Here is a 42783-nt window from a genome sequence, read left to right on the forward strand (position 1 = left end):
CGGCTAAATTACCTGTTAGAGCAGAGTGACTTCAGCGCATCTTTAGCGCAAATAAATGACATAATGGCTGGCATCCACAGTGAATTTGAACAAGTTATTGGTTATGAAAGTGAGCCAGTCGATCCTTGCGAAAGTGCTTTTATAAGTGCTTGGGAACACACCGATATTAGTGTTTTAACCGACCCAAATGATGCATGGCAAATACCATTAGAAGATTTTAAAGCCCGCTTAACGAAAACTAAAATTGGTCATCGTGGCCGTGATATTCTCGATAAACTCATGCCATTAATGCTAAAGCAACTATCAGACAGTCAAGCAAGTGGTGACGTATTTAGTATGATCTGCCAAGTATTAAGCAAGGTTATTTCACGAACAGCCTATTTAGAGTTGCTGTTTGAAAACCAAGGCGCGTTAAAACAGCTTGTTTCGTTGTGTTGTCATAGTAAATGGATTGGTGAGCATATTTCGCGTTACCCGATTTTACTTGATGAGCTTATCGATCCTGCGGTGCTGTATAAGCCTACACCACTGACTGCATATAAAGACGAAATACGACAGTATTTTTTACGTATTGATAGCGCAGACTTAGAACAGCAAATGGAAGCACTGCGTCAGTTTAAACAAACCCATCAACTACGTATTGCTGCCGCTGATGCAACCGGTGTGTTAGATGTAATGAAAGTAAGCGATCATTTAACAGCATTAGCCGAAGCGATAGTTGAGCAAGCGGTGAACCTTGCTTGGCAGCAAATGGCGCAGCGTTTTGGTATTCCGCCTAATACTGATGAAGAGCACAAGGGCTTTGCCGTAATAGCTTATGGTAAAACCGGTGGTTTTGAAGTGGGTTATGATTCTGATCTCGATTTAGTCTTTGTACATAATAGTGATGGCTCAGAGCAAACTAATGGCACTAAAGCGATTGATTCACGGCAGTTTTATTTAAAATTAGCACAGCGACTAATGCATTTATTTAATACTCGAACGGCGTCGGGCATTTTATATGAACTAGATACGCGGTTACGCCCAGAAGGTGCCTCAGGGTTAATGGCAATCAATCTTGAGAGCTTTAACCACTATCAGCAAACGCAAGCTTGGACATGGGAACATCAAGCGCTAGTGCGTTCTCGGATGATTTTTGGGCAACCCGAATTACAGCAGCGCTTTGCGCAAATTCGCTTAGGCATTTTGTGCCAGCAGCGCGACCCGCAAAAGCTTAAAGACGATGTGATCACCATGCGTGAAAAAATGCGCACACATTTAGCGAAAGGCAACGATATTGAGTTTGATTTAAAACAAGATACTGGCGGCATTGCTGATATTGAGTTTCTGACTCAATATTTAGTGCTTGATAACGCTTATAGCTTGGAGCAACTAACTACTTACTCAGACAACGTAAGGATTTTAACCGATGCAGCAAGGCTTGGTTGTATTAGTGATGAGATCAAGCAAGGGCTTATTACAGCCTATATTGATTATCGCTCGCGTTATCATGTGTTGAGTCTAGATCAGCAGGGACGTTGTGTAACAAAAGCTGAATTTGCGAAAGACATCGCATTTGTTACACAAGCATGGCAGCAGATATTTGAGTTAAGCGCTTAACTTCTTAGGCGCTTACAGTTTTCGCGCACATATTCAGAGGGCAGCTCGGTGATCACGGCTGCTCGCTGTTTAAAACAAAAGAAGGTATAAACTTCGTTTTCAAAGTCATCATTTATCGCCCGGCCAACTTGATAAAGCGTTGAATTAAAATTGCTATCCACTCGAAAGTGTTCTTTGATCACATAGTCTTTACTTAAATACCAATACAGAACGATATCTTCATCGCGTGCGTAATCAGTTAATACTTTTTTTAAAGTCGAGCCATTTTCAAAGCGTCTCGGCATTAACTCACCAGTCCAATTTGGTGAGGATGGTTCAACAACTTTAGCGCGCTCGGTCAGCGCCGCATCTATATTTATATCCGGATTAGCTAATTTAAGTACGTATTTATCGCGTTCATTGCTTTTATTTACCTGGTTGCGTAACGATGAATAAAAACGTGATAAACCTTGCGCAGCCGCATTTTTAGTATCTTTCATGTCCATGACTGGGCCATGACCTAATAAAAAATAAATCGCTGCGGCAATCAAAATGGCAGCTAGTGATAAATGCTTAACCCAAAACCACATGGCTCATACTCTTGTATTTATATTTACTAATAAAAGCATATTACAGCGGCGTTGTCACTTGTAATAAGAGGGGGCGTTCTCATCCGGCCTGGTTTTAAAGCGTCGATGAACCCACATATATTGTTCTGGTGCGGCATTAATAGCTTCTTCAATGCGTTGATTTACACGAGTCACATCGGCGAGGTTATCGCCAGATGGAAAGTTTTCAAGCATAGGGCGTACTTCTAAATGATATTTTCCCTGTTCGTCACGTCGACTTATAAGACTGACGGTTTCACAGTGCTTACTGGCTGCAAATAGCAAAGTCCCAGTGGTAGTTGCGGTATCTTGAACTGCAAAAAAAGGTGCAAATTCACAGCGTTGGCGGCCATAATCTTGATCGGGTAAGTAATAACATAATTTTTTATTTTTTAAGGCTTTGAGTAGGCCTTTAACATCGCGTTTGCCAACCACAAATTCATTTGAGCGTAAACGACCATTAGTAATAAAATATTCCATTAGCGGATTATTATGGGGGCGGTAAAAACCAATACCTTGATAGTGTAATCCCATGACACGGCTTGCCATTTCAAGATGCAGTATGTGTGGGACTATCATTAGAATCCCTTTACCAGATTGTTGTATTTGCTCAAAGTATTCAAGCCCTTTAACCGAGCCGCAAACTTTTTTTACACGCCAATCAGGCCACCACCATGACATGGCTGTTTCAATCATACCTATACCGGTATTTTCTAAGTTAGAAAGTACTAATGCTTGTTGTTCGGCTGCGGGCATATCTGGAAAGCAGCGTTTAATATTGACTTCAGCAATATGGCGACGACTTTTCATAAAACGATGGACTAAGCGACCTAGCAGTCGGCCCAATGCAAGTTGTAATTTCTGCGGTAGCCAAGAAATTATATACAAAATAAATACGCCAAACCAAGTAAACCAATAACGAGGGCCCAAGAAAGACCATTTAAATGGGGAGTTGTTGACCACAGAAGTATCTCATATGCAAAAGAAGCTAGTTTAACTGGATGAATAAAAAAATACAAAAAAGCCAGCAAGTTGCTGGCTTTTAAATGAGTAATGTTAAGCTTATCTTTATTGGATTTCTTTTAAACCTTGGTTGATGGCTTGTAAATCATTACTTGTTAACGTGCCCGCTGCTTGTTTTAAGCGTAGCGTTGATACAACGTAGCGATAGCGTACATCAGCGAGGTTACGTTTGGCGTTAAATAAGTTTTGTGTACTGACCAGTACGTCAACAATAGTACGAGTACCCACTTCAAAACCAGCTTCAGTGGCTTTTAATGCACTTTCAGCAGAAACTACTGCTTGTTCAAGGGCTTTAAAGGTCGCAATATCTGATACTACTTGATTATAAGAGGTGATCACCGAACGGGTTACGCCACGTAGACTTGCTTCTAAATCTTCACTTGCAGCAACATAAAAAGCACGTGCTTGCTCAGTCGCTGCAGTAGTAGCACCGCCTGAATATATTGGCACACTAAAGTTAATGCCAATATTTGTACTATCACCACGTGGGCGCGCAGTGTTGCTATTGCTATCAGTTAGTGTATCACCGTAGCTGGCATCTAAAGTCAGCTTAGGGTAATGACCCGCTTGTGCTAAATCAATTTGATCTTTAGCGATATCAACCGTTACTTTAGAGACCTGCAGAGTTAAATTATTTTGTTCTGCAAGCTTAATATAATCGGGTGATTTTTTTGCTGGTTGAACGGTAGAGAAAGTCTCAGTGTTTAACATATCCAGCTTAGCGTGATATTTACCGGTGATTTCGCGAAGCTGCTCACGGGCGGTTTCAACGCCGTTTCTGGCAACGATTTCGCGGGCAACCGAGTTATCGAATTGTGCTTGCGCTTCATGCACATCGGTAATTGCCGTTAAGCCTACTGCATAACGCTGTTTGGTTTGCTCAAGTTGACGTTCAATAGCGCGTTTTTCAGATTGTACAAATTCTAAGTTATCAATCGAACTTAATACGTTGAAATAGCCATCAGCAACACGAACAATGAGATCTTGCTTGGCAAAGTCATATTGAGCAGCTGCTTGCAACGCTTGTTTGTCTGCAATACCGAGTGAATTCCATGCACCTAAATCAAACAGTGTCTGGCTTAGTTTAAGACCACGGCTGAATGTATCTGAATCGCTATCGACCTTGGTGTAACCTGCTGCATCAGTACCATTAAATGATGTGCTATCGGTTTTATCATACCCCATAGAAAAACCGATTTGTGGCAATAATGCGCTCATTGCACGGTCACTGTTATAAGCTTGTGCGTTTGCTTGGGCTTTTGCTTTTAAAACAGTAGGATCGTTAGCTGTGGCAATTTCATAAACTTGTAATAAGTCTTCAGCATTTGACGCTGTGGCAGTTAATGCGCAAGATATACCAATCAGCGCAGCAAGAATGTTTTTTTTCATTATTCGTTCAGTCCTTAGACAATTTACGTTCTAAAAGCATGGTAACCTGTTTTACTTAAGAACAAAAAAAAATTTGCGTAAAACAGCGTAAACAAGTGTAACAGAATATATACCCAAACCACCTCAATATGTCAGTTTCAGTTGGAATTAAAAGCGATTTAGGCAAGGCATTGATTGTAAGTTATAGTGGTTCTATTATTAAAATCAATAACGCAGTATAAATCGCTTTTAAACCAACCCCCTGGGCGTTTCACAGGAACTTACTCTCATCGTTGTTACTTCTTAAAAGGGACTGCCATTGTTGCAAAGTAACGCCTTGATATTAAGCCCCTGTGAAACGCTGGATTCTGCATCTTGAGGTGGTTTGGGTATAATCCCCGGACATGATAGTAAGTATCTAGGTTTAAATTCAAGTAATAGCATGTGTAATAGGAAACTTCATGGCTGATGAAAAGCTCACAAAATTTACCAAACAAGACGTTAAAATTGCTCCTATAGAAGTACTTTATAGCGGCTTTTTTAATATTAACTTATATCAGTTTGAACATGCATTATTTGCGGGGGGCAATCAGAGACTATCCGTCGTGAGATACTCGAACGCGGTGACGCGGTTGCAGTTTTACCGTATGATCCCATAGCAGATAGTATTTTATTGATAGAACAAATACGTATTGGCGCGATAAGAACTAAACAGTCACCTTGGTTATTAGAATGTATAGCAGGCATGACCGATGGCAGTACTAATTATGAAGATGTCGCTAGGCGCGAAGCATTTGAAGAAGCGGGCTTAGTACTGAGCGAATTGGAATTTATGCTATCGTACCTGTCAAGCCCAGGAGGGACTACTGAGCGGTTACATCTTTATCTTGCAAAAACTGATTTAAGTCAGCTACAAAGTGACGTGTATGGACTTGCAACTGAAGGTGAAGATATTAAAACGCATATTCTCAGTTTTGATGATGCAATGGCGCGTTTAGCAACCGGTGAGATAGATAATGCTGCCTCGGTAATTTCATTGCAGTGGTTAGCGCTTAATCGCGAACGTATAATTAATCAGCGCAGCTAAAATAGTAATAGACTACCCTTAACCTCTAACTTTATGGCGGTAATGTGACAGCACTTGCAGTGAAACAACGATATATTCAGAGTCTTCCTAAATACTTGACGTTATGTGAGCATAACTACTTACGTGCTTTAAAATTGCTGCCCAATGAGCGCAAAGAAGGCAATACACGTCAAGTACAATTGGGTAATAACCAGTTTGTAATTAAGGTGGATGGCTGTGCTAAATACACGATGGATATTTCAATAACCCAATTAACCGGTATGTTAAAAGGGGTTAATCCGCTGTTTTTAACTGTGCGTTTATATCACGATGCAAAAGTTGCTGAAATAATTCACCATGATTACCATCAAAGGATCAAACCTTCATATGGTTACCCTAATCCGCAAATGCATCAAAAAGATGAAAAATATCAACTTAATGCGTTTTTGTATGATTGGTTAGTGGCGTGTGTTGAAAGTGGTCGAGCGGTACTTAACTGGGATATAAATGATGGCCTGGTTTGATGAGTCGGCGCAGTTCAATAATACTCAGCTGCGCTTAGCGCATATTACCGATTGTCACTTATTTGCAGACCCACAAGGGGAGTATTTTGCGGTCAATACCGCTGAGCACTTTTCTCGCGCGCTTGCTGATATGGCACACCAGTCATTAGACGCTGTGATCTTTGGTGGCGATTTAACCCAAGATCACAGTTTTGCATCATATTTGTTGTTTGCTCAGCTGATTGCCGACTCAGCGCTTACTTGCCCTGTTTTTTGGCTGCCTGGTAATCATGATGATATCAGTGCGATGCAGCGTATTTCTGGTGGTCAAATCAATAGTGCAAAACGGTTAATTGCCGATGGCTTTGAAGTGTTGTTAATTAGCTCTAAAGGGCCAACACCAGCAGGTTGGGTAAGCGAAGCCGATTTAAATGAACTCGCTGATTTATTAGCGACTACACAGTCGCCGAGCGTGGCTTTTTGCCACCATAATCCATTACCTATTAATGGTTACCTAGACAAGCATATGCTCGAAAATGGCCCGCAACTACTTAATGTATTGCATAATAGCGCGCTAGTAAGGCAGTTATTTCATGGTCATGTTCACAATGACTATCAATTTAAATTCAGAAGTATTGAGATTTTTGCCACGCCAGCAAGCTCAGTGCAGTTTACTAAACACACCGATGACTGGCAGCAACACAATGCGGGGCCTGGTTATCGATTGTTGACAATATCAAAGCCAACAAACAGTGCAAAACTATTAATTAACTCGGAACTGATGTGGCCCAACGAGTAATTTATATTCATGGTTTTAATAGCAGTGAACATTCATTTAAAGCTGTCCGCTTTGGTGAGTATATGGCACACTATGACGTTGATTATTGTGTGCCACGGCTAAGCCATGAACCGTTTCATGCGATAATTCAAATTGAACAATTATTAACGCCAAATACTGTATTACTTGGCAGTTCTTTAGGTGGTTTTTACGCCACTTATTTATCGCAAAAATATCAGTTACCAGCAGTGGTTATAAACCCTGCGGTTAAGCCTTATTTATTGTTGAGTTCTTTGTTAGGGCCGAACTATAATCCCTATCAGGATAGCCATTACGAGCTCAACAATAGTCATATTAACGCGTTAAAATCACTGTCGATACCTAGCTTAGAGCGCCCATCATTACTGTACTTATTACAGCAAACGGGTGATGAAGTACTGGATTATCAGCAGGCCGTTAAATATTATTCACAATGCAAGCAACAGATAGAATCTGGTGGTGATCATAGCTTTGTTGGCTTTGATGACTCCATTGCTAGTATTGTAGATTTTCTTAAAATCACGTAAAACTTAGCTAAGCGCATAAAAGATAAAAACTATGAGTCAGCAAAATTATAACGCCGAAGCCATTGAAGTATTAAATGGGTTAGAACCTGTTAAACGCCGCCCTGGTATGTACACCGACACCACCCGTCCTAATCACTTAGGACAAGAGGTTATTGATAACAGTGTCGATGAAGCCATGGCCGGACATGCCACTAGAATTGATGTCATTTTGCATGAAGATAATTCGCTAGAAGTTAGCGATGATGGCCGTGGTATGCCTATCGATATTCACCCAGAAGAAGGTATTCCTGGGGTCGAATTGATTTTTACCAAGCTGCATGCTGGTGGCAAGTTCTCTAATAAAAACTACCAATTTTCAGGTGGTTTGCACGGGGTAGGGATCTCCGTGGTTAATGCATTATCAACGCGCGTTGAAGTGGTTGTGCGCCGCGATGCACAACAATACATGATGGCGTTTGAAAGCGGTGATAAAGTTGAAGATCTTCATGTTATAGGCACCGTAGGTAAACGTAATACAGGTACAACTGTACGTTTTTGGCCTGATGTAAGCTACTTTGATTCAGCTAATTTCTCGTTGACTAAATTACATCATTTATTAAAAGCTAAAGCCGTACTTTGCCCAGGTTTACGTATTAAGTTTGTTAATAAACAAACCAAAGAAACCCAAGAGTGGTATTACGAAACAGGCCTTAAAGACTACTTAAACGAAGCTGTTAAAGGTTACGAAGTACTGCCAAAAGACCCATTTACCGGTGAGTTTTCAAGTTCAACGGAAGGTGCTGATTGGGCGGTTGTTTGGTTACCTGAAGGCGGTGAATCGATAGCTGAAAGTTACGTTAACTTAATACCAACTGCGCAAGGCGGTACTCACGTAAATGGTTTGCGACAAGGTTTACTCGAGGCTATGCGTGAGTTTTGTGAATTTAGAAACTTACTGCCGCGTGGCGTTAAGCTCACCCCCGATGACATTTGGGAACGGTGTAGCTACGTTTTATCAGTGAAAATGCAAGATCCACAATTTGCCGGTCAAACCAAAGAGAAATTATCTTCTCGTTCGTGCTCGGCATTTGTATCTGGGGTGGTAAAAGATGCATTCAGTTTATGGTTAAATGAGCACACCGATACTGCTGAGTTACTGTCAGAGTTATGTATTTCTAATGCACAGAAACGTCTTCGCGCAGCCAAAAAAGTGGTGCGTAAGCGTGTTACCGCAGGTCCCGCATTACCGGGCAAATTAACCGACTGTAGCGCTGCAGATAACGACCGTACCGAGCTATTTTTAGTAGAAGGTGACTCAGCTGGTGGCTCAGCTAAACAAGCACGTGATCGTGAGTTTCAGGCAATAATGCCACTACGTGGTAAAATTTTGAATACGTGGGAAGTTGAATCAGGGCAAATTTTAGCATCACAAGAGGTGCACGATATTTCTGTGGCGCTGGGTATCGACCCTGACTCAACTGATATCTCTTCTTTACGCTATAATAAAATTTGCATCTTAGCGGATGCTGACTCCGATGGACTGCATATTGCGACTTTGTTGTGTGCACTATTTGTTCGTCATTTCCCAACGTTGGTGAAAACGGGTCACGTATATGTAGCTATGCCGCCGTTGTTTAGAATCGACATTGGTAAAGATGTTTATTATGCCCTTGATGAAGATGAAAAATCCGGCATCCTAGCGCGTATTGAAGCAGAGAAAAAACGCGGTAAAGTAAACGTACAGCGTTTCAAAGGCTTGGGTGAAATGAACCCACTGCAACTACGCGAAACGACCATGGATCCTAATACTCGCCGCTTAGTCCAGCTAACCTTAGAAGATGAAGTTGAAACCATGGAAATGATGGATATGTTGCTGGCGAAAAAGCGCTCATCAGATCGTCGTCAATGGTTAGAAGACCACGGTAATCGTGCTCAAGTGTGATTTTTCAAGGGTGTAATGCCATGCAAGTACAGCAAGGGAGTTGTTTTAAACATTTAAACAGTTTAGTTTTATTAACGATTCTTGTTACTTGTTTGTACTTGTACTGCGCACCTTTAAAAGCACAGCAAAAAACCGCTTTTGATGAGCAATGGTTAACAACACAACTGCATACCGCCCACGAAAAAAGCATTCAGGATCCAGGCCAAGCCATTGAGTTTGTAGCGCTATTATTAGTAGAGCATACGAGTCGCTTAACAGTGTTACAACGCACAAGGTTACAACTCAATTTAGCTGAAAATTACTTATTAAATGGTGAAATAACTAAATCCATTGAATTGGAACAGCAAATAGCGAAGCAGCTAAACTCACTAAGTAGTGATGCGCTGATAAGCTACTACTTAGTAAAATCGGATATTTACAATTTTACTGGGCAAACTGAAAAATCATTAGCAGTTTTAATGACAGCTAAAGAGCTAGTTGAACAACTTGATAATGATAAGCTAAAAAGTGATGTATATGGCGCTTTAGCTAATTTTTATGTGTATAACCATGATGATATTCGGGCATTAGATTACTTCTATAAAAGTTATGTAATTATTAAGCGTAGTGGAAGTTTACTTGATTTAGCCTACATAGAATCAACAATGGCAAAATCGTACGAATATTTGTTTGATTACAACAAAGCAATTGAAGTGCAAACTAAGGCATTAGATTATTTTTTAAAACATGACTTAGCGTTTGACAGTTTAGTGTCGTATTTTCATTTAGCTAAAGTTTATTTAAAGATGGGGCGCAGCCAAGAGGCGATTGCAAGTAGTCAGAAATTACTGACGTTGAGCAAAAAGTTAGCCAATGAAAAATTAGTGTACTACGGTTATATTATCTTAGCGGAAGCATATTTATTAGAACAAGATATGGCTCAAGCTAGCCATTATTTGTCATTGAGTAATCAATATTTTGACAGGCTTGAAGATGTAGTTACCATTGCTAACCACTTCTATACTCAAGCAGGTATTGAGTTAGCACTGAATTTGCCTGAGCAAGCCACGATAACCTTAACTAAAGCGCAGCAGTTGTCGAAGCAAATTCCGATAGAAAACAGTATCACATCACTATTGAAGTTAACCCGCTTGCTTACTCAGCTTGCGGTGCAGCAACAAGATTATCAGCAGGCGTACTTACATCAGCAAGATCTTATCGCTTTAAATGCTCAACATTATAATAAAGTGCGCGAGTTATCCCGTTCTCGCTATCAAGTTCAGTTTGATACTAAACAAGTAGAAATTGAACGACAGCTGCTTGAAAAAGATAAAGAACTTAGCGAATTTGCATTACAAGAAATTAAGCAACAGCAAGCATTACAAAAAACCATTATGCTAAGCGTACTATTATTATTTTTATTGCTGTTAATCTTTTCATGGCGACAATATCGTTTAAAGCGCAAATTTAGTGTGCTAGCCAATACGGACGTTTTAACTGGTGTGGCTAATCGACGTAAAATAATAGAGTTTGCTCAGTTACAGTGGCAACAGTTAAAAAAAGATGATCACAATTTTTGTTTGATTGCTTTTGATTTAGACCACTTTAAAAACATTAATGATGATTTTGGCCACCCGGCAGGGGATTTAGTGTTACAAGCGATCACGAATACATCTCTGCGAGCGATCAGAGAGAATGATATTCTAGGGCGCATTGGTGGCGAAGAGTTTTTAGTGGTACTCAACAATACCACTTTAGCTGAAGCCACTGAAATTGCTTATCGAATTAAAACTGAGATTGAAAAAGAACGTATAATCAGTGATGGAAATGAGATCAAAGTCACTGCAAGTTTTGGTGTGGCGCAAAAGCAAGCGCAACTAGGCTCATTTAAAGATTTATTTAAAAAAGCAGACAAAGCGTTATATGCCGCAAAAGATCATGGCCGTAATAGGGTAGAAATCGATGAATAAATTACTAGTTTCTGTATTAACATTAGGCTTGCTAAGTACTCCCTTAGCAGCAAAAGAAATCCTTAAAGAACTCAGTGTTCCTGATGGCTTTACTGTAAACATATTTGCCAGTGATGTGGAAAATGCACGGCAATTAGCAGTATCTAAAAAAGGTATTGTGTATGTTGGCTCGCGAAACGCGGGAAATGTGTATGCACTGATTGATCACAATAGTGATGGGGTTGCTGATAAACAAATTTTGGTGGCCAGTGGTTTAACTATGCCTTCAGGTTTAGCGATCAAAGATGGCGACTTATATGTTGCTGAAGTACAACGTATTATTCGCTTCAAAAATATTGATACACAATTGAAAGCACCTAAATATGAAGTGGTTTACGACGCATTACCGACAGAGCGTCATCACGGTTGGAAGTTTTTACGCTTCTCACCAACCGGCGAGCTGATCATTCCTGTGGGTGTACCTTGTAATATTTGCGCTGAAGATGAGCGCTATGGGCGAATATTTTCATTGGATGTAAACACCAAACAAATGACCACGTTAGCACAAGGTGTGCGTAACTCTGTTGGCTTTGACTTTCATCCTAGCACCCAAGCTATGTGGTTTAGTGATAATGGCAGAGACATGATGGGTGATGATCTTCCACCGGATGAACTAAACCGCTTAACAACCGAAGGTGAACATTTTGGTTTTCCCTATGTGCATGCAGGTGCCATCTTAGATCCTGAATTTGGTAAAGGTAAAAATATTGCCGATTACAGTGCCCCAGCTTTAGCCTTGGGTGCGCATGTAGCCCCATTAGGGATTCATTTTTATCAAGGTAAACAATTTCCTGCTAATTATAAGCAACAATTATTTGTTGCTGAACACGGCTCTTGGAACCGTAGTAAAAAATCTGGATATAAAGTGGCAGTTGCCACTATTGAGCAAGGACGTGTGATAAAATACACGCCGTTTATTACGGGCTTTATGAAAAACGAAGAAACATTGGGTCGTCCGGTTGCTTTTGCAGAACTTGCCGATGGCAGCTTATTGATCTCCGATGATTATGCCAATGTGATCTACCGTGTAAGCTATAAAAAAAATTAGGTAGGCTTTGATGAGTGATACAGATACCTTGCTATTGCAAGGAATTGAGCAACAAACAATGGGGCGTTTTACCGAAGACGCCTATTTGAATTATTCCATGTATGTGATCATGGATAGGGCATTGCCACATATTGGCGATGGTCTAAAACCAGTACAACGTCGTATTATTTACGCCATGAGCGAACTGGGTTTATCGGCAACGGCTAAATATAAAAAGTCAGCCCGTACCGTTGGTGATGTACTCGGTAAGTACCATCCTCATGGTGATAGCGCTTGTTATGAAGCCATGGTGTTAATGGCACAACCGTTTTCTTATCGTTACCCATTAGTTGATGGGCAAGGGAACTGGGGTGCTGCAGATGATCCAAAGTCATTTGCGGCAATGCGTTATACCGAAGCGCGTTTATCTAAGTTCTCAGAAGTACTGTTAAAAGAACTTGGCCAAGGGACTGTTGATTGGACGCCAAACTTTGATGGCACAATGGACGAGCCACAAGTATTACCATCACGCTTACCACATATTTTACTCAATGGTATTACGGGTATTGCAGTGGGTATGGCAACTGACATTCCGCCACATAACGTACGCGAAGTAGCCAGTGCCTGTTGTTTGCTATTGGATAACCCTAAAGCTGAACTAGATCAATTGCTTGAGCATGTACAAGCTCCCGATTACCCAACTGAAGCTGAAATAATTACTTCAAAAGCGGATATTCGTAAAATTTATCAAACCGGCCGTGGTTCGATAAAAATGCGCGCTATTTATACAGAGGAGCACGGCGATATTGTCATTACTGCACTGCCACATCAATGTTCTGGTGGTAAAGTACTTGAGCAAATCGCAGCGCAAATGAATGCCAAAAAGCTGCCTATGGTGGCTGATTTACGTGACGAATCAGATCATGAAAATCCAACCCGGATTGTCATCATTCCGCGTTCTAATCGCATTAAAGTGGAGCCGTTAATGGCTCATTTATTTGCCACTACAGACTTGGAAAAAAATTACCGCGTTAATATCAATATGCTTGGCCTTGATGGCCGTCCGCAGGTAAAAGATTTACGAACCATTTTAACTGAGTGGCTGGTGTTCCGCCGTGAAACAGTGCGCCGTCGCCTGCAATACCGTTTAGATAAAGTATTGGCTCGTTTACATATTTTAGAAGGTTTATTGGCAGCCTTCTTAAATATTGACGAAGTGATCGAAATTATTCGTGCCGAAGACAAGCCAAAGCCGGTATTAATGGAACGCTTTGGTATTACAGACATCCAAGCCGAAGCAATCCTTGAATTAAAACTACGTCATTTAGCGAAACTTGAAGAGTTTAAAATTCGTGGGGAGCAAGATGAGCTTGCCAAAGAGCGCGATAAATTACAGCTGACTTTAGGCTCTGAACGTCGTATGTCGACGTTACTAAAAAAAGAGATTCAAGAAGCAGCAGAGCTGTATGGTGACGATCGCCGTTCACCGATTGTCGAACGTCTTGAAGCGAAAGCATTAAGCGAAAAAGATTTAATCCCATCAGAATCAGTAACCGTTGTGTTGTCTGAAAAAGGTTGGGCGCGTGTTGGTAAAGGCCATGATTTAGATGTTGAAGGGCTCAGTTATCGAGCTGGCGATGCATATAAAGCCTCTGCCCGTGGTAAGAGTAATCAACCTGCGGTGTTCTTAGATTCTGCTGGGCGTGCATTTGCCACTGATGCGCATGGGTTACCGTCGGCACGAAGCCAAGGTGAACCAATGACAGGGCGGTTTAACCTCACTGCAGGTGCTAATTTTGAGCATGTAGTGATGGGCGAAGACAAACAAGTACTGTTAATGGCATCAGATGCAGGTTATGGTTTTATTACTGATTTTGTAGATCTAGTAAGTAAAAACAAAAACGGTAAAGCCTTGGTTAGTGTGCCTAAAGGTGGGCAATTATTAGCGCCAATTAGGGTTAATGATGTTGCTAACGATTACTGTATGGCGATATCGAATGAAGGCCGGATGTTGTTATTCCCATTACGTGATTTACCAAAACTAGGTAAAGGTAAGGGTAACAAGATAATCTCTATCCCAAGTGCCAAAGTACAAGCGCGTGAAGAGTTTGTTAAAGTGCTGGCAGTGGTGCCTGAAGGTACCAGTGTTACCCTGCATGCAGGTAAGCGTAAGCTGACTCTTAAACCCAGTGATTTAGAGCATTATCATGGTGAGCGTGGTCGTCGAGGTAATAAATTACCGCGTGGTTTACAGCGTGTCGATGAAGCGGTTGTAGAGTTGACGGCGATTGATGATGACATTGAGCCGACAGAAACTGAGTAAGTATTTTTTTTATATCTATGAATAAAACGGCCTGCTATTGCAGGTCGTTTGTTTTTAAAGCAGAAAATTATTTTAAGCTTACATGTGTTCGCTAAACACTCGTTTAGCGGTAAAAATAACGCTATAATGCCGACGTTATTATTTTTGGAGCGTTTTCTTTGTTAGCTATTATTCGTATTGTTATTATGGCATTGTTTATTTTATTAAGCTGTGTATTTGGTTTACTCCTTTGTTTAGTAAAACCTTTTCATATAAATAATGTACATATTATTTCAAGTTGGTTTGGTACAGTGGCTAAAATGCTTGGTGTAAACGTGGTTATTACACGCCATCCTGACGCGCAAAGTTGTGGCCCTGCAGTATATGTTGCAAACCATCAAAATAATTACGATATTTTCACTTTACCGGCGGCGGTACCAAAAAACTGTGTCAGTTTAGGTAAAAAAAGTCTTAAGTGGATCCCATTTTTTGGACAGCTATATTGGCTTTCGGGCAATATTCTAATTGATCGGGGTAATCGCTCTAAAGCGGCTGGCACGATCACTAAATCGGCCGATAAAATCAAACAAAAAGGCCTGTCAGTGTGGATTTTCCCAGAGGGAACCCGCAGTTACGGACGTGGCTTATTACCATTTAAAACAGGTGCATTTCACACGGCTTTAAATGCGGATGTACCTGTAGTACCTGTATGTATGAGCACAACATATAAAACCATTAAGCTAAATCGCTGGGACAATGGTATAATCTACATAGACATGTTAGCGCCAGAACCACTTGATAAAACGATTGGAGCACGTGAACACGCAAAGCGTATTCATAGCAAAATGGCTGCTAGAATAACTGAATTAGATGCTCAAGTGAGAGAAAAGTAATGGAAAATTGGCGTGAAATTAGTGAAGACATTGTAACTTCGTTATTAGAAGATGGTTCTGATCCTGAGATCTTATACGAAGTAGAACATCACTTTGTTTGCGAAGACTTTGTCAAGCTTGAGCAAGCTGCACTCGCTGCGTTTAAACTAGGCTATGACGTTGAAGAGCCTGCAGAGCTTGAGCTTGAAGACGGCAGTAAGATTTGGGGCTTTGACATCGTTGTTGAAGCTGAGTTAGATGTTGAGGTAATAATGGAAGATGTTGATAAACTAGCACAACTTGCGATCGACACCGACGTAGAATACGACGGCTGGGGCACTTACTTCCAAGAGTAATGTGTTAGCCACTAGGTCCTAACCACTAGGACCTAGTGTAATCCATAACTATTATTGACTCGCCAACTCGCCAACTCGCCAACTCACCAACTCACCAATTCATCATTTCCTAGTGCTTATTTCGTATTCGTTACTTTTGTTATAGACATTTGTAGTGGATCGTTGATAATCAGTAATTATTATTTTTTGAAATGAATTAATCACTTTATATGCTTATTACCCTTCCAATTTCTGAACTCGTACCAGGAATGTTTGTTGACAGTGTTAGCAAGCAGTTTGAGGGGGTTGATAGTATAAAAATCAAAACTCGCGGCCTAGTTCGCGATAAATCGATCATTAAGCGCTTGGTATCCGAAGGAGTTCAAGAGCTGCTGATAGATTTTACGCAAAGTGATGTGAGTGTTCCTGCCAAATATCAGCTCAAACCTGAAGTCGCTGCTGCAACGGCCAATAACCCTAATAAATTAAAGATAAAAAAGGTTATTTCAGTTGAGCAAGAGTTTGCTAAAGCGAGTGTGAGCTATGAGCAACATAATCGTAATTTACAAAGTTTATATGGCGACGTTACCTCAGGCTTAAAGATGAATATCGCACTGCTTGATGGTATAGCTAAAGATATTGTGGCATCGGTATTTCGTAATCATAATGCAATGACTATTTTAACCCGCATTAAAGATAAGCATATGTACAACTGGCGACATATGACTAACTGCGCCATTTTTGTCACTGTATTTGCCAAGTACTTAGGTTACAAAGAAAGTGTTGTGCAAGAGCTGGCCATGGGTGCCTTGCTGCACGATTTGGGACAAGCTAAATTACCACAAGGGATTTTTTCTAAATCTGAAAAAGTAAATAAACTTGAGATGCAAGCGATTAAAAAGCATGTAGCGCAAAGTTTAGGATTGGTAAAAGGCGAAAAAGGCATTACCCCATTAATGCTTGATATGATAGTTAATCACCATGAGCGCTTAGATGGCAGTGGTTATCCTCGAGGTCTTCTGGGTGAAAAACTTAGTCGACCAGCACGAATTATGGCGATAGTTGATGTGTATGACGCGATGACAGCGGACAGGCCCCATCAATTAGGTGATGAACCGGTCAACGCACTGCGCTATTTACTTGCTAATAAACACATGTTTGATGGCGAGCTAGTACAGCGGTTTATTAAGTGTTTAGGTGTACATCCAGTCGGCACGATTGTTAAATTAACTAATGAACGGTTGGCATTAGTAACCGAAGGTAATCATCAGAACCCCATTCAACCTAAAGTTAAAGTTTTCTATAATGCTAAGCATAGTCATCATATTACGGCAAAAGATGTTGATTTAACTTCACCAGATCATGACTTAAAGATTTTAGCGAGTATCAAACCATTAGATTATCAGCTTAATTTGGCTCGTTTGTTAAAAGAGCATCTGTTGGTTTAAGCGGTTTTTTGGTTATTGCTTTGTCACAGTGTTTTTTAGTTGATTGCTTAGCCGATAATAGCGCACCACTGAAGCAACTCACCATTAATAGTAGCCACAATAAAGTCCCATTTTCTGAATGTAACGCACTACAGCAGCATACTAGTGCGACTAAAGCACAGACAATGGCACCTAACCAATAATGGTTAACAGGGTTATCGCATTCGCCAGCTCTGGTGCAGGCACAAAAATTAGCTTTGCAAAAGCAATATACACTTATCCCACAAAAAGCCAACGCAGCAATAATTAATCCTATTTCCACCGCTTCATCTCCTTTGCTAGTCTTGTTTGGCAGTCTAATAGTGCTTATCAAGCAAGTCAATCTAAATGATAATTAATTGCAAGTGAGTTTTATTGTAACTTATCCGATGAGTTTTAAAAAACTGTTACTTTGCTGTTAAAAAATGGTTTTTATGGGGTTTTTTAACGCTTTGTTACAGTTTTTTATTTAAAAGTAAGGTACTGTGCTAAGGTTTTGAAGTAACTTACTCCTAATAATTAGAGACAACACATGGGAACCCAAGCATTTTGTTTGGTTAAGGAAACACAATGAAATTTACAAAAACTTTAATTGCAGCATCATTTGCTGTTATGTCTGCAGATACGTTTGCAGCGGCTTTCCAGCTTGCAGAGCAAAATGCCTCTGGCTTAGGGCGTGCATATGCTGGTGAAGCAGCCGTGGCTGATGATGCCTCTGTAGTTGCGCGTAACCCAGCTCTTATGTCTGTATTTAAAGAGCAGCAGCTAAGTATTGCAGGTATTGCTGTCATTCCAGATGTCAGCCTTCGTGGCACTGAAGCTAGTAATCAATCAGTTAACCCTGGTCAACTAAACGACAGCAGTATTGCGCCAGCCGCTTTTGTTCCTGCAGGTTATTTTGTAATGCCTATCGATGACAAGTTTGCTGTTGGTTTTGGTGCGTTTTCAAATTTTGGTTTATCAACTGAATTTGAAGCAGATTACCCTGCAGGCCAGCTTGCTGGTGAAACAGAGATTGTTACTGTAAATATGAACGTAAGTGGTTCATACAAAATCAATGAGCAATTTAGTGTTGGCCTTGGCTTAAACTATGTTTATGCAGATGCGAAAATCATTCGTAATTTTGGTGCCAATCCATTAGGTTTACCAGCACAAACTCAAGCAGTACATTTAGAAGGCGATGATACAGGCTTTGGTTGGAACTTAGGAGCTAGCTATCAGATTGATGAAAATAGTCGCTTTGGTTTTAACTATCGTAGCGAGACAGATATCACATTTGATGGCGAGTTTTCTAACCAATTACCTGCACAAATCGGTGGCCTAGCTGGCGTAAGTGTACCTGGAAGTGTTGAAATCACTCTCCCTGCGATTGCTGAGTTTTCTGGTACACACCAGTTAGATGAGAAAACAGGCTTACACTACAGTGTATTATGGACTGGTTGGGATAGTTTCCAAAAGCTAGAAGCTTATGTTCCAGGCAAAGATACACCTGTATTCTCTAAAGATGAGCACTTCTCAAACTCAATGCGTTACTCAATCGGTGGCGATTATCAGTTTAACGATGCTGTACTATTACGTGCTGGTATTGCTTATGATGAATCACCAGCCGATCAAAAACACCTGTCAATTTCTATCCCTGATACTGACCGTTTTTGGTACTCGTTTGGTGTTAACTACACCATGAGCGAACAAGCAAACCTAGATATTGGTATGAGTATTCTCCGTGGTAAAACACAAAACTTTACTGAATCTGATGGCTTAGGTCAGCAGTGGGGCTTTGAATCAAAAGGCCATGCATACTTATTTGGTGCGCAGTATAACTACACGTTTTAATTTGTAGGCGCGGGTTTATCCCGCGCAAATAAAAAGCCGCGTTATTTATTAACGCGGCTTTTTTTGTGTCTAGCTGTGCGGGGTTCCCCGCATCTAGTTACAAGCTTTCGATCTTGGCTTTTTGCTCAAGTAGTTTTGCTTTCGCATCTGAGAACTCTGCAAGCTTCTCATTTTCTTTAGCAAGGACTGCTTCAGGTGCATTGTTAACAAACTTTTCGTTTGCTAGTTTATTTTGCACTTGAGCTAGGCCTTTTTCGGCTTTTTCAAGCTGCTTAGCAATGCGTGCAAGTTCGGCGTCAACATCGATTAGACCTGCCATTGGGATCATGATCTCAAGGTTACCAACATAAGATGTTGCACATGCAGGTGCGTCATCTTTGTTATCAAGCAGCGTAAATTCTTCAATTTTAGCAAGTGATGCTAAGAAAGATTTATTTTCTTCAATACGACGTACATCATCCGCAGATGCATTTGCTAGTAATACTGATAACGGCTTGCTTGGGCTAATATCCATTTCACCACGAATGTTACGAATAGCTAAAATGAATTGCTTAACCCACTCTAAATCATCCATTGCTTTTGCATCAACGTTAGCTTCATTGTAAACAGGGAAGGCTTGTACCATGATACTAGTGTTCGCTGTTTCAAGACCTGCCAGTGGCGCAACACGTTGCCAAATCGTTTCGGTAATGTATGGCATCATTGGGTGCATTAAGCGCAGTAGGCTTTCAAGCACAGTGATCAGTGTATGACGCGTACCACGTTGTTGTGCTTCATTGCCTTTGAATAATACAGGCTTTGTCAGCTCTAAGTACCAATCGCAAAATTGGTTCCAAGTGAACTCATAAAGCGTATTTGCTGCAAGGTCAAAACGGTAGTTATCTAAGTGCTCAGTATAGGTTTTAACAGTTGCTTCAAATTGGCCTAAGATCCAACGATCAGCAAGTGAATACTCTTTAACTGCATCATTTGTAAAGCCACAATCTTGCTCTTCGGTGTTCATTAGTACATAACGGCTGGCGTTCCATAACTTATTACAGAAGTTGCGGTAACCTTCAAGGCGGTTCATATCCCAGTTGATGTCACGACCAGTTGATGCCATTGCCGCTAAAGTAAAGCGCAGTGCATCTGTACCGTGGGCTTCAATGCCGTTATCAAAGGTTTTACGAGTATCTTTTTCGATTTTATTAGCAACTTTTTCTTGCATCAGGTTACTGGTGCGTTTTGTTACTAAGCTTTCAAGGTCGATACCGTCAATCATATCGATTGGATCAAGTACGTTACCTTTAGATTTTGACATTTTATCGCCATTTTCATCGCGAATAAGACCCGTAACGTAAACCGTTTTAAAGGGCACTTGTGGCTTGCCGTTATCATCTTTGATGAAATGCATGGTCATCATGATCATGCGCGCTACCCAGAAGAAGATAATATCAAAACCAGTTACCAATACGTCAGACGGGTGGAAAGTTTTCAAATCATCTGTGTTCGCAGGCCAGCCTTGGGTTGAAAAAGTCCAAAGTGCTGATGAGAACCAGGTATCGAGTACATCTTCGTCTTGGCTAAGTGTTACGCTATCAGCAATGTTGTTTTCACGACGTACTTCTGCTTCATCACGGCCAACAAAAACGTTGCCTTCGCTGTCGTACCAAGCTGGAATGCGGTGACCCCACCACAGCTGGCGCGAAATACACCAATCTTGTACGTCGTTCATCCACGAGAAATACATGTTCTCGTATTGCTTAGGTACAAATTGAATATCGCCATTTTTTACTGCGTCTTTTGCAGGCTCAGCCAGTGGTGCAACACGTACATACCATTGGTCAGTAAGTAGCGGTTCAATAACCACACCAGAGCGGTCGCCGTAAGGTACGGTTAGAGCGTGATCTTCAATCTTTTCAAGTAGGCCTAACTGTTCAAATTCAGCCACAATTGCTTTACGTGCATCGAAGCGGTCAAGACCATGCAGGCGCTCAGGAATTGGTGCATCAAACTCAAGCTCTTTACCATCAAAGGTGTACGTTTCGCCTTGACTTAGAATTGCGGCATCTTTATCGAAGATATTGATCAACGGCATTTGATGACGTTTACCAACTTCGTTATCGTTAAAGTCGTGTGCTGGCGTGATTTTTACACAACCAGTGCCTTTGTCTTTATCGGCATGTTCATCAGCAACAATTTTAATTCGACGATTAACAATCGGCAGTAAAATCTCTTTACCGATCAAGTCTTGATAGCGTTCGTCATCTGGGTTTACTGCAACACCTGAGTCACCAAGCATGGTCTCTGGGCGAGTCGTTGCCACTACAATGTAGTTTTTACCGTCTTGGGTTGTAACACCATCAGCCAATGGGTAACGTAGGTGCCACATGTGGCCTTGTTTGTCTTTGTTTTCAACTTCAAGATCAGAGATAGCCGTGTGTAGCTTTGGATCCCAGTTTACTAGGCGCTTACCACGATAAATTAAATCTTCTTTGTGTAAGCGTACAAACACTTCTTTAACTGCTTCTGATAAGCCGTCATCCATTGTGAAACGTTCACGATCCCAGTCAACCGATGCGCCAAGGCGACGAAGTTGTTTTGTGATAGTCCCGCCAGATTGTTCTTTCCACTGCCAAATTTTGTCGATGAAAGCTTCACGGCCTAAGTCGTGGCGTGTTTTACCTTCTTCAGCAGAGAGTTTACGTTCAACCAGCATTTGCGTAGCAATACCTGCGTGGTCAGTACCTACTTGCCATAATGTGTTATTACCTTGCATACGTTTAAAACGCGTTAAGGTATCCATAATGGTGTCTTGGAAAGCGTGGCCCATGTGTAAGCTACCAGTGACATTGGGTGGCGGGATCATAATTGAATATGCATCGCCTTTACCTGATGGTTTGAAGTAGCCTTTTTGTTCCCAGTCTTGGTATAACGACTGTTCAATATCTTGCGGATTGTAGGTTTTATCCATTACACAGAACCTTAAATAAGTACTTAAATGAGTTAGTTAGCTATTTATACAAAAGGTATGTTAGCTATTAATATCTTGCGTGGTGATATTAGCACCGAGTTGGCGTAGCTTTTTAAAGCGCTCACGGGCAGCTTGTTTAGCAGTGGCTTCAACGGGCACAAAATCAAAAACTTGGTTAAACCGACGAATAAAGTCCGGCAATTGTGCAGCCAAGTTAATTAAAACTTTACGATTACCGACTGGCGGGGTAGTACCTATTTCAACGGGCGCACCACCTTTTGGACCTTCACCTTGGAGATTGTGAGGCACAAAACTGTCGGGGTCGAATGACCAAATAGTTTCATCAATGGCATGGGCAATTTCAAGATCATCAACGTAAATAAAGATACGATGACCAAGACGATACTGTTCAGCAGCAATATCAGCCGCTAAGCTAAAGTGATCATCAGCCTTGGCTAATGACTCATCTTGTTGCTTTAGAACGAAAAACTGGGCGTTCATGCTCATTGTATCGGGGCTTCCCACAGTATTGAAAATAATACTTAAATCAAAGCAGGGATTTTGCCATATAACGCGTTTTGCTTCAATTAATACGCTAATTTATACGTTAATAAGTGGGGAATAAATAAGGCGCTAAAAAGCGCCTTATTTAAATTTAACAATGTATTGTTAAACGCGGGGTTTAATCTTGGCTGGTTTCGCTTACACCGGCACGGTTGAGTAAATATTGCGTAAGCATTGGCACCGGTCGACCTGTTGCGCCTTTGTTTTTACCACTGCGCCAAGCAGTGCCTGCGATATCTAAATGGGCCCAGTTATACTTTTTAGTAAACTTAGATAAGAAGCATGCTGCTGTTATCGTTCCCGCAGAGCGGCCGCCTAAGTTAGTAAAATCAGCAAATGGGCTTTCTAGTTGATCTTGATAATCATCCCACAGTGGCAACTGCCACGCACGGTCGCCACTTTGCTCAGATGCTTTTAACAAGTCATGTGCCAGTGGGTTGTGGTTAGATAATAACCCCGTTGCATGAGCGCCAAGGGCAACAATACAAGCGCCAGTTAAAGTAGCGACATCAATCACGGTTTCAGGTTCAAAGCGCTCGACATAAGTGAGTGCATCACATAATACTAGGCGGCCTTCAGCGTCGGTATTTAGTACTTCAACTGTTTGCCCTGACATAGTGGTCAAAATATCACCCGGACGATAAGCATTCGAGCTTGGCATGTTTTCACAACCTGCGAGTACACCAATTACGTTAATCGGTAATTGCATTTGCACCAAAGCACGCATTGCGCCAATAACACCGGCTGCACCGCCCATGTCGTATTTCATTTCATCCATGGCTTCGCCTGGTTTGAGTGAAATACCACCTGAGTCAAAGGTTAAACCTTTACCAACTAGCACGATTGGGGCTTGATCTTTCGCGCCGCCTTGGTAGTTAATTACCGACATAATAGATTCGTTATCACTACCACGACCAACTGCTAAGTATGAATTCATACCTAACTCTGCCATTTTATCTTCGCCAATTATATCAACCGTAACGTTGTCAAAGTTAGCTGCAAGTTCTTGCGCTTGTTCACCTAAATATGCAGGATTACATATGTTTGGTGGCATGTTCGCTACGTCTTTACATAACTTACTACCTGCAGCAATCGCTAGGCCATGTTCAATGGCGCTTTCACCAATGGTAAGTTCGCGGCGAGTTGGTACGTTAAACACAATTTTACGCAGCGGGCGACGCGGGTCACTTTTTTTGCTTTTTAATTGGTTAAAGGTATACAAACAGTCTTGGGTGGTTTCGACCGCTTGGCGGACTTTCCAGTAGGTGTCGCGACTTTTAACATGTTGCTCAGTTAAAAAGCATACCGCTTCCATCGACCCAGTTTCATTTAGGGTATTGATAGTTTTTGAAATAATTTGTTTGTATTGTTTGTCGTCTAGCTCGCGCTCTTTACCACAGCCGACCAATAGTATGCGTTCACTTAACACATTGGGTACATGATGCAATAACAGCACTTGTCCCGGCTTGCCTTCAAGGTCGCCGCGACGCAATAAATTAGAGATATAACCATCACTGATTTTATCGAGTTGTTCACCAATGGGGGATAAACGACGTGGCTCATAAACGCCAACTACAATACATGCGCTACGTTGCTTTTCAGGACTACCACTTTTTACGCTAAATTCCATTGTCACTCCTAATTTTGAGTCATTTAACCCTTAAATAAGGGTAATAAAATAAAAATCCAGATACTAGCTTAATATTAGCTTATAAACGCTGACTCATTATGTGTATTTGAACTTTATACTTTTGTAGCCATCAATACCACTAATGCGACAATATATCGAGTTGCTAGGTATGATATTTAATGTTGATGACATATAATAAAACCCTAAGTTTACTCAAATTTTCTTACTCTTGAAGTAAAGCATCATGTTTAACAGGGGCGATCATTGCTAATTTTCCGTTATTTGACCACTGAAGTTTTAAAGTCTCAGGTCGCCGTATTTTTAACTTTGATGACAATTTTTTTGTCGCAAAAGTTTGTCGTTATTCTTGGCGACGCCTCTGAAGGCGGCATTCCTGCTAAGTTAGTGCTGTCAATGATTGCACTAAAGTTACCGCAATTGGCATCATTAATATTACCGCTAAGTATCTTTTTAGGGATTATTCTCGCCTATAGTCGCATTTATGCCGACAGTGAAATGACCGTTCTCAAAGCCTGTGGTGTTAGTGAATGGTACGTAGTGCGTGTAACCTTAGTTTCTAGTGTGGTATTGGCGCTATTGGCAGGAGTACTGACTTTATATATAGCCCCATGGGCGAGTGAGCAAGAATATCAATTGAAAGAACAAGCCAAAGCGGATGCCGGGTTATCAGCGCTGCGGGCTGGGCGCTTTCAACAAACAGGTAACGAAAAAGCGGTGGTGTTTATTCATAACATCGAAAAAGGCGGCAAAGAACTACACAAAGTATTTGTAGCGCAACTACCAGACAGCGAAAAAGATAATCTCGCACGGTTAGTATATGCGCAGCGGGGTGTAGTGATCGAGCAAGAAAGCGGTGAGCAGCAATTGGTGCTCAGTGACGGTAAGCGTTACGAAACCGACGGCAAAACCCCTGCGCTAAATTTAACCGAATTTGATGGCTATAGTGTACAAATCCGTGAGCAAGAAATAGAACATCAACGCCGTAAACTTGAAGCTGTGCCGACCATTGATCTGTTTGCGATGAAAACGACAGATGCGATTGCTCAGTGGCAGTGGCGTCTTGCTATACCGCTTTCTATTCCACTACTTACTTTATTAGCAGTACCGCTGAGTGTCGTTAATCCGCGCCAAGGTAAGTTTGCCAAATTAGTGCCTGCCATCAGCTTGTATTTAGGTTATTTCATCTTATTGAATGCTGCAAAGTTTGCGATTGAGGATGGTAAAATTCCGCCTTCAATTGGCCTGTGGTGGATCCATTTAAGCGCTTTATTTATTGGCGGCTTTTTGATTATCAAAGGGCGACCGCTCGGCGCATGGTTAAAAGCAGTATTAACTAAGCGGGAGTTAGGCGCATGATGAAAACGCTTGATTGGTATTTAGGCCGCAGTGTTTTACAAACCACCGGTTTTGCTTTGATGGTCTTAGTTGGGATCAGTACCCTGATTAAATTTATTGAGCAGCTTAAATCAGTCGGTCGCGGTAGCTATGATATTGGAACTGCTTTGCTATATACCTTATATAGCATGCCTGATGATCTTGTGGTGTTCTTCCCAATGGCCGCTTTAATTGGTGGCTTAACGGGGCTTGGGGCACTTGCATCAAATAGTGAACTGGTGGTGATGCAAGCCGCCGGTATGTCGCGTTTGCAAATTATTCTCTCAGTAATGAAAACCGCAATATTTATGGCGCTTTGTATGATGGCATTAGGCGAGTGGGGCGCACCAGCGACACAACTTAAAGCGAAAGAAATGCGTAATCAAGCAATACATGGTGGTGATGTATTTAACGCTCAGCAAGGTGTATGGGCCAAAGATGGCAATAACTTTATTAATATAGAAGATGTTGACCAAAACGGCGTATTACATGGCGTGAACATGTATCATTTTGATAGTTCACTACAACTTACACAAATTACTAAAGCTCGCGAAGCGGTAGGCCGTAAAGACGGTTGGTTACTTCGAGATGTAAATAAAGTGCAACTCAGTGAAGAGTTGATCAGCACACAGCAGCAAAAAGAAGAGTTTTACGAATCACAACTTACAGCTGAAAAGCTGGGTGTCGTATCGGTAAAACCAGAGTCTCTGTCATTTACAGGGTTGTGGTCATATTTAGGTTATTTGAAACAAAATGAGCAAGATACTAGCACCTACGAGCTTGCTTTATGGCGTAAGATTATGCAGCCAGTATCGATAGCGGTGATGTTATTAGTGGCGCTGTCGTTTATATTTGGCCCACTGCGTACCGTGACGATGGGCGCGCGGATTGTAATGGGTGTAGTAACCGGTATTGCATTTCACCTAACCAATGAAATATTTGGTCCTGTGGTGATGGTGTATCAAATCCCTGCGATAATCGGGGCGACTTTACCAAGCATAATATTTATAGGTTTTGCGACTTACTTGCTTAATAAGCGAAATTGATAACGGGGAGCTAGCAGCCTAGCTCCTCATTGCTAATCTAAAGAACGATAAATTCGTTTGTTTTCTTCTTTTGTTAGCGCAACAACCTCGGTTTTAGACAGGTAATCTTGCAGCGCTCGTTTGTTTTTAAAATCAACTAATACCACTAAATTACCTAAGCCAAGTAATGCGGTTACGCTGCGAATAACGGCTTGTGGCCAACTAATTAGCTTACCATCGCGAGTTTGTACTTTTAAACGCCATGCGCGCATACCAATCGTTTGGCCACTCTTAGTCCAAAAATAGACAAAAAATATAATATTTACACCAACGAATAATGCACTGCGAATACCGTACAGCAATGGAGAGTCCTGAATTAAGGCGGCCGGATCTTCTGTCTGCATAATTAGATCTAAGCCAATTAACCCCTGAATGGCTGCAAAGTAAAGTATGGCAGTAAGCATAGATAGCGAAATCACAACTAAAGAGTCGTAAATTAAAGAGGCAAAGCGACGCCAAAAGCTCGCACGCGGAAATTCAGCAGACATAAACAAACTCACAAAGTTAATATGCGCGCTAGTTTAGCAAATAGCGAGACAAATACTAGCCGCACAGTTAGTAGCTTTTATGAGTGAATGTTAATGGTTGCTCAATTGTTAAGCGGTTGATCGTGGTTTTGTAAAAAACGCTTGCTGCTCCTCTTATTGTTTGTATAATGCATGGCATAGAGACAAAGACAGCTTGATAAGTCCTAGCTCTAAAGTGGTTTTTCTTTATCTTCTCATGTTAGAAGGTTAAAGAAAAATGATGCCAGCGTGATGAAATTGGTATACATGGGGGATTCAAAATCCCCTGCCGCAAGGCGTGCCGGTTCAAGTCCGGCCGCTGGTACCACTTTTAATAACCCTGACCACATTGGTCGGGGTTTTTTTATGCCTGAAATAAAGTGGTCAGTTGTTAGTTTATAGCCATATGATGTGGCAAACGATTAATACCGTATAATCTGCATTAATCGTTTGATTTTTAGTTAATTACTTCTGTATATACAGACGCTATCGCATAGTTTTAAGAATTGAATACTTTGTGTTACTGATTGGGCTATTTTTCCATCTGAGTATTTGTCTTGGTTGCTATGAGACCTTAAAAACCAATAGCCGGCTTTTTCCTTTTTGAAAAGTTTGTAGTTGATCACATCAACTTCTTCAGAATTATCGATACAACTGCTTATTGTTTCATCTTGACTACAAGGAGTTACGAAGCTCATGCTATTGTCTTCTTCAAACTGCCAACGGCCATTAGGGCCAGAAATACCACCGCTATAAACAATGGCTGTACCGTTATCGTGAGGCTCTATAACAGTATGTTTGTTGTTATTTAACAAGTTTAAATCGTTAACATAGAAGGTTTTCATATAATCTTCTTGAGTCGCATTATAGGTAGTATCTGCTTGGGCTAGATTAGCGTAAGAGTAGCTTGATTGTTTTTTGCTGGAGTAAAAATCGTCTATAGTAGCAATGCGATTATCGTAGAGTTTTACATAGCGTACATTTCTAGTTTCAATACCTATGGTGAATTCTAAAGTATCGCCCAAGTTGCTGAACGTAATATCATAAGTAGACTCTTCACCAGTAAGTGCGTTTTTCACTGAGTAATGTCCTGAAGTTTCTGAATCAACCGTGATAGGTGCATTGATTATTTTAAAGGAACTGCCATCAGCTAATTGCACACTTGAATACAATGGAGATAAGCCGAATAACACATCACCCGCTGAAAATTCAGGAACTGGCGCCTCTGCAACACCTCTAAATACTTTATAGGTTTTGCGATCAACAAGCTCTTTTTCAAGCTCAGGCCAATTAGCCGTATCTTGAGATGTTTGAGGGATAAAATGATAGGTGACTTCAAAAACAGCAAAATCATCTAAGCTTGCAATGAGTTCGGCTTGTTTTAATTGAACAGAAAAACTGATTTGTTGATATGAGCCATCAGTATTTTGAAACGTTTTTGTATAGTCTTGCCCAAATATACTATTACCTTTCTCTTCAGGCTCAATAAATTGATATATACCGTCAGTTAGAATTACATTCTCGTGAAATCCAGCTAACTGAGTGTAACCTTCTGCTTTAATCGCTACATTGGCAAAGAAAGTATATTTGAAGCCTTCTTCATTACCTAGTTGGCTTAGTCTAAGTGTTTGCTCTTGGCGTTGATCGCTATAAGTATCAAAACTAAGCGCTTTTTTCTCGCCTTTAATCAGGGTAAGCCAAGTGAATTCGGTTTCACTTATGTACTTTTTAGCTAGGATAGAATTAGCTTTCTTAGCTAAAATCTCGAGAGGTATAAACTTTGAACGCATGCAATTTGCAATGCATTCAAACTCTTGAGTATGCAGTTCAACATCATCTGGGTTATTCCAGTTAAACATAAAGTTGTCACTGTCAATTTTTGCAAAACCTGTTTGGTCAGCTGAAAAATGAAATAGTGAGCTAGAGTCAGCTGTAGTCCACGTGCCGATTAATTCTTTATCTGCAAGTGTAATTGCTTCGCCAGGAAAGTTAACGGCATCATAGTGAACGTCAATACTTAGGTTAAACTGGTTCGACTCTTTACCATCACTAATTGATAGGTCGATTTGATGTTCAGCTATGTCAAAAAGAGTAGGCGAAGCACTGAGCGTTAGTGTATTTTCACTTAGTTCATAGCTTAGCCAATCAGGTTTGTTTATTACAGAGACAGTTACTGTGTCGTTGTCTTTATCGCTTACAGTAAGTGCATGTTCTAAACTAGATCCCGCAGCGAGTTCAAAACTGAACTCACCCGCTATAGTAGGTTTGTTATTTGCTGCTTTTTGTTGTTCTTCAGAGCTACTTCCCCCACCACAGGCAGAAAGTAGTAAGGTTAAAAGGCAGACAGCTGTTGTTTTTAGTTTCATCACTAATTTTCCTTAATATTTTATGCGATTATATCAGATGGTTAACTTGAATGGACCAAACGTAGGTAAAGTTAAGAAGGAAATGCTTTAAGTCATTAAGCGCTTTGTTGAAGATTCTTCTATTGAAGTTTTGCTACTAAAGCTAGTTATATGAATGCCTAGTTAAATGAATACAAAGGCTTAAACAAATGATAAAAAAGTTAGGCAATCCTAATTAAATCATAGCAAAGCAAGTCGACACTGTTTTTCAACGTTTTTATAAACGTGAAGCGGACCAAATTGGTCGGTTTTTTATGCCTGAAATAAAGTGCTAAGCCATAAGCTTTGGCGAGAGCTTGAAGAAGGGTAGTAATGACGCTGCTTGGTGAATTATTAAATGACATTCAACTGGATTGAATGCCATTTAATAGAAAAACTATTTTTAATCAGCTTAGTCGATTAGACTCACTTTGCATTGGTAGGTATTATCACCCACTGAAAAACTGCCTTTGCCATTCCATTGGTTATCAACGCCAAAGCTTGCCGTAAAAGGTGACTGGTAACTACCAATTGCAGGTGGTGGAAAAGACACCACTGCTTGACCTGTTAGCGCGCCAACTTTAGTTACATCATTATAGCCAGTTGCATGCATATGGCCCGATGCGCTAGCGGTGAAATGAGGTGAATGCTGCGTTCCTTCTTGGATGCTGCCATTCGCTCGACCATTTAATGAACCTGTTTTTGGATCTACAGCAAACTGAATTTCCATAGAGCCACCACCAACAACACCAGATTGAAATTGTAATTTAACGAGATATAAGCTTTCATCAGACATTTTCTTGTTCCTTTTGTAGATTGCATTCGCACTGTTATATGGATACTAAGTAACCGAGTGAAATTGTAGAATGACCACCACAAAAGACATATTACAGCGTATTACATGAAGTTGAGTTTGAGGGCGTACAGGTTTTTTTATCGTTGTTTTTTAGAATAGGGGCTGCTTTTACAAAGTATTCGCTGATTAAACTAAATGTTCTTTTTAGTATTTCTTTTCGAAGCTAGCTACACTGGCAATAGTATTGTTGCGACTGCACCTTGGTGTTTTTCTTTATTCGCTAAGCTCAAACTACCATGATGCTGCTCTATCACGTTGCGACAAAAGCTTAGACCAATCCCTTGACCTTGTTGTTTAGTGGTGTAAAACGGCACGAATATGTTATCGGGGTTGGCAAGGCCTTGGCCGTTATCATCAATGGTGATGCAGCTTACTTTTCCTTGCTTATGCACACCTAATGTTACTTTAACGGGCGGGGTGCTTGCTTCGATGGCATTTTTTATTAGATTGATCATGACTTGATGAATAAACGTGCGGTCGGCCTTAAAAGTTGCGGCGTCTGTTACGCAGCTAAATGCAACGTCAGGGTATATTGCGCACACTTGTTTTAAAAATGTGTCGGTGTCTATTGCTACTATATTAAGTGCCAGTGGTTTATTTATATCGCCATAGCGCGTGACAAATTCATTAAGATAATTACAGCGCTCACTTATAACATTAAGTGCTTGTATTTGTCGTGGCTCGGTGAGCTTCACGGCGAGATTTTCAGCCATTGCAGTAACTGGTGTGAGTGAGTTGCGAATTTCGTGACCGAGTACGCGAATAATTTGCTGCCATGCTTGCAGTTGGCTTTCGCGAAGGGCTGAGGTGATGTCGATCATAACAATAAGTTGATGACAGCTGCCTTGCTCTATAAATTCACTGTGGCGTATTTGCCATTGCTGGGCTGTAATAACATCGCTAAATTGCCAATGTGCGTCTTGCTTTGTAAGCCCTAATTGTTCAGCGCTTGCATAGCGTAAGGTTTGCCATTGAGTCTGTTTAAATTCGCTAAACGCATTATTGGCATAACTGAGCTTATTATATTGATCGAGCACCATGATCGGCACATTAAAATGCTCAATTAATTGGTACACCAAAAAAACATGCTGATCGTATCGCGACTTCTTTTTAAATAACTCTTCACTTAACTCAATCAAGCTTTGTTGTAATTGGTGAATACTCCCCGCCTGATAGCTGGGCTTAACGAGCTGGTTATAATCTTCGTTTAAAATGGCATCTAGGTGGGCGTAATTGCGGTTAAAGCTGTTGATCACTTTTTTATAGGTACGAATAAACAGCTTAAGATAAATAGCTAAAAATAGGATTGAGATAACGGCAGAAGTAACAACAGATAAAGCAAAATATTGGCCAATAAAATAGCACCCCAACGCTGCTAAAGTGCTACTAAAAAATGCAAAGCCAATTAAACTGCGTTCCAGCGATGAGTGATAAAGACAACTAAGTGTCATACTGCTTTTCATACGGTAATCCCGTATTTTTCAAGGCGACGATACATAGAAGATTTACCTAAACCTAATAATTTAGCGGCGTTAGGAATATGGCCTTGGGTCTGCTTGAGGGCTAAATCAATTAATTGGCGCTCTGCGTGCTCTAGTGTCATTAGTGGTAATGTGTTATTGATTTGACTGCTGTGCAGGTTTAAGTCATCGGCGGTCAATGTGTCGGTTGTTGCTAACAATATTGCCCGTTCAATCACATGGCTTAGCTCGCGTACATTGCCCGGCCAAGTATAGTGGTTTAATTCCTGTTTAGCGCATTCACTCAATGTAAGTATGGTGCTTGAGTATTTTTTAGCATGTAAATTTATAAAGTGCTCGCACAAAGGCACTATATCTTCAATGCGTTCGCGTAGTGGCGGTATTACAAACTCCAAAGTGTTTATCCGATAGTATAAATCTTCTCTAAACTGGCCTTGTTTTATCAGTGTGGCAATATCGCCATTGGTGGCACTGATCAAGCGTACATTGGTTTTTTTAGTGTGACTCGCGCCAACCATCTCAAACTCTTGGCTTTCGAGTACCCGTAATAATTTTGCTTGTTGTGGTAGTGGTATATTGGCTATTTCGTCTAAAAATAAACTGCCGTTATCGGCCAGTTCAAAGCGGCCAATGCGCTCATTTTTAGCATCAGTAAACGCACCTTTTTTATGACCAAACATTTCGCTTTCAAATAACGATTCAACAATAGCCCCCATATTCACTGCAATAAACGGTTGTGTATGGCGCGTTGACTGCTGATGAAGCCATTGTGCTAATTGGCTCTTACCCGTACCATTTTCACCGGTTAGTAAAATGTTAGCATCGGTTTTAGCCACCTTAGCTAACTGACTTATCAGTTGTTGCATAGCGTGTGACTGATACACAAATGCAGGCGAGGCACGATCGTTAAGCTGTTGCAGCAACTTTTGATTTTGTTTGTTTAACTTTTTAAGTGTGAGTTGCTGATCGAGCAATTTTAATAAGCGCTGGTTTTGCCATGGCTTTTCAATAAAGTCACACGCACCGTGTTGCATAGCGCGAACCGCTAGATCTACGCTCGACCACGCAGTCATTGCGATGACAGGGATATCTAACTGTTGTTTATGTAAGTGCTGTAAAAACGCCAAACCTTCGTCACCTGATGTGGTGTCGCGGGTAAAATTCATATCGAGCAAAATAAGGTCAATCGCTTGGCTATCTTTAACTACTGCTTGCGCGCTAAAAGGTGAGTCGCATTCGAGCACTTGGTAGCCGTTATCTTCTAAAATAAAGCGCGCGCTTAGGCGGATTTCGGGGCTATCTTCAATGATCAAAATAGTGGCAGGCATAAACTTCCAAATAGGTGAATAAGCACAGGTTGATTGTAGCGTATAGCGATTTCTATGCCAGTGATTTTATTTTTGTATTTCAGCTTGTTAGCTATTTAAAGGTGATTTCAGTAGGTGTTCCAGTCCGATTACGGACTGCTTGCGTCCGATTTTGGGTTAGCCTGTCTGTCGAAGTGAAAGCCTTTAACTAGGGCCAGTCTCAAATTGATACTGAGGAGTCCGGTATCGCCGCTCAATAAGAATTTTTAAATAGTACATACTTGTAATTGTTTGTATTTATTGATTTTTAATGTTGGCACGTGTTTCGCTATAGCTTAGATATACAAAGCATAATGCGGTGCAATATGGACATAGTAAAAACAAAAGTAGTCAAGCAGTTATCGCTTTGGCATAAGCTAATTTTATTACTGGCTGTTATTTTAATTGTGGCAGTGATTTATCAGCGCAGCAGTCAAGTAGGTGTGTCAGTATCGCGCAGTAATATTATTATTAGTGATGTACGCCAAGGCGCGCTTGCGATTACGGTTACAGGTTATGGTGAACTTAAATCTGCGCAGCAGCAATTGCTTACGGCAAAAACGTTGGCCACTGTGCAGGCTATTTTATTAAAACCAGGCGCAATAGTGACCAGTGACTCAGTGATTGTGCAGTTAGCCAATCCAGCGCTTGAGCAACAGCTCGAAAATGCGCAGCAAGAACTTAATAAACTCAATGCTAACTTACGCCAGTTAAGATTAAACAATACTCGCGAGTTATTAAACGAGCGCTCTCATGTGGCGCAAAGCCATGCCGCTTACGAAAATGCCAAACTAAAATTAAAAGCTGAAACCAGTTTGGTTGAACAGGGCATAGTCTCAACGCTTAATTATCAGCGTAGCGTGTTAGACGAGCAACAACTTCGCCAGCAATTAGCAATAGCTAAGCAACGTTCAGAGCAACTAAAAGCCGTGCACATAGAATCTGAAAACATTCAGCTTGAGCAAATTAAACAGCAACAAGGGTTAGTAGTTATGGCACAAACACAATTGGCCAATCTATCTGTAGTAGCGGGAATGGATGGGGTATTACAGCGTTTACCGATTGAGCTTGGGCAAAGCGTAAATGCAGGGCAAGAAATTGCGCTTATCGGCTCGGTTGATTCGTTAATTGCAATTATTCAAGTACCACAAAATCAAGTAGATGATATTCGGTTAGGGCAGCTCGCAGAAGTAGATACACGCCGCGGTGTTGTTATGGCAAAGGTGTCACGCATCAGCCCTGTGGTGAGTAATAATACAGTAGAGGTAGAGTTATCGTTGCCTAAAGAGCTCCCTGAAAATGTTCGGCCGCAATTAACCGTCGATGCCAATATTAAGGTCGCACAGCTAAAAGATGTTACTTATATCGAGCGCCCAGCAAACGTAAAACCGCACAGTGTAAGAGATCTGTATCAGGTAAACTCACAGCAGCAAAGCGCACACTTGGTTGATATCAAATTTGGTCGCGAGGCTGGGCGCTTTATCGAAATACTAAGCGGCGCACAGTTAGATCAGCAATTGATTATTTCAGATTTAACCAACCTTACTCGCAGCAATAGCGAAATTCTAATTAACTAATGAACAGGATAAAAATAATGACAGAGCAAAAAATAACGAACACCCAAGCCGATGTCGTATTAGCAATGAAAGGAATTAGTAAGGTATTTGAAACCCAAGAGTTACAAACCTATGCACTGCGTAGTATTGATTTGTGTATTTATCGCGGTGAATACTTGTCGATATCGGGGCCATCTGGCTGTGGTAAATCAACATTACTTTCATTATTGGGTTTACTTGATATGCCAACCAGCGGTGAATATTTAATTGACGGTAAAGACGTCTCTGCACTTTCGCTGAATCAGGCTGCTGAAACTCGCAATGCAAAAATAGGATTTATTTTTCAATCATTTAATTTAATTGATGAGTTAAGTGTGTTCGACAACGTGGCATTACCACTGCGTTATCACCACTGTAAACCAAACAAGCAAATAATTGCTGAAAAAGTAAAAGCGTGCCTTGAAAAAGTAGGGCTTGGGCATCGTATGAGTCATAAACCTAACCAATTATCTGGTGGACAGCAGCAACGCGTGGCGATAGCCCGAGCGCTGGTGACTGAACCGGCAATATTATTAGTTGATGAGCCAACGGGTAATTTAGACTCAAAATCGGGAGATCAAGTTATGCATGTATTAAGTGAGCTACATGCAGCCGGCACCACTATTTGCATGGTGACACATGACCCGCGTTACTGTGATATGGCTACAAGGCAACTAAAGCTATTGGATGGTGAGATGCTAGGGGCTGTGGGTATAAAAGATCAGCTAAGTGCTTAAATAACCTGTTTAGTGAGAGTAAAATGGAATATCCAAAAATAATAAAACGTCAATGGCTATTAAGGGATAACTTAACGGAGTGCCATAATGACTTATAATTTAAAAAATGCATTACTTAATATAACTAATCATAAAGTTTACAGTTTAAGTGTTGTAGCGACGTTAAGTATTGTTTTAGCTGCATTAATTACTGTATTAACACTTGCCTATATTATGCTGTTAAAACCATTGCCATACCCTGAGCAAATGCGGTTAGTAAAAGCTGAATATGCTCAAATAGACCAAACCGGGGCGCTTAATACCCGCGCTTTTAATTACCCTGCACTGATTGATTTATATAAAAATCATAAATTATTTGAGCAAGCTGCGTTGGTGTATTACGGTGAACAACGCCTTGATGATGTAGCGGGCTTACCCATAGTAAACACCTCATTTGTTACCCCTCAGTGGTTTGAAATGTTTGCAATTAAGCTACATTTAGGACGAGGTTTTACGCAAACTGAAGCTCTTGATAGTTTTAACCCCGTTGCCGTTATAAGTTATCGAACATGGCAAAATGACTTTGCCAGTAAAGAAAACATAATAGGTCAAACACTTAGTGTGGGCGCTCAGCAATTCAAAATTATAGGTGTGGCTGCAGCCAACTTTAAATCGCCTGCACTTATCAAAACAGGGCAGGTCACTGACGTATGGTTGCCGTGGGATTATAATTTAACCTCTGCAGAGGCTAAACCATTTTGGTGGAACCGTTACTCGCGCAGCCATTTTGTGGCTAAATTACCAAGCGATGTAAGCATTGAGCAGGCGAGTAAAAGGTTATCGCAGTATGTGGATGATGTATGGCAACAGCATATTACGACCGAAGCATTCTTTGCAGGTTGGCATATCGAACTTGAGCTAAACACCTTGCAAACAGTAATATTAAAAGAGACACCGCAGAATATTTATTGGCTCATTTTAGCTGTAACGGGGTTGGTTATTATTGCCTGTGTAAACATTAGTAACGTGTTTATTGTAAGAACTGCAGCGCGTAAACACACATTAGCACTGAGTGCGGCGCTGGGCGCAACACGGTTTACTTTGTTTAAACAGTTTTGGCTGGAGGTTGCCTTACTAATAGCCTTAGCAAGTATAATAGGCCTTGCGTTAGCGGCGATTTTTTTAGCAACCTTAAGCGATTTTGCCATGGCAATATTACCGCGCGCCAATGAGCTTTCTATTAATGCAGTATCATTCCTTATCACACTGGTTAGCGGCTTAATATTAACGACGCTGTTCGCTTTTTTATGTACGCGAATAGTAAATTACCAACAACTGATAAGTAGTTTAAAGTCAGCAGGAAAAGGGACGACAGTGCAGGTGGGCAAGCGCGTATGGCAAGGCTTGGTCGCTTTTCAAGTAGCTGTAGCGTGTACATTATTGTTTATTAACTTTTTAGTTTTTAGCGTTAATAAAAGTAATATTGACGAGGCTTTCACACTGCCACTTGAGCAATTAACGAGTTTAAAGGTTAATGTAGCAAGCCATGTAGCGGCTGATAGAGACAAAGCAAATCAGCTATTAGAGCAAGTAGCTAACGAGCTTGCTTTACTGCCAGAGGTTAGGCAAGTAAGTCGTTCATCATCACCTATAAACGATAATTTAATTACTTGGTCATTGGTTGAGGTAGCAAGCAATCAAAACGTATTACCTTATGGTAAATCAGTTGATGAGCAGTATTTTTCATTACTTAAACAACCCGTATTACAAGGACGTGGTTTTACAAACGAGGATACTAAAAGTAATGCGAATGTTATTATTATTAATGATGTACTAGCAGAAAAATTATCAAATGATGGTAATGCATTGGGTATGCATTTGAGTTTTGATATAACTTCAGGGCGCGAAAATGATTTAGTAATAATAGGCATAGTTAAAACAATGCTTATACCGGGGAAAACGTCGCTTGAGCCTAAAGCTTATTTGACTCGTGCTGGTTATAATTCATTTATTATCGAGTTTAAAAATGCTCAGCACTTAACAAAAAATACGCTTAACACCTTATTACAATCTATTGATTCAGGCTTATCAGTTCATCAATTAGCGCCATTAAATGCACAGCGCGATACAGCACTGTTTCGTCAATATGTAGTATCGGCGACAACGCTGATGATCATTGCTGCCACTATTGCCTTAACCAGTATTGGTTTGATAGGTATTATGCGCTACTCAGTGTTATTAAGGCGTGCTGAAATTGGTATTCATTTGTGTGTTGGCGCAAAGCCACTGGCATTGTTTTTGTTAGTATTTAAGCAAAATGGCAGCGCAATCGTAACGGGTATAATACTCAGTATTGCGTTATTGCTGGCTTTACAACAACCACTACAACTGATTGCGGATGGAGTACCGCAAATTATGCAGCTTGGTATGTTATTCATGACTTTATTGTTTGTAATTAGCCTTGGCGCACTGGCGTGTTATTTACCTTTAAGTGCCCAGCTAAAGCGCCCTGCAATTTACGGTGTACAAGGATCACAACAGTAAAGTGTGTAGTTTAGGAGGGACTGATTGAGTAAAAGGCTTAAATCAGCTCCTTCAACTAGCTCTTTTAAAAACACTTTATAAAATTTGGCACGTTGATAAGTTAATAATAATTATAAAGATGGTACGGGCTGAATGTTATTATCTGCAGTCTATACAACTAAAAATGCTACAACAGGGATTTCAGTCAATGATTGCAAAGTTAGATAATGCAAATGAGGCAGTCGCAAAGCAAATTTACACCACCTTTCAACGCTCTTATAAAATAGAAGCTGAATTAATAGGTACGCAGAATTTTCCGCCTTTATCGCGCACTGTTAATGATATACACAATTCGCAAACGCTTTTTTATGGATTTTATGACGATACTCAGCTTGCAGGGGTTATTGAACTGGTAATTATCAATGAGCGATTAGAAATTAATAGCTTAACGGTTGACCCAAAGCATTTTAGAAAAGGCATCGCCGATAAGTTAATCCGCTATGCGTTAACTAACTTTATTGAAACAGCATCAACAGCGATAGTTGAAACCGCAGTAGTTAACGAGCCCGCTATTAAGTTATATAAAAAGCATGACTTTGTTGAGTTTAAAAGATGGACGCCCGAACACGGTATTGAAAAGCTGGCCATGCTTCGAACTGGCATTGTTTGATTCAAAAGCCACAGTGTAAAAAACGTTGTAAATTCAATTTCTTTTCAATTATTAGTTTAACTAGCAAATACTTATCGAAAGGTAACCAACGGTTGTTATTTTGTTATGCCAATCACTTAAGTTTATTTTAAGTTTTACTGTTTACGCTTAACCAACCATATTTAAACATGATTTTTGAAATACAAATTTTATGTTTTAGATCACTAAATACTTAGTAACGATAGGTTACTGTATGTGGAGTATTTAATACGTATAAGGGTAGAGGCTACCTTTTCAAGCTCCCAAAACATAAGTGCTAGGTTGATGAGGACGCTACATTTTTTCGAGAGGCATTATGAATTTAAAAAACACAACAACTCATTACAATACGCTTTCCATTGCCTTGCATTGGCTTATGTTCATACTAATTATAGCTGTGTACGCAAGCATTGAACTGCGCGAATTGTTCGACAAAGGGACTACAACCCGAGATGCCTTTAAAATGTGGCATTTTATGCTTGGTTTATCGGTTTTAGCCTTAGTAAGCGTTAGGCTAGTTGCTCGCATAGTAGGTGGTTCGGCTCCTGATATAAAACCAGAGCCAGCTAAGTGGCAAAATAACCTGGCTAAACTAGTGCATATTATGTTGTATGGGTTTATGTTTACTATGCCTATTGCTGGATGGTTAATTTTGAGCATGGCGGGCAAACCAATTCCGTTTTTTGGTCTAGAGCTGCCGCCATTGGCCAGTAAAGATTTAGACTTGGCTAAAACCATCAAAGAGCTGCATGAAACCGCAGGGGAAGTTGGTTATTACTTGATTGGATTACATGCAGCCGCCGCCTTATTCCACCATTATGTTTTATCTGATAATACGGTTGCAAGAATGCGTTTGCCGAAAAAATAACAGCGAATAAAAATTTAAAAAAGGGAGATTCAGTCTCCCTTTTTTAATTTTGCTACTTTTTGTTTGACTGAACGCTATTGCCACTTTGACGAAGTTCGGCTAAGAGTGATAGCCAGACATTGAAATTGACTAAATATAATAGCTAATTAAGTGCTCAAACTGTTGTTTGCGCACATATTCAAGGATATGAGCGGCGCGCGTATATTGTTTCATTTAGCTTTGCTTAAAGATAATAGAAAACTTCGTGATAGCAATATCTTAGCTAATTTGTTAAAACTATATAAAGTAAAAATGAGCGTGGTGGTAGTAGAAAGATCCGCCCTCCGCGCACTATAAAATTGTTAGATTTACAAGGATAATTTTGTGCTACTAAAAGGTTTTGGTTTTTCTGGTTACCGAAGTATTGGTGATGAAATGGTCAGGATAGGGCCGCTTAAAAAAGTCAATTTGATCATTGGCCAGAACAACGTTGGAAAGTCTAACATTGTAAATTTCTTAAATGATCAATATGCCTATTTTGTCGGAAAAGCAAAGAATCAACAAAACTTTGGGCGAAATCAGCAAGAGAATCCTTTTAAAGATATTGATCATCACATATCAAATGCAAGAGCTCAGCATCGCGTATCATTCCCATTGTTTGAGGAGGATATTGATAGCTACATTAATCAGAAATTGCCTGATGAAAGACAACACGCGGCTCATCGGCAGCTCGCAAGAAGGGTTCTGTGTTCAGAGTGCTTTATGCATGATGGAGCGATTTGGTTTACATATAAAGCTGGAAGCCCTAATGGCACGTTCGAGCTGGAGATTAATGCTGATGATGTCTTTCAAGAGCTTAATGAAAGAGAGTGGCAGCAGTTATGGAATGGACTAACTCGACAGACAGGCGGGGGGCTAAGGCAGCATTGGTTGCCAGAGTCACTTAAAGCTCTCGCCTACTTACCCGATTCGATACCTAACGTAGAAGTAATACCTGCGATCAGGAAAATTGGTGGAGTTGGAAGTGAAGCTAATGACTATAGTGGCGAAGGGATAATCGAGAGAATTGCAAAAATTCAAAACCCGCCTCTTGCCCAGCAAAAACTAAAAGAAAAGTTTGTTGCTATTAATTCTTTTATAAAAGAAGTCCTTGAAAATGATACAGCAGAAATTGAAATACCATATGAAAGGAATATGGTACTCATCCATATGGATGGCAAAACACTCCCATTAGAGTCACTAGGCACTGGTGTTCATGAGGTGGTGATTTTGGCAGCGGCAGCAACATTGTTAGAAGAAACAATTCTTTGTGTAGAAGAACCAGAACTCCATCTGCACCCTATTTTGCAGCGAAAGTTGATCAAATACTTGTCAGAAAAAACAGAAAATCAGTATTTCTTTACAACACACTCCGCCCATTTATTAGATGCTGTTGAATCTGAAATATTCCATGTCACACAAGTTGATGGTGTTTCTAGTGTAGAGGCTATTTCGAGCACTAAGCAACGCTCAAATATCTGCAATGATCTTGGTTATAAGGCTTCAGATATATTGCAAGCAAATTGTGTTATTTGGGTAGAGGGGCCATCTGACCGAATATATCTAAACTATTGGCTTGAGGCTCATTCGCCAGATTTAGTTGAGGGTGTTCATTATTCTATTATGTTTTATGGCGGTAGATTGTTCAGCCACTTAACAGCCCTTGATCAAGATATCGAAAATGAAGCGGCTGAAGATTTAATCTCTGTAAGAAAGCTAAATAGAAACACAGTGATAATGTTTGATAGTGATAAAGATAGGCCTCGCGCGCGCATCAATGCTACAAAGCAAAGGTTGAAAGATGAGTTTAATTCAGGTCCTGGATTTGCGTGGGTAACTAAGGGGCGAGAAGTCGAAAATTACTTAGACTTCGATAAAGTTGAAGAAAGTGTTAAAGCTGTTCACCCATCTGCAAGCAACCTAGTAAATAAGGGCGAGTGGGAAAACCTTCTTAAATATAGAAAGCTACGGAGCATAGAGGAAAAGACAGCAAGCAAAGTCAAAGTTGCCCGGCACTATGTCGAAAGCAATTCTGCTGATTTAAATATTTCAGATTTAAGAGAACGTATGGACCAATTGGTGGGGTTTATAAATAGTGCAAATAGCTCCGAAATCTAACAAGTTGCTGCACGCGGAAAAATTACTCGCTGCGCTCCCAATTTTCCGGTGAGCAAGGCGTTAGTTTGTTTTCAAGCTAACATGTAAATTTTGATATTTTATCAACATAATTTAAAAGGAACTTTAATGACAACAGTTACAAATGGAATAATCGTAGATAAGCGCATAACAGCCAAGCGATACAACTCTATTGAGCATGGAAATATTAACAACGTAACATCTATAGTACTTCATCGAACTGCAGGTTCGAGTGCTACTTCATCTCTGAATGGTTATGCAGCGGGGCAAAAAACTGGAGCTCATTTTTTAATTGCTAATGATGGAACAATATACCAAACAGTTAGTTTAGAAAAACTCTGTTGGCATGTTGGCATGTTGGTATCTTATATTCTCGGTGTGCCGACGAAAAATCATGTGAGCCTAAAGAATTAAAAACCGTTAATAGTTTACTTCATCAGAAAGGGTTTTCGTTTTCCAAAAGAGTAAAAAATGTATCTAGGCATGAGTTAGGAAAAGCTTATCCTCTTCGTTATCCTTCAAATAATGACTCATTAGGAATTGAGGTCGTAGGTCGATTTAACAAAGCTACAAATATCTTTGAACGACCAACAAATGAACAATTTAAATCATTGAAGCTATTAGTAGATATATTATTAAAGGAGTTCTCTTTAAATTTAAATAAAGATGTTTACGCACATTGTAATGGTCAACAAATTCTGTAGAGATTCTAAGCGGCATTTTTTAATTCATTATATTTCTGATGTGGCGTCATATAATTAAGCGTAGAATGCCTACGTTTGTAATTGTAAAACTGAATATAATT

The 42783-nt window shown here is 40.5% G+C and carries 35 protein-coding genes, 1 tRNA gene and 1 pseudogene (1 of these 37 cut by a window edge); 24 read left to right on the forward strand and 13 right to left on the reverse strand.

What is annotated here, in order from left to right; all coding sequences use genetic code 11:
- A protein-coding gene (gene glnE, locus H5232_RS03040) for a bifunctional [glutamate--ammonia ligase]-adenylyl-L-tyrosine phosphorylase/[glutamate--ammonia-ligase] adenylyltransferase (protein WP_182797803.1) crosses the window boundary here: on the forward strand, positions 1-1599 show its 3' portion. It extends 1200 nt beyond the left edge of the window; 1599 of the gene's 2799 nt are visible here — the last part of the coding sequence; its start codon lies beyond the left edge, outside the window; its stop codon occupies positions 1597-1599.
- Here the strand turns inward: glnE and H5232_RS03045 are convergent.
- From H5232_RS03045 to tolC, 3 genes are all read right to left on the reverse strand, one after another.
- On the reverse strand, positions 1596-2168 hold the full coding sequence (locus H5232_RS03045; RefSeq protein WP_145234952.1) for a TcpQ domain-containing protein: 573 nt from the start codon (positions 2166-2168) through the stop codon (positions 1596-1598). The genes glnE and H5232_RS03045 overlap by 4 nt on opposite strands.
- Positions 2169-2222: 54 nt before the next feature.
- Positions 2223-3149 carry an LpxL/LpxP family Kdo(2)-lipid IV(A) lauroyl/palmitoleoyl acyltransferase gene (gene lpxL, locus H5232_RS03050; protein WP_149981267.1) on the reverse strand — a complete coding sequence of 309 codons (927 nt, stop codon included), beginning with the start codon at positions 3147-3149 and terminating at the stop codon, positions 2223-2225.
- A gap of 105 nt (positions 3150-3254) precedes the next feature.
- Complete coding sequence (gene tolC, locus H5232_RS03055; RefSeq protein WP_149981266.1) at positions 3255-4598, reverse strand: outer membrane channel protein TolC; 1344 nt, start codon at positions 4596-4598, stop codon at positions 3255-3257.
- A gap of 440 nt (positions 4599-5038) precedes the next feature.
- Between tolC and H5232_RS03060 the strand changes: the two are divergent.
- The 11 genes and pseudogenes from H5232_RS03060 to H5232_RS03110 all read left to right on the forward strand — a co-directional run bounded on the left by H5232_RS03060 (position 5039) and on the right by H5232_RS03110 (position 17383).
- Positions 5039-5664 (forward strand): annotated as a pseudogene (locus H5232_RS03060) (NUDIX domain-containing protein).
- A 44-nt stretch (positions 5665-5708) separates the two neighbouring features.
- Positions 5709-6167 carry a DUF1249 domain-containing protein gene (locus H5232_RS03065; protein WP_182718453.1) on the forward strand — a complete coding sequence of 153 codons (459 nt, stop codon included), beginning with the start codon at positions 5709-5711 and terminating at the stop codon, positions 6165-6167.
- A complete protein-coding gene (locus H5232_RS03070) occupies positions 6154-6945 on the forward strand; it encodes a metallophosphoesterase (protein ID WP_182797802.1) in 792 nt (263 codons plus the stop codon). Before H5232_RS03065 ends, H5232_RS03070 begins: the two co-directional genes overlap by 14 nt.
- On the forward strand, positions 6930-7490 hold the full coding sequence (locus H5232_RS03075) for a YqiA/YcfP family alpha/beta fold hydrolase (RefSeq protein WP_182830549.1): 561 nt from the start codon (positions 6930-6932) through the stop codon (positions 7488-7490). Before H5232_RS03070 ends, H5232_RS03075 begins: the two co-directional genes overlap by 16 nt.
- 31 nt (positions 7491-7521) lie before the next feature.
- Positions 7522-9411, forward strand: coding sequence for a DNA topoisomerase IV subunit B (gene parE, locus H5232_RS03080; RefSeq protein WP_145234966.1), 1890 nt, complete (start codon positions 7522-7524; stop codon positions 9409-9411).
- A 20-nt stretch (positions 9412-9431) separates the two neighbouring features.
- Positions 9432-11360, forward strand: coding sequence for a GGDEF domain-containing protein (locus H5232_RS03085; protein WP_182718450.1), 1929 nt, complete (start codon positions 9432-9434; stop codon positions 11358-11360).
- Positions 11353-12447 carry a sorbosone dehydrogenase family protein gene (locus tag H5232_RS03090; RefSeq protein ID WP_149981262.1) on the forward strand — a complete coding sequence of 365 codons (1095 nt, stop codon included), beginning with the start codon at positions 11353-11355 and terminating at the stop codon, positions 12445-12447. The genes H5232_RS03085 and H5232_RS03090 overlap by 8 nt, the downstream gene beginning before the upstream one ends.
- A gap of 10 nt (positions 12448-12457) precedes the next feature.
- A complete protein-coding gene (parC, locus tag H5232_RS03095) occupies positions 12458-14749 on the forward strand; it encodes a DNA topoisomerase IV subunit A (RefSeq protein ID WP_182794630.1) in 2292 nt (763 codons plus the stop codon).
- Between the two features lie 158 nt (positions 14750-14907).
- Positions 14908-15621: a 1-acylglycerol-3-phosphate O-acyltransferase gene (locus tag H5232_RS03100; protein ID WP_149981260.1), complete on the forward strand. Its 714-nt coding sequence runs from the start codon at positions 14908-14910 to the stop codon at positions 15619-15621.
- A complete protein-coding gene (rraB, locus tag H5232_RS03105; RefSeq protein ID WP_182718447.1) occupies positions 15621-15956 on the forward strand; it encodes a ribonuclease E inhibitor RraB in 336 nt (111 codons plus the stop codon). The genes H5232_RS03100 and rraB overlap by 1 nt, the downstream gene beginning before the upstream one ends.
- Positions 15957-16165: 209 nt before the next feature.
- On the forward strand, positions 16166-17383 hold the full coding sequence (locus H5232_RS03110; RefSeq protein ID WP_182797799.1) for an HD-GYP domain-containing protein: 1218 nt from the start codon (positions 16166-16168) through the stop codon (positions 17381-17383).
- Here H5232_RS03110 and H5232_RS24105 read toward each other — a convergent pair.
- Positions 17343-17684 carry a hypothetical protein gene (locus H5232_RS24105; protein WP_259399182.1) on the reverse strand — a complete coding sequence of 114 codons (342 nt, stop codon included), beginning with the start codon at positions 17682-17684 and terminating at the stop codon, positions 17343-17345. The two genes, H5232_RS03110 and H5232_RS24105, sit on opposite strands and share 41 nt — an antisense overlap.
- Positions 17685-17971: 287 nt before the next feature.
- Between H5232_RS24105 and H5232_RS03120 the strand changes: the two genes are divergently transcribed.
- Positions 17972-19234, forward strand: coding sequence for an outer membrane protein transport protein (locus tag H5232_RS03120; RefSeq protein ID WP_182830550.1), 1263 nt, complete (start codon positions 17972-17974; stop codon positions 19232-19234).
- A 97-nt stretch (positions 19235-19331) separates the two neighbouring features.
- Here the strand turns inward: H5232_RS03120 and H5232_RS03125 are convergent, their stop codons facing one another.
- The 3 genes from H5232_RS03125 to pepA all read right to left on the reverse strand — a co-directional run bounded on the left by H5232_RS03125 (position 19332) and on the right by pepA (position 24381).
- On the reverse strand, positions 19332-22187 hold the full coding sequence (locus tag H5232_RS03125; RefSeq protein WP_182830551.1) for a valine--tRNA ligase: 2856 nt from the start codon (positions 22185-22187) through the stop codon (positions 19332-19334).
- A gap of 60 nt (positions 22188-22247) precedes the next feature.
- Positions 22248-22694, reverse strand: a complete 447-nt coding sequence (locus tag H5232_RS03130; protein ID WP_145234983.1) for a DNA polymerase III subunit chi — start codon at positions 22692-22694, stop codon at positions 22248-22250.
- Positions 22695-22869: 175 nt separating this feature from the next.
- Positions 22870-24381, reverse strand: coding sequence for a leucyl aminopeptidase (gene pepA / locus H5232_RS03135; RefSeq protein WP_145234985.1), 1512 nt, complete (start codon positions 24379-24381; stop codon positions 22870-22872).
- A gap of 264 nt (positions 24382-24645) precedes the next feature.
- Between pepA and lptF the strand changes: the two genes are divergently transcribed.
- Entirely contained in the window at positions 24646-25758 is a 1113-nt protein-coding gene (lptF, locus tag H5232_RS03140; RefSeq protein WP_149981256.1) for an LPS export ABC transporter permease LptF, read from the forward strand.
- Positions 25755-26822, forward strand: a complete 1068-nt coding sequence (gene lptG, locus H5232_RS03145; RefSeq protein WP_182719465.1) for an LPS export ABC transporter permease LptG — start codon at positions 25755-25757, stop codon at positions 26820-26822. Before lptF ends, lptG begins: the two co-directional genes overlap by 4 nt.
- A 32-nt stretch (positions 26823-26854) precedes the next feature.
- Here the strand turns inward: lptG and H5232_RS03150 are convergent, their stop codons facing one another.
- The gene (locus H5232_RS03150) at positions 26855-27349 is read right to left on the reverse strand and encodes an RDD family protein (protein WP_182719466.1); all 495 of its coding nucleotides are present in this window, start codon (positions 27347-27349) and stop codon (positions 26855-26857) included.
- Between the two features lie 261 nt (positions 27350-27610).
- Between H5232_RS03150 and H5232_RS03155 the strand changes: the two genes are divergently transcribed.
- Positions 27611-27695 (forward strand) — tRNA-Leu (locus H5232_RS03155).
- A 133-nt stretch (positions 27696-27828) separates the two neighbouring features.
- Here the strand turns inward: H5232_RS03155 and H5232_RS03160 are convergent.
- The 4 genes from H5232_RS03160 to H5232_RS03175 all read right to left on the reverse strand — a co-directional run bounded on the left by H5232_RS03160 (position 27829) and on the right by H5232_RS03175 (position 33416).
- Positions 27829-29733, reverse strand: coding sequence for a hypothetical protein (locus H5232_RS03160; protein WP_182830552.1), 1905 nt, complete (start codon positions 29731-29733; stop codon positions 27829-27831).
- 430 nt (positions 29734-30163) lie between these two features.
- Positions 30164-30547, reverse strand: coding sequence for a DUF1842 domain-containing protein (locus H5232_RS03165; protein WP_182719468.1), 384 nt, complete (start codon positions 30545-30547; stop codon positions 30164-30166).
- 227 nt (positions 30548-30774) lie between these two features.
- Complete coding sequence (locus tag H5232_RS03170; protein ID WP_259398571.1) at positions 30775-32070, reverse strand: PAS domain-containing sensor histidine kinase; 1296 nt, start codon at positions 32068-32070, stop codon at positions 30775-30777.
- Complete coding sequence (locus tag H5232_RS03175; protein ID WP_145234997.1) at positions 32067-33416, reverse strand: sigma-54 dependent transcriptional regulator; 1350 nt, start codon at positions 33414-33416, stop codon at positions 32067-32069. Before H5232_RS03175 ends, H5232_RS03170 begins: the two co-directional genes overlap by 4 nt.
- Positions 33417-33760: 344 nt before the next feature.
- Here H5232_RS03175 and H5232_RS03180 point away from each other — a divergent pair, with 344 nt between their 5' ends.
- From H5232_RS03180 to H5232_RS24695, 8 genes are all read left to right on the forward strand, one after another.
- Positions 33761-35011, forward strand: coding sequence for an HlyD family secretion protein (locus H5232_RS03180; RefSeq protein ID WP_145235000.1), 1251 nt, complete (start codon positions 33761-33763; stop codon positions 35009-35011).
- Positions 35012-35028: 17 nt separating this feature from the next.
- A complete protein-coding gene (locus tag H5232_RS03185) occupies positions 35029-35766 on the forward strand; it encodes an ABC transporter ATP-binding protein (RefSeq protein WP_182740878.1) in 738 nt (245 codons plus the stop codon).
- Between the two features lie 87 nt (positions 35767-35853).
- Positions 35854-38289, forward strand: a complete 2436-nt coding sequence (locus H5232_RS03190) for an ABC transporter permease (RefSeq protein WP_182794634.1) — start codon at positions 35854-35856, stop codon at positions 38287-38289.
- A gap of 187 nt (positions 38290-38476) precedes the next feature.
- On the forward strand, positions 38477-38938 hold the full coding sequence (locus H5232_RS03195; protein ID WP_182761168.1) for a GNAT family N-acetyltransferase: 462 nt from the start codon (positions 38477-38479) through the stop codon (positions 38936-38938).
- A 334-nt stretch (positions 38939-39272) separates the two neighbouring features.
- A complete protein-coding gene (locus H5232_RS03200) occupies positions 39273-39824 on the forward strand; it encodes a cytochrome b (protein WP_182830553.1) in 552 nt (183 codons plus the stop codon).
- 363 nt (positions 39825-40187) lie between these two features.
- Complete coding sequence (locus H5232_RS03205; protein ID WP_182830554.1) at positions 40188-41960, forward strand: ATP-binding protein; 1773 nt, start codon at positions 40188-40190, stop codon at positions 41958-41960.
- Positions 41961-42086: 126 nt separating this feature from the next.
- On the forward strand, positions 42087-42392 hold the full coding sequence (locus tag H5232_RS23910; protein WP_220496044.1) for an N-acetylmuramoyl-L-alanine amidase: 306 nt from the start codon (positions 42087-42089) through the stop codon (positions 42390-42392).
- On the forward strand, positions 42320-42682 hold the full coding sequence (locus tag H5232_RS24695) for an N-acetylmuramoyl-L-alanine amidase (RefSeq protein WP_220496045.1): 363 nt from the start codon (positions 42320-42322) through the stop codon (positions 42680-42682). The genes H5232_RS23910 and H5232_RS24695 overlap by 73 nt, the downstream gene beginning before the upstream one ends.
- Before the next feature lie 5 nt (positions 42683-42687).
- On the opposite strand, the gene H5232_RS24700 is transcribed toward H5232_RS24695, so the two are convergent.
- A partial coding sequence (locus tag H5232_RS24700) for an IS3 family transposase (RefSeq protein WP_404936146.1) occupies positions 42688-42783 on the reverse strand: 96 nt, incomplete at its 5' end.

Origin of the sequence: Pseudoalteromonas sp. SG41-5 (genome assembly GCF_014164495.1) — a bacterium.
Lineage (GTDB): Bacteria > Pseudomonadota > Gammaproteobacteria > Enterobacterales > Alteromonadaceae > Pseudoalteromonas > Pseudoalteromonas rhizosphaerae.

Excerpts from the sequence above, each read along its gene's own strand:
- tolC (WP_149981266.1), bottom strand. The coding sequence starts at position 4,598 with ATGAAAAAAAACATTCTTGCTGCGCTGATTGGTATATCTTGCGCATTA.
- H5232_RS03200 (WP_182830553.1), top strand. The coding sequence starts at position 39,273 with ATGAATTTAAAAAACACAACAACTCATTACAATACGCTTTCCATTGCC.
- H5232_RS03195 (WP_182761168.1), top strand. The coding sequence starts at position 38,477 with ATGATTGCAAAGTTAGATAATGCAAATGAGGCAGTCGCAAAGCAAATT.
- H5232_RS03180 (WP_145235000.1), top strand. The coding sequence starts at position 33,761 with ATGGACATAGTAAAAACAAAAGTAGTCAAGCAGTTATCGCTTTGGCAT.
- H5232_RS03175 (WP_145234997.1), bottom strand. The coding sequence starts at position 33,416 with ATGCCTGCCACTATTTTGATCATTGAAGATAGCCCCGAAATCCGCCTA.
- pepA (WP_145234985.1), bottom strand. The coding sequence starts at position 24,381 with ATGGAATTTAGCGTAAAAAGTGGTAGTCCTGAAAAGCAACGTAGCGCA.
- H5232_RS03130 (WP_145234983.1), bottom strand. The coding sequence starts at position 22,694 with ATGAGCATGAACGCCCAGTTTTTCGTTCTAAAGCAACAAGATGAGTCA.
- lptG (WP_182719465.1), top strand. The coding sequence starts at position 25,755 with ATGATGAAAACGCTTGATTGGTATTTAGGCCGCAGTGTTTTACAAACC.
- H5232_RS03185 (WP_182740878.1), top strand. The coding sequence starts at position 35,029 with ATGACAGAGCAAAAAATAACGAACACCCAAGCCGATGTCGTATTAGCA.
- H5232_RS03125 (WP_182830551.1), bottom strand. The coding sequence starts at position 22,187 with ATGGATAAAACCTACAATCCGCAAGATATTGAACAGTCGTTATACCAA.
- H5232_RS03070 (WP_182797802.1), top strand. The coding sequence starts at position 6,154 with ATGGCCTGGTTTGATGAGTCGGCGCAGTTCAATAATACTCAGCTGCGC.
- H5232_RS03150 (WP_182719466.1), bottom strand. The coding sequence starts at position 27,349 with ATGTCTGCTGAATTTCCGCGTGCGAGCTTTTGGCGTCGCTTTGCCTCT.
- rraB (WP_182718447.1), top strand. The coding sequence starts at position 15,621 with ATGGAAAATTGGCGTGAAATTAGTGAAGACATTGTAACTTCGTTATTA.
- H5232_RS03170 (WP_259398571.1), bottom strand. The coding sequence starts at position 32,070 with ATGAAAAGCAGTATGACACTTAGTTGTCTTTATCACTCATCGCTGGAA.
- H5232_RS03045 (WP_145234952.1), bottom strand. The coding sequence starts at position 2,168 with ATGTGGTTTTGGGTTAAGCATTTATCACTAGCTGCCATTTTGATTGCC.
- H5232_RS03090 (WP_149981262.1), top strand. The coding sequence starts at position 11,353 with ATGAATAAATTACTAGTTTCTGTATTAACATTAGGCTTGCTAAGTACT.
- H5232_RS03110 (WP_182797799.1), top strand. The coding sequence starts at position 16,166 with ATGCTTATTACCCTTCCAATTTCTGAACTCGTACCAGGAATGTTTGTT.
- H5232_RS03120 (WP_182830550.1), top strand. The coding sequence starts at position 17,972 with ATGAAATTTACAAAAACTTTAATTGCAGCATCATTTGCTGTTATGTCT.
- parC (WP_182794630.1), top strand. The coding sequence starts at position 12,458 with ATGAGTGATACAGATACCTTGCTATTGCAAGGAATTGAGCAACAAACA.
- parE (WP_145234966.1), top strand. The coding sequence starts at position 7,522 with ATGAGTCAGCAAAATTATAACGCCGAAGCCATTGAAGTATTAAATGGG.
- H5232_RS03190 (WP_182794634.1), top strand. The coding sequence starts at position 35,854 with ATGACTTATAATTTAAAAAATGCATTACTTAATATAACTAATCATAAA.
- H5232_RS23910 (WP_220496044.1), top strand. The coding sequence starts at position 42,087 with ATGACAACAGTTACAAATGGAATAATCGTAGATAAGCGCATAACAGCC.
- H5232_RS03085 (WP_182718450.1), top strand. The coding sequence starts at position 9,432 with ATGCAAGTACAGCAAGGGAGTTGTTTTAAACATTTAAACAGTTTAGTT.
- H5232_RS03160 (WP_182830552.1), bottom strand. The coding sequence starts at position 29,733 with ATGAAACTAAAAACAACAGCTGTCTGCCTTTTAACCTTACTACTTTCT.
- H5232_RS03165 (WP_182719468.1), bottom strand. The coding sequence starts at position 30,547 with ATGTCTGATGAAAGCTTATATCTCGTTAAATTACAATTTCAATCTGGT.